This is a genomic window from Bradyrhizobium sp. Mp27 (assembly GCF_029953005.1).
In the GTDB taxonomy this organism is placed as follows: domain Bacteria; phylum Pseudomonadota; class Alphaproteobacteria; order Rhizobiales; family Xanthobacteraceae; genus Bradyrhizobium; species Bradyrhizobium barranii.
The window spans coordinates 1-57,096 of the sequence record NZ_JASAUS010000027.1; the positions used below are offsets into that span (position 1 = coordinate 1).

A 57,096-nucleotide genomic window follows, 5' to 3' on the forward strand; every position below is an offset into this window, starting at 1 on the left:
ACGAGAAGGGCGGAATCGTATCGTCGGTCATGGCGGGCGTGGCGTTCGCGGTTGGAGGTGATGGGGTTGGCTTCGCAACCGAATCCTACGCCGCATCAGCGCTTTACCCCTGAGGCGCACTCTTACGAATAAGACGGGCTAGACCCGCCCGAGACCGCAGGATGTGACCGTCATCACAGAGATGCGGTTCCCGAACGCCGGCCGGCTCAGGACGCGACCCCAACCGCCTTGCTGTCGACCGCGGCCTGGATTTCCGCATCGCTCAGGCCCGCCTCGCGCAACACCTCGCGCGAGTGCTCGCCGAGGCGCGGCGCCATGCGATGGATGCCGGCCGGGCTTTCCGAGAATTTCGTCGCGGGCCGCGCCTGCCGGATCCGGCCTTCGGTCGGATGATCAATATCCGCAAACAGTGCGACGGCGGCGAGATGCGGCTGCTCGCCGATCTCGGTGAGCCGGGCGAAGGCGGTGTGCGGCACGTCCAGCCGCAGCAGCAATTCCTCCCACTCCGCAGTGGTGCGGGTCGGCCCGATCTCGCTCATGCGGTCGTAGACCTTGTCGATGTTCTGGGAACGAAGCACGGGATCGCGCACCCCGAGCTCCTCGATCAGTTCGGGGCGGCCGACAGCCTCGAAGAAGGCGCACCAATTGTCTCCGGAGTAAGGCAGCATCGTCAGCCAGCCGTCCTTGGTCTGCACCGGGCGCCGGTTCTTCATCCGCTTGTAGCCGGTCGGGCCGATCGGCGGATCGAACGCGTGTCCGCCCAGCATCTCGATGCTGTTGAAGCCAGCGATGGTTTCCAGCATCGGCACTTCGACCATCTGGCCCTGCCCGCTGTGCTCGCGCCGGAACAAGGCCGCGGACACGGCGCCGACCATCGCCATCGCGCAGATCTTGTCGCCGATCAGGCTCGGAACGAATTCCGGCTCCTCGTCCGATCCGATCGATGACGCCAGACCCGACGCGGCCTGGATGATCTCGTCGAAGGCGGGGCGCGCCGCCCACGGCCCGTCCTGGCCAAAGCCGGTCGCCGCGGCATAGATCAGGCGCGGATTGAGCTTTGCGCAGGCCTCGTAGCCGAAGCCGAGCCGCGCCATCGCGGCGGGGCGCACATTGGTGACGAGCGCATCGACCGTCGGGATCAGTCGCGCCAGCGCCGCCTTGCCGTCCGGATGCTTCAAATCGAGCGCAAGGCTGCGCTTGTTGCGGTTGACGGCCATGAACTGGCCACTCATGCCGCGGTTCCGGAACACGCCGGTGTAGCGCCACGTATCGCCCGCGGGCGGCTCGACCTTGATGACATCGGCGCCCCAGTCGCCGAGCATCTGCGCGGCGTAGGGGCCGAACAGCACGCTCGTCAGATCGAGAACGCGGATACCGCTGAGGGGGCCGGTCGGTGTCATCGTCGTTTCACTGTCGTTGGAGGAAGCAATTGTGGGACAAGACGGGCAGGTCAGGCTGGTGCCAGCCCGCCCGTCACATTGCGTCGATCCTATTCGCCGATCACGTCGCCGAACAGCTCCCAGGACTTGCCGTTGAAGCGCGCCATCTGCAACTGCCGGATCGGCGTCACCTGCTCGGCCGAGGTGTTGAGCTTGATGCCCGGCAGCAGCATCGGCAATTCGACGTCCCTGAACGACTGCGTCTGCTTCATCAGGTTGGCGCGGGTGAGGTCGTTGCCGGCGCGCTGCAGCACCAGCTCCATGATCTGCGCCATGGTGTAGCCGGTGACGTTGAAGACGTCGGCCGGATCGGCGCCCGAATTGTACGTCTTCATCCACTCGCGCCAGGCTTTCATGCCGGAATCATTCTCCCAGCGCGGATCACCGGGATCCTTCTGGAAAGCACCGGTGACGATGCCGACGGAATTGTCGAGCCCGGCCGGCACCAGCACGGAGCCGACGGAGTTGGAAACGGCGGGAAGGATGATCTGCGGCTTCCAGCCGAGCTCGGCGATTTTCTTGATGGCCTGCGCCGCGAATTTCGGCGTGCACTCGTTGAAAACAACGTCGGCGCCGGCGGCCTTGAACTTGACGATCTGGGAGTCCACGGTCGGATCCGATGTCTCGTAGGTGGCCTCGGACACGATCTGGTTGACGTGCTCCCCTAACCCTTCCTTGAAGCCGGCGAGATAGTCGCGCCCGGGATCTTCGTTCGGCGTGATGACGGCGATTTTAGCATTCGGCTTGTTAGCGAGAATCCACTTGGCATAGATGCGGCCTTCGGTCCGGTAGGTCGGCTGCGAACCGGTGGTCCAGGGAAAATGCTGCGGATCGTTCCAGCGGCTGGCGCCGCTCGACGGGAACAGCTGCGGGATCTTCTTGCCGTTGAGGTATTTCTGCGCGGCGATGTTGGGACCGGTGCCGAGCATCGAGAACATCGCCAGCACCTCGTCGCTCTCGGCGAGGCGGCGAACCTGCTCGACCGTCTTCGACGGCGAATAACCGTCGTCCATGCTGAGCAGCTCGACCTTGCGGCCGTTGATGCCGCCCTTGTCGTTGAGCATCTTGAAATAGGCGATCTCGGCGCGGCCAATCGCGGAATAGGCGGAGGCCGGTCCCGAGTAGGGCATGGTCTGCCCGAGCTTGATCGACGTGTCGGTCGCGCCGGTATCGTAGTTTCCGGCCATCGCGGCCGAAGCGGCGCCCAGCGCCGCAAGCAGAGCAACGACTCCACGGACCAGTTGTCTTCCCGGCATGCTCGGCATCTCCTTACCCAGGCAAGACGCATCGACGCGCGAGCTCACAGCTGCCGCCGGCGCCCTCCACTTTCTTCTTGGTTATCATCGGCCGCATCGATGCGATGCCGGCGAGCGCGACGATACAAGGATTATGAAGCGGGAGATGTAGCGAAGAATTCAGATGCGTATGCGCGGCTTGCAGCCGTTCTATTTTACGCGTGCGTCACACGACAATGTGAGCGTCAGACCTCGAGCCATGCGTCAGACTTCGAGCCATTCCTGGCGCACGGCGGCATTGGCCTTGAGCTCGTCCGGCGTGCCCTCGAACACGACGCGGCCGTGGCCCATGATGTAGACGCGCTTCGAGATCCGCATCGCGATCGACAGCTTCTGCTCGACGAGCAGGATTGCGACGCCGGCCTGCGCGATGCGCGCGATGAGATCGCCGACCTGCTGCACGATCAGCGGCGCCAGACCTTCGGTCGGCTCGTCGATCATGATCAGGTCCGGATCGCCCATCAGCGTCCGGCAGGTCGTGAGCATCTGCTTCTCGCCGCCGGACAGCACGCCCGCGGCTGTATCGGCGCGCGCGGCGAGATTGGGGAACATGTCGAGCATGTCCTGAAGCCGCCACTTGCCGGGGCGGCGCGTGTCCTTGACGCCGAGCAGGAGGTTTTGGCGAACCGTCAGGCTCGGGAAGATGTCGCGATGCTCAGGGACATAGCCGAGGCCGAGGCGCGCGATCTTGTAGCTCGGCAGGCCGGCGATGTCCTTGCCCTTGAAGCGGATCGTGCCCTGCGGCGCGACCTCGCCCATGATCGCCTTGACCGTGGTGGAGCGGCCGACACCGTTGCGCCCGAGCAGGCTCACGACCTCACCCGCGGCGACATCGAGGTCGACGCCCTGGAGGATGTGGCTCTTGCCGTAATAGGCGTGGAGATCCCTGACCTCGAGCATCAGTGCGCTTCCTCGCCGAGATAGGCTTCCTTGACCTTCGGATCGCGCCGGATCTCTTCCGGCGTGCCCGATGCAATGATGTGACCGTAGACCAGCACGGAGATGCGGTCGGCAAGGCCGAACACCACGCTCATGTCGTGCTCGACGATGACCAGGGTCTTGCCCTCGGTCAGCCGCCGGATCAGCGACACCGCGCGATCGGTTTCGGCGTGGCTCATGCCGGCGGTCGGCTCGTCGAGCATGACGACCGTGGCCCCGCTCGCGATGGTGATGCCGATCTCGAGCTCGCGCTGCTCGGCGTAGGTCAGAAGCCCCGCCGGAACATCGCGCCGATGCGTCAGATGGATGTCGTCCAGGATCTGGGCCGTGCGCTCGCGCACTTCCGGCAGACTGTCGACGTTCTTCCAGAAAGCGTAGCGATGCCCCGTCGCCCACAGCACGGCACAGCGGACGTTCTCCCAGACCGACATGCGGGCGAACACGTTGGTGACCTGGAACGAGCGCGACAGGCCGCGCCGGTTGATCTCGAACGGCCGCAGGCCGGAGATCACATCGCCGTTCAGCTTCACCTCGCCCGAGGTCGGCTTGATGTGGCCGCTGATCAGATTGAACGTCGTGGATTTTCCGGCGCCGTTCGGACCGATGACGGCGTGACGCTCGCCTTTCGCGACGCTGAGGTTGAGATCGCGGATGATACCGACATTGCCGAAGCGTTTTTCGACGGCGCGGACTTCGATGGCTGCTGCGCTCATGCCAGATACCCCCGGTCACGGGCGACCGTCGCAGCCCTGTCCCACGCGTCCGCGATCCTCCGCCAGGTCAGCCGCGCGACGAACGCACCGCCGACGACGAGAACTGCTGCGGCAATCCACGTCACCGGGGATTTCGCATTGAAGGGAATGCCAAACAGGTTGATCGGGTCGCCGCCGGAATAGCGCGCGACCGTCTCGATGGTGAGGATGACGCCGCAGGCGAGCGCCACGGTCGGCACGATCGCGACGAGATAGGACGGGATCACCGTCCACAGCGTTCCGGCGCGAACCGGCGGCCGGTGCATCATCAACAGGCCGGCGATACCGCCCGGCGCGAACATCACAATGCCGATGAAGATGATGCCGAAATAGAGCTGCCAGACGCTGGTGAGGCCTGTCAGCCCGAGCTGGAGATAGGTCACCAGGATCGCGCCGAGGATCGGTCCGAAGAAATAGGCGATGCCGCCGATGAAGGTGGAGAACAGCACCAGACCGGACTGAATCGCACCGAGCAGCGCGGAGTTCGCGATCTCGAAATTGATCGCGGTCAGGCCGCCGGCGACGCCCGCGAAGAACCCGGCAAAGCAATAGGCGAGATAGCGGACGACGTGAGGATCGTAGCCGATGAACTGGACACGCTCGGGATTGTCGCGGACGGCATTGCTGATCCGTCCCAGCGGCGTCCGGGTCAGCGCGTACATCGCGATGGCCGACAGCACCAGCCAGAACGCGATGAGGTAATAGACCTGAACCTGCGGGCCGAACGACCAGCCGAACATCTTGGGCAGCGCCGTGCGGTCCGTGGTGATGCCGGCTTCGCCGCCGAACACCGAGCGCAGGATCAGCGAGGACGACGCCACCAATTCGCCGATGCCGAGCGAGATCATCGCGAACACGGTGCCAGCGCGCTTGGTCATGACCCAGCCGATGATGACAGCGAAGACGAGACCACCGATCCCGCCGAACAGCGGAATGAACGGCAGCGGGATCGGCCAGCCATGCGACACCACCGCATTCATCATGTGACAGGCCGCGAAGCCGCCGAGGCCGTAATGCACGGCGTGACCGAACGACAGCAGGCCGGTCTGGCCGAGCAGGATGTTGTAGGAGAGCGCGAAGACGATCGCGATGCCGATCAGGCTGAACGACGTCAGCGAGCCGCCGGAGGAGAAGATCAGCGGCAGGACGATCAGCGCGGCGATGCCGATCAGCCAGACGCCGTAGAAGCGCAGGCCGTCTCCGGCGGGCTTCGATGCCGAAATCGATTTGGCGGTCATGACTCGCGCGTCCCCATCAGGCCCATGGGGCGAACGATCAGAATGAGCACCAGGAGCATATAGGGAACGATCGGCGCGACCTGCGCGATCGTGACGTTCCAGATGTCGGTGAGGACCGACGGTCCCGTCGACGGATCGAGCGGCCCGAACGCACTCGCCAGCGAACCGTTCAGCGCCACCGCAAAGGTCTGCACCAGGCCGATCACGAGCGAGGCGATGAAAGCGCCGGGCAAGGAGCCGAGGCCACCGAACACGATGACGACGAATAGGATGGGCCCGAGCGCTGCGGCCATGTCCGACTGCGTCACCAGGGCCGGTCCGGCAATGACGCCGGCAATGCCGGCGAGCGCGCTGCCGACGCCGAACACCACCATGAACACCCGCCCGACATTGTGGCCGAGATGCCCGACCATGTGCGGATGCGTCAGCGCCGCCTGCACGATCAGGCCGACGCGGGTGCGCTTGAGCACGACCAGCAGCGCCACGAAGATCACGACCGACACGGCCAGCATGAAGATCTTGTAGGCGGGATAGTTGGTCGAGAAGATCGTGAAGGCCGGGAAGTCGAGCAGCGGCGGCACGCGATAGTCGACCGGGCTCTTGCCCCAGATCATCGACACGATTTCTTCGATCGCAAAAGCCAGACCGAAGGTCAGCAGCAGTTCCGCGACATGGCCGTGCTTGTGCGTGTTGCGCAGGCCGTAGCGCTCCACCGCCATGCCGATGGCGCCGACCAGCAGCGGCGCCAGCACCAGCGCGGGCCAGAAGCCGATCCACTTGGTGAGCTGGAAGCCGAAGAAGGCGCCGAGCATGTAGAAGCTGGCATGCGCGAAGTTGAGCACGCCCATCATGCTGAAGATGACGGTTAGCCCGCTCGACAGCAGGAAGAGCAGCATGCCGAACAGCACGCCGTTCAGGGTCGAAATGACAAGGAGTTCAAGCACAGCGCACTCATGGATATCCGGGGCCGAATGGCCCCGGTGAACGTCGTCCAACCGATCAAATGCCTTCCGCGCGCCGTCTCCCCGCGACCGAGAATGGTCACGGGAGGACGACGGACTTTCAGGTTACGGCCGCGTCATCTTGCAGGTCGTGGAGACCATGGCCTGCGGCGTATCGATCTTGGAGACCAGATGCCAGCCCCAACCGGTGCTCTCCTCGTCGAACGGCTCGTTCTCAGTCAGCTTGCCGAAGGAGGAAATGTAGATCGGCTGAAGGAACTGGTGGTCGTCCTTGCGCATGATGCCGGTGCCGCCGTCCAGGACCTCGAACTTCAGGTCCTCGAGCGCCGCCGCCACCTTCACGGGATCGATCGAGTTGGCCTTCTCGGCAGCCGCCTTGAACATGCGCATCTCGTTGACCGCACGCGGGTACCAGAGCGACAGATTGACCTTGGCGCGGAACGCCTTCTCGTAATCCATCGCAACCTTGTTGCCGGAATTCGCAAAGCCTTCGGTGATCTGGAAGACCTGATGATCGAGACCGGTCTGCTTGACGGCAGTCGGGCCGCCGGCGCCGCCGGCATAATAGGTGTACCAGTTGACCTTCAGGCCGGCGTCAGCGGCAGCCTTGAGCAGCAGCGCGAAGTCCTGGCCCCAATTGCCGGTGACGACACTGTCGGCGCCGGACGCCTTGATCTTGGCGATATAGGGCGAGAAATCGGTGACCTTCAGCAGCGGATGCAGCTCGTCGCCGACGATCTGGATGTCGGGCCGCTTGGCGCCGAGCATCTTGCGCGCGTCGGAGCGGACGGACTGGCCGAACGAATAGTCCTGGTTGATCAGGTACACCTTTTTGATCGAGGCGGTGTCCTTCATGTAGTTGGTGAGCGCCTCCATCTTGATGTCGGAGCTCGCATCCCAGCGGAAATGCCAGTAGCTGCACTTCTCGTTGGTCAGGCTGGGATCGACGGCGGCGTAGTTGAAGTACAGCACTTCCTTGCCGGGATTGCGCGTGTTGTTCTTGGTGACGAAATCCGACAGCGCCGCGCCGACGGACGAGCCGTTGCCTTGCGTGATGTAGTGAACCCCGGCGTCGATCGCCTTCTGGGCCTGCACCAGGCTCTCCTGCGGATTGGTCTTGTTGTCGAGCGGCAAGATCTCGATCTTGTGGCCGAGAATGCCGCCCTTGGCGTTGAGCTCGTCGGCCAGATATTGGAATGTCTTCAGACCACCCTCGCCGACGCTGGCGCCACCGCCGGAGAGCGGATCGATGTAGCCGATCTTGAGGGTGTCCTCAGCCGACGCGGCATGACCGAGCATCGGGGCGATCACGGCAATGGCCAAAGTGAGCTTGCGCATTTTTTCGTTTCCTCGCTGGCTATCGACTTTGGTCGATGGGCTCTTTGCGCATGTTGCAGCGCAATTGCAGATCCCTAATGAGCAGAACGAACTTTGATTTTCAAGCTCGGCGAGACATGGCTCCGGCCATCGCTATGAAATGTGAAGGCGGCTACCCGTCTCGCCGGCAGCTTTCCGCGACGAGGAATAGAACGCAAGGGGAAACTGGCCTGCGCGGCGCCCGACGACGCAGGTGTCGCAGCCGTCTACAGGCTGCGATAGTTCGCGATTCCCGACAGGTCGGGCGTGAATCCGAGCCCCGGTTCCTCGCCGAGGACGATCGTACCATCAGTGACATTGGCAACGGCACCGCAGAACCGGTCGCGCAGTGGATTGTCGTTGGCATCGACCTCGAGCCAGCCGTCGCCGCCGATGCCCGCCAGCAGATGCGCCGAGGCGAGCAGTCCGATGCCGCCGCCGAGATAATGCGGGCAGAACGTCTTGCCGGCCTTGAGAATGTCGTGCGCGACGCCAGCGCATGCGCTCAGCCCGCCCCATTTCGCGATGTCGGGCTGAACGACGCCGAGCACGTCTTCGGCCAGGACGTTCTTGAATCCCTCGACGCTCGAAATGTTCTCGCCCGCGGCAATCGGCATTTTCGCGGCTGCCCGCAGCCTGCGCCATTCCTCGCGCGGCCGGTCGGCGCGGATCGGCTCCTCCAGCCAGCGCAGATAGAACGCGGCCAACCGCGGCAGCATCTCCAGCGCCTGATCGACCGACCAGCCCTGATTGGCATCGGCGGCGAGCATGCCCGCGCCGACGATCGCGCGCAGCGCGGCCAGATTGGCGAGATCGGTCTCGGCACCGAAGCCGACCTTTAGCTTCAACGCGCGATGGCCGCGCGCGAGCGCGGCTTCGGCCGTCTGCGCGGCGCCGCCCGGATTGATGCCGCTGGCATAGACCTTGATCCTGCGCGACTGCCCACCGAGAAGCCGCCACAGCGGCAAGCGCTGCCGACGCGCGGAGAGGTCCCACAGCGCGAGATCGATGCCCGAAATCGCCTGCGCGAACGGACCGGGCTCGCCGCATTGAAGCGCGAGCACCTCGGTACCCTTCGACAGGACCTCGAATGCCTGGGCGGGACTGTCGAACCTGCGCCCGACAAGGCCCGGAGCGAGCACTTCGTTGACAAGCCGGGCACGGTGCTCGGCGCCCGGTGCAGGAAAGTTCGACCAGGCTTCGCCCCACCCCTCGACACCGTCCTCGTCGACGGCGCGAACGAAGACGGCCGGACGGTTGAGCATCTTGCCGAACGACGTCACCACCGGCGTCGCCAAGGGATAGCGATAGCAGAAGGCCTCGATCGAGCGGATGGTGAAGCTGTCAGTCGTCATCTTGCAGGTCCTGCGACCGAGTTGAGACCACGCGGGACCGTTACCATCTCAGTATGCGCGCGCGAAGTCACCTTCCTGCTTGATATCAGCGAACACCGGAAAGCGCGCCTTCCACGGCGGGTTCTATACGCCCAGCGCCTTGCGGTTGAACGTCCGCAGGAAGCGCAGCGACAACGTCCGCACGTTCGCGACGTTGAGCAGCCAGGCCGCAGCAGCGTAAGCAACCCCGCCCGCGGAGCTGACGACCATCAACGCCACGATACCGGTACCGCCCACTTGCGTCCGCGCAACGAGGATAGCGCCCGCCATCGCCGCAGCCGAAGCCGCAACGCCGGCGAGGCGGTTGGCGTCGAACGGCACGGGGTGGGCGCGGCGCATCAGGGCGACGGCGACGACGAAGCCGACCGCTTCGGTGGCGAGCGTGGCCAGCGCCGCGCCGTAAAGCCCGTAGCCGGCGACCAGCGCGAACATCAGTGCCACGCTCAGAACGAGCGTGAGGAACGACTGCGCCGCCAGCATGAACGGCCGCTCGGCGAGCTGGAAGCTGATCTGCACATAGAATTGATTGGCGATGCCGAAGAAGCGCGCGAGCACCAGCGTCGGCAGCAGCGCCGATACGCCGGCGCGGAAATCGACACCGACAAGCGTGCCCGCGACCTGGTCGGCCGCGAGCGCGAGCCAGACCGCGACGGGTGCGACGACGACGAGCAGCAACTCGAGGCTCTCGCACAGGCGCTCCCGCGTCGTCTCGTTGTTTTTCTCCGACAGCGAGCGGAACACCAGCGGCACGGTTGCCGCGGCGACGCTGGAGGCGATCATGACCATGAACTGGCGCGGCAGATCGGCGGCGACGCCGAAAATGCCGGCGGCGTCCTTGCCGAGCAGATAAGCGACGATGAGCCGGTCGCAGGCCGAATAGACCGCAACGGACAATCCGGCCAGCGTCAGCGGCAGGCCGTAGCGCGCCAGCTGCATGAACTGGCTTCGCTCGAAGCGGGCGTTCTTCGTGCGGTCGCCGATGAGATTGAGAATGATGCCGGTGAGCGAGCCCAGGCCGAACGCGGCGAGCAGTCCCAAGCCACCCCAGCCGAGCCAGATGCCGAGCAGGCCAAAGCCGACGCTCGACACGCTGCGCACGATCGAGATCGCCGCAAACCGGTACGGGCGCAATTTGGCGCGTTCGAATTCCTGGCCGACATCGACGGCATTGGCCATGATCGCCACGAACATGCTGGCGAGCAGCAGCTCGACGCTGAGGTCGCTGCGGAACAGAATGACCAGCGGTGTGGTGGCGCAGAGGACCGCGGCCGTCAGCCCGAAGGCAACCATCGCCGTGCCGCGAAAATCCACCTCCGCCGACATCGCCTGATATCGGGACACCGACAGCTTGATCCAGGCGAAGAAGATCGCGCCCAATATGCCGGCAAGGCTGATGCCGACGACATAAACGCCGTACTCGGCCGGCGTCAGCAGCCGCGTGTAGGCCGTGACCGCAAAGAAACCCACCGCTGCGGGCAGGATGTAGGCGACGAGATAAATCGAGAAATGGCGGTTCAGCATGCGAGCACAGGACCGGCAGCGGTGTTGCGATGGTGACGGCCGTTAATCAATGACCTTGGCGGGGCGAACGAACTGCGCCGCAGCATCTCTCAAGAGTGTCACATAAGTCTGCAGATCGGGCGGCGAATGAGGCTGAGAGGCCGCTTTCGCGCGTTAGCGTTAAATTTGCCCTTTCCCCGGGGCGGTTCGAGCGATCACGACACGAGACCCTGATCCAGACTGGAACAGCGATGCAGCGCCACGCGCGTTGACGCGCCGGACATCCGCAAAGGTTAACCCAACGACCGGAAACCCCGGCGTCGCAGGGCGCCGCTTGGTACGGTGGCGCGTTGGTTCCAAAAGGAATGTCCCACCGTGGCCAGGCTCGACAGACGCGAATTTCTCCTCGGCGGCGCCGCAGCACTCGCGGCGGGAGCAACGGCGTCGGCCGCGCCGGCATCAAAACTCGCGCAGCGCCGTCCGGGCTTTGGCGCTGCTGCGACGCTCTGGGACCTGCAAGCCGATCCCAGGCTCGGCGAAGCCATCAGCACCTATTGCACCCAGGTGGTGCCGGTGCTCGAGCTGAAATGGCCGATGCTGCGGCCGAACGCGCACACGCTCAACTTCGAGCGCGCCGACGCGATCCTGGATTTCGCGCGGGAGAACGATCTGACGATGCGCGGCCACGCGCTCGCCTGGTATCACGACATTCCGGACTGGACCAAGCAAATCAAGGATTCCAAGGGCGTCGAGCGCGCCTATGTCGACCACATCGGCACCGTCGTGTCCTATTACAAGGACAAGCTGACGTCGTGGGACGTCGTCAACGAGCCGATCCCGGACAATCCGAAGAAGATCACCGACCGGCGCGATACGTTCTGGACGCAGCATCTGGGCAACCGCTGGATTCCGCTGGCCTTCCGCACGGCGGCCGCGGCCGATCCCTTCGTCAAGCTCGCGATCAACGAATATGACATCGAGTCGGCGAAGGACTCGTTCATCGCCAAGCGCGCGGCGTACCGCAACCTGATCATGGACCTGCTCGACCAGGGCGTGCCGCTGCACGCCGTGGGCCTGCAATCGCATCTGCATGCCGAGCTCGAGATCGACACGCATGGGCTCGCCGAATTCGTCACCGAGCTGCGCTCCTGGGGCCTCGACGTGCTCGTCACCGAGCTCGACGTCGACGACCAGAAGCTGACGGGAAATCCTGCGGAGCGCGACGCCATCGTCGCCAAGCGCGTCGACGACCTCCTGACCGCGATCTCGACCAGCGGGCCGGTGCGCTCGATCCTGACCTGGGGCCTCTCGGATCGCTATAGCTGGATCAACGGCACCTTCGCCCGCGCGGACAAGCAGCCGAACCGCCCCTTGCCGCTCGACGGCGAGTTCAAGCCGAAGCCGTTCATGGACGTCATCAGCAAGTTCACGAGGGACGCCTGAGACGCGGCCTTAGCGCGTCTTCGCCGGCACTTCGAATTCGACCGCGTCACCCATATCTTCGGGAGACAGGCTCGGGCTGCGTCGATCACGCGAGCTGAGGCGGAACACGTCGCGGATGTCGTCGACCGAGGTCGACGAATAGGACTGGATGCAGAGCGCGACCTGGTCGGGCGAGGCCGCGCGCATCATCGCTTCGATGGCCGGGCGGTCGAGGGGCGTATCGTCCCAATGCGAGACCGCAATGCTGTCTTCGGTGACCCGATGGGTGGCCAGATGCGCGGGCGAGTTCGCAACGAAATGGCCGTACATCAGATATTCCGAGAACTTCTTCTTCCGGCACAGCGCCAGAACCCAGTTCAACCCCGTCGCCGACTTGATGGCAGCGGTCATCGCGCGCGCGGTGTCCCTATCCCAGACCAGCGCGTTGCCGACATAGTCATCGGCGGGGAACGAGCGCTCCTTGATACCGAGAAGCTGATCGACGGTGCGCAGCCACAGCCCGTGCAACGGGTGGTCGGCGCCGATGTCCTTCGGGGTGACGAACAGCGGCGTCTTCTCGGCGCCGGCATATTGACCGACGTCGAATTCGCGGAAGAACAGATTATCCGAATCCAGGATGCAGACGCGCTGCTCCGGCGCGTTGAGGACGCCGGCGATTTTCAGGATCTGCTGGATGTGCCAACCATGCACCGGCGACGACAGCAGCGACAGCCAGACCCGGCGTTTGCTGAGGAACTGAAGCGCCGGCGGCAGCGCCCACAGCCATTTCGGCAGATAATTCGAGGCCGGAACGATGACGCGCTTGTCGGACGCGAACCGCGCGAACAGCGGCACGTCCTCATCGTTAACGAGAACATAATGCCGCGTGTATCCCGACAGCCAAGTATCGATGCTCTCGCTGAGCAATGAAAAGCGTTCGATATCCTTGGCGTAGCTGGCGGTCAGCAGGGCAACGGAATGCATGGAGCGCGCTCGAATGGCCATCAAGCCGCACTCATAGCCGCACCGCGAGATGCTGGAAACTCACAAACGGAATCAAGGTAAAACGAAACCAAGCATTAGCCATCAGACGGCAGCCCCCGCTCGATGCCGCGAAAACGCAGGGGCGCCAGCGCGGCGGCGCGCTGCCACCAGTCGGCGACGCGGTCGTCGAGTGCGGTCACGCCGCGACCCTGGCCCGGGAAGATCCGGATCTGCTGCACCGCCTCGGCCTCGAACCCCCTGCCCTTGCGCGTGATCTTGAGGGCGGCGCCCTCGCGGTCGCGCTGCGTCAGCGGCGCCAGGAGACGGCCGCGCGGACGGAGCGACTGCAGCCAGAGCGGATGCGGGTGCGGGAAGCCGGCATGCACGATGATCACGTCGGCCGGCTCGCCGATCTCCTCACATCCATCGCCATGCACGACCTCGACATTGCGATAGGGGCGAAGGTAATTCGCGGCACGCGCCGCAAGCCGCCCGTCGCATTCGATTGCATGCACCCTGCCCTTGGGCCCCACGATCTTCGACAACACCGCCGAAAAATAGCCGAGACCGCAGCCGATCTGGACCACGCGGTCCTTCTCCCCGACGTCGAGCAGATCGATGAAGTGCGCCCACAGGCTCGGCAGCCCGGTGTCGAGCTTGCGGCGCGCATCGATCGCGACCAGCACATTGTCGTAGAGATGAACGGGATCGGCATCCGGCGTCAGCCGGTAGCTGCGCGACGCCTCGCGCTTGATGCGCCAGGGTCCCTTCGCCAGAAAATCCTCGCGCGGGATGGCGGCGAGCGCTTCGAGAAGGCGTGGCGAGGAGATCCGCTCTCGCTTCGCGATCAACTCGACGTAGCGCGCACGCGCGGCGGCAAGACCGCTCATTTCGTCGCATCGGCCTGTTCAAGGACGGGCACGTCTCCGCGGAGCTCGCTGAGGAGCTGCATCGCCTGCTTCAGGTCCGGGGTGTAAAAGCCCTCGCTGAACTTGCCGACGATCGGCAAAAGCAGAAGGCTGGCGTGCTCGCGCTTGCCGGCGTCGTGCGACAGCCGCGCAAGGCTGACGGCGGTCCGAAGCTCCCATGACAGCGCGCCCTGCTTGCGTGCGGTCTCCAGCGACAGGGTGAACAGGTCCTCCGCCTCCTGCACCGATGCCGGATCACCGTCCGACATCGTGATCTCGCCCTGCAGGCGATAGACCTCGGCGAGATAGGAGTGATCGCCGGTCCGTCTCGCGGTCGCGAGCGCGCCGTCCAGCGCGCGCAAGGCGGCATCGCGCATCCCGACCTTGGCATAGGCTTCCGCAAGCAGGCAGCGGAACCAGCAGCCGGCGAGCCAGGAATCCATCGCCTCGTATTCGTCGAGGCCGAGGCGCATCTGGCTGAGACCTTCGTCGGCCTCGCCGAGCTGGGCGAGCGCCCAGCCGCGCAGGATCGCCGCCTGCTGCTTCCAGTGCAGGAAATTGTGCTCGGTGGCGATGATCATGGCGCGGTTGGCGTGGTCGCGCGTACCCTCGACGTCGCGCAAATGCTGGCACAGATAGGCGCCGAACACGAGCGCGAAGGCGAGCGTAAAGGGATGGCGGATCTTCTCGGCATTCGCGATCGCCTGCTCGCTGTGCTGGCGCGCCGCATCCGGCCGGCCGAGGAACCAGAGGAGATAGCCGAGATAGGACAGCGAAACGACGCCGGGATCAGTACCGTGCCGCTCCATCAGATCGGAGTGCAGATCGGGACTGTACAGGTTGATGCAGCGGTGCAGATGATGCTGAGAGGCGGCAAAACGGCCGCGATAGAGCATCGTCATCGCGATCGAGCGGTGCGCCTCGATCAGATATCCGGTCTGCTGCGCCGGCTGCGTGCGCTCGTTCAGCCGTTCGCGCTTGGCGAACTTCAACAGCTCGACGCTGAGATCGTGCGCGCGGCTGAGATCGGCACGGATGAAATGGCAGACCCAGAGCCCGCGCGTGGCGGCGAAGGCCTTCTCGTCGTCGTCGAGCTGTTGACCGAGCTCGAGCGCGCGGATGTAGTTCTCCTCGACCTCCTGCACGGCGTAGCCCTTGGCGGCAATCAATGCGTTGCCGAGCGCGATGCGCAGCTCCAGCTCCATCTCGTCGGCGCCCTGCATGCGCGCATTGGCCTGCACGACGCTCAAGCCCCGGCGCAAATGCCCGATCGCCTCCAGATTGGCGCCGCTCTTGGCCGCCTGCTTGCCGGCTTTGAGCCAGAAGCTGGCGGCGCCCTCGCTCTGGCCGGATTCGGTGAGGTGATGGGCCAGCAGCTCCGGTTCGCGCTCGGTCTTCTCCGGATACATCTCGGCGAGCACCTGCGCGATCCGCGAATGCAGCTTGCGCCGCTCGCTGTGCAGCAGGCTGTCGTGCGCGGCGTTCTGGATCATCACGTGCTTGAAGGAGTAGAGCGCGCCGGGCGGATGGCCGCGGCGCATGATCAACCCGGCCTCCTCCAGATGATTGAGCGCGGCCTCGATCTGCTCCGCCGGCGTGTTGGCGACCGCGTGCAGCGTCGCGTAGGAGAACTCGCGACCGATGGTGGCGCCGATCTGCGCGATGCGCTTGAACGGCCCCATCCGGTCCAGCCGCGCCATCAGCGAGTCGGTGAGGGTTGCCGGGATCGCGAGCTGCCGCCATGGGCCCGACAGCACGTAGCGCCCGTGCCGCTCGGTCAGGAGGTTGGATTCGAGAACGGTCTTGGTCAGCTCTTCCAGGAACAGCGGCACGCCGTCGGTCTTGACGATGATCTCCTCGACCACCTCCTTGGGAAGCTCGCGGCCCGCGACGCGCTCGACCAGCGTCGTGCGCAGCTGCCGGCTCAGGCGGTTCAGCACCAGCGTGGTGATGTGCGAATGCGCGTTCCAGCTCGGCTGGAATTCGGAGCGCGCGGTGATGATGACAAGGACCGGCTGGTTCTGCACCCGGGCGACGAGGAGGTCGATCACCTCGCGGGAGGTCGGGTCGATCCAGTGCAGATCCTCAAGCGCGATCACCAGCGGCATGTCGCGCGCAAGGCCGAGGAAATGATTGACCAGCGCCGCGACGGTCGCGTCCTTCTGCTGCTGCGGCGACAGGTCGAGCGGCGGATAGCGGTCTCCGGTCGGGATCGACAGCAGCGCGGCAAACAGCGGCGTGACCTGCTCGATGTCGCCATGGGCGGCGGCGATCGCGGTCTCCAGACCCGCCAGCGAGGTCGCGGACGGATCCTCGCGGTCGAGGCCGAGCGAAAATTTGAGCTGCTCGGAGAATGGATAGAACGCCGTGGAAGTGTAATAGGGCGAGCACTGGAACGAGACGTGTCCATGGCGGTCGCCCGCGATCCGGTCGAATATCTCCTGGATGATGCGCGACTTGCCGATGCCGGGCTCGCCGAACTTGACCACGACCTGGCCGTCGCCGTCCTTGACCTGCTGCCAGCGCCCCATCAGCAGCGCGATCTCCTCCTCGCGGTTGACGAGCGGCGTCAACCGCCCGCCCATGGCAGCGGCGAAGCGGGTCTCCGCCCGCGAGGCGCGCACCACGTGCCAGGCCTGCGTCTTCTCCGATATGCCCTTCAGCGCATGAACACCGAGATTGCGGTAGTCGAACTTGCCCTTCAGCAGCGACTGCGTCGAGGACGAGATCACGACGCCGTTGGGCGGCGCCAGACCTTGTAGGCGCGCGGCGAGATTGACGGTTTCTCCGACCGCGGAATCGCGCTCCTCGGTGCCTTGGCCAACGAGGTCGCCGACCACGACGAGACCGGTTGCGATTCCGATGCGGACGGCGGGGGCGTGGCTCAGCGCACCGCGCGGCTCGATCGCGCGCGCAGTCGACAGCACCCGCACGATCTCGAGCCCGGCGCGCACCGATCGCTCGGCATCGTCCTCATGCGCGGTCGGATAGCCGAAATAGACAAGGATACCGTCGCCGACGAAGCGCGCGGCAAACCCTTCGTAATGCTTCACGACGCGGACACAGGTCTCGCGAAAGCTCGCGATCATGTCGCGCACGTCTTCCGGATCGAACTGCACCGACAGCGAGGTGGAATCCACCATGTCGCAGAACATGGTGGTGAGCTGACGCCGTTCGGCACCAACTTCCGTCCGGACCTGCGGGCGCGCCGCCGCATCGGGCTTCTCTGCGGTCTCAGCCTGGAATATCGCCGACATCGCGCGCTGAAGCCGCTTGCGATCGCCGAGCGGCAATCCGAGCTCGACCAGATCGGATTCCGTCAGGTCCCACATCACATCGAGATCGAGGCGGTGCTGCGCGAAGAGATCGGTGTAATGTCCAAGACCGACGCCTTCGAGCCAGCGCTTCAACCCGCCTTCAGTCCCCGTAACAGGCTCATTCTCCAGCATGGTGATTCTGCCCGACCTTCACTCCGTCGAAGGGCTTTAGGCCCCTCAACCACAGATTTTGGGGCCCGAACTTCACCTCAGACTGGACGCGTTCCTTAAGTCTTGGGAAGAATAGCTCAATCAGATCAAAAGGGAATGGCATTGTCCCACATTGCATCCGTAGCGGGAGAGGATTCGGACAGCGCAGGCGCCGAAACCAGGACGTTTGCCGATATCGGCGGCCTTCTCGACTTTTATGCGCGCAAGACGCCGGCGGCGCCGGCTCTCCTCGCGCCGGGCCGGCCGGCCCTCACCTACGGCAAGCTGGGTGAGTTGATCCAGCAACTGGTCCGCACCCTGCGGGGGCTCGGCATTGCCCCTGCCGACCGGATCGCCGTTGCGCTGCCGCGCGGCGCCGACAGCGCGCTGGCGCTGATCGCGGTCGCCTCAGCCGGCGCCTGTGTCCCCGTCAATCCCGATCTGACGGCCGACGAGCTGCAACGCTATTTCAGCGAAATGAAGCTGACCGCGCTCGTCACCCGGGCCGACATGAACTCACCGAGTCGTGATGTCGCGAAGGCGCTCGATATCGCGGTGATCGATTTCGTGCCGGGGCCGGACGACAATCTCGGCGGCTGCGCGTTTATCGGCCCGGCGGTCGGGCCAGCGAACACCAGCGGCGCCTCGCGCGGCGACGATGACGCCTTCATCCTGTTGACGTCGGGCACGGCGGCGCGGCCGAAAATGGTGCCGCTGACGCAGCGCAATGTGTGCCTGTCCGCATACAACGCCGGCCGCGTGCTGTCGCTCGCAGCCCACGACCGCCTGCTCAATGCCCTGCCGCTGTTTCACGCCCATGGTCTGATCTCCGGCCTGCTGACGGCGCTGGCCGCGGGCTCCAGCGTGATCTGCACCAACGGTTTCGACGCATTGTCCTTCTTCGGCTGGATGCGGGAGCTGCGACCGACCTGGTACACGGCGGTGCCGACCATCCATCGCGCGCTGCTGACGGCGGCCGAGGCCGACCCGGACCGCGCCCGCTCGTCGTCGCTGCGCGTGATCCGCTCGGCCTCATCCTCGCTCGCGCCCGCGATCCTGAACGGGCTGGAGGCGATGTTCGGCGTTCCCGTGCTCGAGACCTACGGCATGACGGAAGCGGCCTCGCAGATCTCCGCCAATCCGTTCGAGCTGCGCAAGGTCGGATCGGTCGGCCGTGCTGCGGGCCCGGAGATCGCGATCATGGACGGGGCGGGCCGCACGCTTGCGAGCGGCGAGCATGGCGAGATCATGCTGCGCGGGCCGAACATGAGCCGCGGCTATTATAATGACGAGGCGGCGACACGGGCCGCCCTCCGCAACGGCTGGTTTCGGACCGGCGACCTCGGCTATCTCGACGCCGACGGCTATCTCTTCATCGTCGGCCGCATCAAGGACGTCATCAACCGCGGCGGGCAGAAGATCTCGCCCCTGGAGGTCGAAGAGGTCCTGCTGAGCCATCCGGCGGTGCTGGAGGCCGGCGTGTTCGCCGTCCCGCACCAGAAACTCGGCGAAAACGTCGCCGCCGTCGTGGTGCTGCGCCCGAATTCCGAAGCAACCCCGGACCAGCTTCGGCAGTTCGCGCGCAAACGTCTTGCGGCCTACAAGGTGCCGAGCCTGATCCGCGGCGTGGCCGCACTGCCGAAGGGCGCAAGCGGCAAGGTCAAGCGCAACGCGCTGGCCGATCTGATCGCAACCGCGGAGCATGGCGTCGAAGCGCAATTGCCGCGCAACGCGCTGGAGACCCAGCTCGCGGGGATCTGGGCCGGTCTGTTGGAGCTGCCGCAGGTCGGCATCGACCAGGATGTCTTTGCGCTCGGCGCGGACTCGCTCGCGGCGACGCAGATGCGCTCGCGCTTGCGCGAACGCTTCAACGTCGACCTCTCCTTCGAGGACATCTTCGATTGCGCCACGGTCTCGGCGCTTGCGGCCCGGATCGAGACCGCTACAACCCATCGCGAGACGATGGTGCCCGCATGGCGCCAGGCGGCGCCAGCAGACGCGCCGCTGTCGTTCCAGCAGCAGCGGATGTATGTGCTCTCGCGGCTCGATCCGACCCGTTACAATTACAACGTCGTCGAGGTCGCCGTTCTCAAGGGCCTGGTCGACGTCGCCGCGCTTTCTGCGAGCCTCGCCTCGATCTGCGCGCGCCACGAGGCGCTGCGCTCGGTCTTCATCGAACGCGAGGGCGAGCCGGCGCAGCGGGTGCTGCAATCACCTCCGCGATTCGAGCGGATCAAGCTCAAGCCCTGCGCCGCGGACAAGCAGGGCGCAATCATCCGGCGCGAGGCGCTCGAGCTCGCGCAATATCCGTTCGACCTCGCGCGCGAGCCGCCGCTGAAGGTCACCCTGCTGTCGTTCGACAAATCCAGCCACGCGCTGGTGGTCAACGTCCATCACCTCGTCACCGACGGCTGGTCGCAGCGGCTGTTCTGGGAGGAGCTTGCCGCCCATTATTCCGCTGCACGCAAGATGAGCGCGGTGACATTGCCCTCGCCCGCCTTCCAGTATCGTGACTTTGCGCTATGGCAGCAGAGCTGGGCTCAGACGCCGGCGGCGAAGGAGCAGCTCGATTACTGGCGGATCCAGCTCGACGGTGTCACCACGCTGCCGCTGCGGACCGACCGGCCACGGCTGGAGGTCTGGAGCGGTCACGGCGCCCGTCACTATCTCGAATTCTCCAAGGCAATGTCGGCGGATTTGAGAGCCCTGAGCCAGGACCAGGGCGTCACGCCTTTCATGACGCTGCTCGCGGCTTTCCAGTGCCTGTTGTTCCGCCACACCGGACACGAGGATGTCGCGACGGGATCGCTGATCGCCAACCGCAACCAGATCGAGAGCGAGCGACTGATCGGGCTGTTCGCCAACACCCTGATCCTACGCAACGATTTCGGCGGCGATCCGGGTTTTGGCGAAATGTTGCGGCGGGTGCGGCAGGTCACACTGGATGCCTACCGCAACCAGGACCTCCCGATCGAGGAAGTGCTGCGCGCGCTGCAGATCGCGCGCCGGAGCGACGGCAATCCGCTGTTCCGGATCATGTTCATCCTCCAGAACGCCTCGATCGAGGCGGCACGTTTTCCCGGCCTGTCGACGCGGCGGCTGGAGGTCGACCCGAAGGTCGCGCGTTTCGACATCACGCTCGAACTGGTCGAGGCCGACGGCCGCTTCACCGGCTTCTTCGAATACGCCACGGACCTGTTCGACGCGGCGACCATCGAAGGCATGGCCGCTCAGTTCAAGACCCTGCTCAAGGCCGTGATCGCCAATCCGGAGCAGCGCATCTCGCGCCTGCCGCTCCTGACGGAGGCCGAACGCCGGCAGTTGCTGGCGAAAGGCCAGGGAGTGGTGGCCAATTTCACCACGCGCGGCAATCTTTGCGAACGCCTCGAGCGCCAGGCGAAGAAGACACCGAACGCGATCGCGGTCTCCGATGGCCGCACCTCCCTGACTTATCGCGAGCTGGCGCGCCGTAGCCAGGCCGGCGCGCGCTGGCTCGCGCGCGAAGGTGTTGGCGCCGAGAGCGTTGTCGCCTTGCTTGCGGATCGCGGGCCCGACCTGCTCGCCGCGATGATCGCCGCGCAGCGCGTGGGTGCAGCCTTCCTCAATCTCGATCCCGACCAGCCGCCGGCGCGGCTTGCGACCATCCTCGGATCGAGCTGCGCCCGCATGCTGCTGACCGGGCGCGCCCAGTCGGCCATGGTCGAGGCGCTGCTCGAACCGCTGGTCGAGCGCATCCATGTCGCCGAGCTCGAGGACGCGATCGCACCCGGATCGACCAAGCCGGCGCGCGCCGCGCGGCGCGCGGCTGCGAGCCTCGCCTATCTCATCTACACATCCGGCTCCTCCGGCGCGCCGAAGGGCGTCATGATCGAGCAGCGCGGGCTGTCGAACCATCTGGCGTCGCTCATTTCCGAGCTTGGCCTTACGGCCAGGGACGTGATCGCCCAGACTGCGCCGCAGAGCTTTGTCATCTCGGTCTGGCAGTTCCTTGCCGGTCCCATGGTCGGCGCGCGCGTCCATGTCTGCGCCAATGCAATCGTGCAGGACCCGATCCTGCTCGCGCGGGAGATCGAGCGTGAAGGCATCAGCGTGCTCGAGATCGTCCCGTCGCTAATGCGGGTGATCCTCGACCGCATGGACGACGCGCAGGTCCAGCGCGCCTTTGCGGGATTGCGCCTCCTGATCTCGACCGGCGAGCCGCTGCCCGTCGATCTCTGCCGCGCCTGGTTCGCGCGCTGCCCGAAGGTGCCGCTGATCAACGCCTATGGCGCGTCGGAATGTTCCGACGACGTCTCGCTGCATCGCCTGACCAAAGCGCCGGCGGCGGCGACGAGCAACGTCCCGGTCGGCGCGCCGCTGCCCAACACCCAGCTCCATGTGCTCGATCAAAACCTCCAGCCGCTGCCGGTCGGCGTGACCGGCGAGCTCTGCTTCGGCGGCGCCGGTGTCGGCCGTGGCTACATCAACGATCCCGCGCAGAGCCGGCAGCGTTTCCTGCCCGATCCGTTCTCGCGCCAGGAAGGCGCGCGGCTTTACCGGACCGGCGACCTCGCACGCCGCCGCGCCGACGGCACCATCGAATGCCTCGGCCGCGCCGACCATCAGGTCAAGGTCCGGGGCTACCGTATCGAGCTCAAGGAGATCGAGAACGCGCTTGCCGACCATCCCGCGGTGCGCGCCGGCATCGTCGAGCCGCGCCGCGAGGCGAGCGGCGATGTCAGGCTGATCGCCCATATCGTCGCAAGGGCCGGCAGCCAGAGCAGCGCCAGCGAACTGCGCGACTTCCTGAAGAGCCGGCTGCCCGGCCATGCCATCCCGTCCGCATTCCTGTTCCTGGACCAGATGCCGCTCAATGCCCATGGCAAGATCGACCGGTCGGCGCTGCGGGCGCCCGCGCAGCAGGAGGTCTCCGGACCGGACGCCGCTGTGCCGGCGCGGCACTTCACCGAAAAAGTGCTCGCGGACATCTGGGTCGACCTGCTGAAGGTCGAGAGCCTCGGCGTGACCGATAATTTCTTCGATCTCGGCGGCCATTCGCTGCTGGCGGGCCAGGCGATGGCGCGCGTCGCCCGTGCGCTCGGGGTGTCGCTGCCGATCAAGACCATCTTCGAGGCTCCGACGATCGAAGAGCTCGCCCGGCGGGTTGACGAGGCCGTGGCAGCAAAGCCGCGCAAGCCGGCGACAGGCATGCTGCGGCCTGCTGAAAGCGGGCTCCCAACGCTCTCGATCGCACAGGACCAGATGATGCGGATCGAGCAGAACCTGCCGGGCTTGCCGCTGTTCAACCTGCCCTTTGCCTTCCGCCTCCAGGGCCCACTCGATCCGACCACCCTCGCGCAGGCGTTCGGCGACATCGTGCGGCGCCACGAATCGCTGCGGACCGGATTCGGCCGGAGCGGCGAAGAGCCCGTCAGTCGCATCGCTACACCCGGCGAGCTCGGACCGGCCCTCACGATCGAGGTCATCGGCGACGGACACCCCCACGACAACAAGCGCCGCAAAGCCCTCGAACTCAGGAAGATCGATCTCCTGATCGAGCAGGAGACCTACGCCCCGTTCGACACCGCGCGGCCGCCGCTGTTGCGGGCGCGGCTGTTGCGGCTCCATGCCGACGATCATGTGCTGCTGCTGACGCTGCATCATGCCATTGCCGACGGCTGGTCGATCGGCGTGCTGTTCGAGGAGCTGTCCAACCGCTATGCGGCGCTGGCCGGGCGTCCGTCCGTGCCGCTGCCGAAACTGCCGCTCGCCTTTTCGGACGTCGCCCGCTGGCAGCGCTGGTGGTGCGGCACCGACGCCGCCCGCCGCCAGGCCGCCGACTGGACGGAGAATCTGCGCGGCGCGGCCCCCGTCTTCGACGGTGAAGCAAGCCCCGGCGCGTCCACCGGGCATTACCCCGTCAGCCTCGAGCGCGAGCTGATCGGCCGGCTCACGGCGTTCGCCGGCCGGCATAACAGCACGCTGTTCATGTGCCTTCTCACCGGCCTGAAAGCCCTGCTGCTGGCGCAGACCGGCCGCAACGACATTTCGGTCGCCACCGCCATGGCCAATCGCGCCCAGCCGGATACCGACCGGGTCGTCGGTCCGTTCGAGAACACGGTGATCGTCCGTACCCGAATCACGCCGGAGCTGTCGTTCGCGCAAGCCCTGGCCCGGGTGCGCAAGAGCGTGCTCGACGCCCATGCGCGCCAGGAGCTGCCGTTCAACATCCTGGCCGACCATCTGGAGCAGGAGGGGATCGATCCGGCCTCACTGCTCCAGGTCTATTTCACCCTGCAAAATCCACTGCGCCAGCCGCTCGATCTGGCTGACGTCGCGATCGAATCGATCGGCAACGTCGCGCGCGAAGGCCAGCCGGTGCTGCCGATCGACCAGACCTGGCTGTCGCTGATGCTCAAGGAACGCCCTACCGGAATCACCGGCTCATGCAATTACAAGGGCGAGCTGCTCGATGGCCGCAGGGTCGGTGAGTGGATGGCGAATCTCGTCGCGCTGCTGGATGCGGCCGTCGCCCACCCAAACACGCCGCTCGGCCGATTACTTGCTCGCAGGGCGGCATGACCGGCTGTACGGGACGGGAGAATACGGGTTCACTCGCCAAAGCTGTGCATGACCAAGTTGCATCTTGATTATTTGGCGCCAGCGCGCAAGATTATTCTCTCGATTTGATTTGGACGATTATTTTCAACCGGGGGAGTATGTTATGGGTTTCATCAAATTTACCAAGGGTACCTCGTTGAGCGACAAGGACCGCAAGGCCCTGCAAAAGCTGCTGGGCGCCGAGAAGAAGAAGCTCCAGTCCGCGCTCAAGGATGTCGACGCCAGCCTTTCGATGCTGGGCGGAGCGAAGAAAGCCAAGAAGAAGAAGAAGAAGAAGTAAGGACCGTCGGCCGGGACGCCGCACGAATCCTCAGGCTTCATTTTCCGGATATGGGCCGCTCGCTCGTCGAGTTGGGGTCTCGCACAAGCTTGCGCCTGTAAACCGGCCTGCAAATCGACAAGAAATTGCCCGGGTGGACCGTTAGAAGCGGTCCGCTCAGTTGATTCTTCCGTCAGGGCCGGAGACTTGGCCTCCGCCTGACGCCATGGGCCTTATTGATGGCAGACGACAGAATTGAACTGTTTGTCGGACTGATCGAGACCATTGACGCCCCGGGCGCAGTCGATGCGTGCCGACGCCTGCTCTCGGTCGACGAACGGATCCGCGCCGATCGCTTCATGTTCGAGCGGCATCGGCGGCAGTATATCTTCGCGCACGCGATGCTGCGCCTGGCGCTGTCGCAGGCCGCGCCGAACGTCGCACCCACCGATTGGTCCTTCGGGGCCGGTCGCTACGGGCGGCCGTTTGTCGCGGCGCCCGCAACCTCGACCGCGCTGCATTTCAGCCTTTCCCATGCCGATGGCTGCGTTGCCTGCGTTGTGTCCCGGCATGAGACCGTCGGCGTCGACGTCGAAACCGTGTCACGGCGTGTCGCGCCACTGTCCACCGCGCTTCGCTTCTTTGCGCCGGAGGAGGTCGAAACGTTGCGCGGACTGCCGGAGCCCGCCGCGATCGAGCGCTTTTTCGACTATTGGACGCTCAAGGAGGCCTATCTGAAGGCAAGGGGTTTTGGGCTCAATCTGCCGCTCGACGCTTTCGCGATGCAGGTGTCCCGCGAGGCCATCGAGATCAGCTTCAAGCCCGATATCGTCGACGATCCGCATGCATGGCGCTTCTCGCTGTGCTCGCCGTCGCCCTCGCATCGCCTCGCGATCGCCGACGGCTCCCGCGCGAACGGCGGCCTTCCCATCACCCGCAATTCCTGGCCGTTCCAGGAAGCGGCTGAATGACGCCCCCGCGGCTGCGCGTCTTTCCCGCGATCTCGCGCAACCGCGATCCCAAGAAATATGTCGGCGAGCTGATGCGGGTGGCACAGTTCGCCGACCGCAACGGCTTCGAAGGCATCCTGCTGTTCGAAGGCAACGACGTGTTCGTCGAGCCCTGGGCGATGGCCCAGCACATCATGGGTGAGACCACGCGAAGCTCGCCGCTGATCGCGGTCAATCCGGTCTACATGCACCCGTTCACCGCGGCAAAATTCGTCTCGTCCTTTGCGCAGCTCCACGCCCGCAAGGTCTATCTCAACATGATCACGGGGACCGCGGTCAGCGACCTGCAGGGGCTGGGCGACGAGCAGTCGCATGCCGACCGCTACATCAGGCTCGGCGAATTCGTCGCGCTGATGCGCCAATTGCTGGAAAGCCCCCGCCCGGTGAATGTCGAGGGCCGGTTCTACCGCGCGAGCAATCTGCAGCTTCGCCCGCGCCTGCCGGCGGAGCTGATGCCGGAATTCCTGGTCGCGGGCCAGTCGGAGGCTGCACAGCGCGTGGCGAAGGAGACCGGTTGCATCAAGATGCAGATGCTGCCGCCCGATCTCGATCGCGGCCTCGATGCGCCCGGAATGAACTTTGGCATCTTCGCCCGCGAGGGACGCGACGAGGCACGGCAAGCCGCGAAGGCACGCTTCCGCGACAATCCCGATGATCGCGAGCTGCTCGCGCTCACCGTGGAGAACAGCGATTCAGTGTGGAAGCGGCGGCTCTATGACGGCCAGAGCGGCGAGCTCGCGGACAATGGCTACTGGCTGCTGCCGTACCTCACCTTCCAGGCCGACTGCCCCTATCTCGTCGGCAGCTACGCCGAGATCGGCGCAAAGCTGAGGGATTTTGCGGCGAAGGGCCTGACCACGATCATGCTCGACATGGTCGCCGACGAGGCCGAGATGCAGCACGTCTGCAAGGCGCTCGCGGCGAGCGGGATGTTCTAGGACGGCACGCCGAGCGGACTGAGCCGCGCCAATGGCTCGCTGCCCTCCGGCCGCCGCAAGAGCTGCATGACATGGCGCTTCAGGCGCACGAACTCGGGTTCGGTCACGAGATCGTGGCTGCGTGGCCGCGCGAAAGGCAGCACGACATCCTCGATCACCCGGCCGGGTCTTGCGCTCATCACGACGATGCGATCCGCGAGGAACAATGCCTCGTCGATGTCGTGGGTGACGAAGACCGTGGTGGTCGGGATCTTGCTCCAGATGTCGAGCAGGACCTCCTGCATCATGCCGCGCGTCTGCGCGTCGAGCGCGCTGAAGGGCTCGTCCATCAGCAGCACCCGCGGCTGGTTGATCAGGACCCGCGCGATTTCCACGCGCTGCTGCATACCGCCCGACAATTGCGCCGGATAGAACGCCTCGAAGCCGGAAAGACCGACCAGCTTCAGGATCGCGTCGGCGGCGCGGTCGCGCTCCCTCCTCGCGAGGCCCCGCATCTTCGGGCCGAAGGCGACATTGTCACGCACCCGCTTCCAGGGAAACAGCGTGTGCTGCTGAAACACCATACCCCGGTCCGGGCTCGGGCTCTGGACCTGCTGGCCGTCGACCGTGAGACGGCCGGCCGTGATCGGCAAATGCCCGGCCAGCGCGCCGAGCAGCGTGGATTTGCCGCAGCCAGAGGGACCGAGGATGCAGATGAGCTCGCCCGGCGCAATCGCGACATCGAGACCGCTCGCCGCTTCAAATGCGTCGCCGCCCGATCCGAGCGAAATCGAGACATCGGCGAAATCGATCCGACCGACGCTCTTCGTGCCGATATCCGCGACCCGAATGTTCATCGCACCACCTTCGGGCTACGCCAGGGCATCAGAAGCCGCCCGGCCGTCGTCAGCAGCCAGCTCGATCCCATGCCCAGCAAGCCGATGATCAGCATGCCGACGATGATGTCGGCGTAGTTCTGGAGCGTGTAGGCTTCCCAAGTGTAATAGCCGATGCCGAACTGGCCCGAGATCATCTCCGCGGTGACGAGGCAGAACCACGAGGTGCCCATGCCGATTGCAAGCCCCGTGACGATGCTGGGCGCGGCGTCCGGCAGCACGACCTCCCTCAGGATCGCCAACTCCCCCGCGCCGAGGCTGCGGGCGGAGGCAACCAGCCGGCGGTCGACATTCGCGACACCGTGGACGGTGTTCAGCACGATCGGAAACAAGGCACCGATGAAGGTGATGTAGATCATCGAGAGTTCGGACGACGGAAAGATCAGGATCGACAGCGGTATCCACGCCACCGCCGGAATCGGCCGCAGCAATTCCAGCGGCGGCAGCAGAAGATCGTTCGCGGCGCGTGACCGGCCGATGGCAAAACCAAGGATCACGCCGATCACCACCGCCGCCCCGTAGCCCGCGAACACGCGCCAGAGGCTACTGGTGATATGTGCCGTCAATTTCGGCGAACGAAACAGGGCGAGCGCGGATTGAACGACCTCGACCGGCGGCGGCACGTTGCGGAAGGTCACGATCCCCAGATTGAGATGCGTTGTCGAAGCGACCTGCCACAGGGCAATGCAGGCCATGATCGAAAGGCCGCGGACCATCCAGCGGATGCTCGCAGGCCGCGCCTTGATAATGGTGGCCATCGCCTCACCGGCTCGCGACGAGGGACTCGCGCGCGGCCGCGAAGTCGAGCACTGCGCCACCGTTCTTCTTCGACCAGCCCTCGGCCGCCTGCTTGAGCAGGAACGCGCTCAACTCGCCCTTGGAGGATCGCACGAACCAGGCCTGGTTTGCGAACAGCTTGATGCCGCTTTCGCGATCCTGCGCGTAGACGACGCGGATGGTCTTGCCATCCTTCTCGAGGCCCGCGAGCGCCTTCAGCGCGTTCTCGGGCGAGGCATAGTGGCGTACATGAGCTTCATCCTTGACCCAGATCTGCGCGACGCGGCTGAAGTCGCTGATCTGGTCACCCGTCGCCGCATCCTTGGCTTTCAGCGGAAGCTGCGCGTAGTTCTTCAACTCGGCGTCATAGTCCCGCCCCGCCTGCGCGGTCGCAACGCGGATGAACTTGTCGGTGACGAACTGGTTGATATCGAGATCGCTGTCCGCGCGCTTGAGCAGCTTCAGCGTCTTGATCGAGGTTGCGACCGCCTGGCGGTACTCCGGCTTCCAGGTGACGTCGCGGGTCTGAAGTCCGAGCGGGCCGTGGAAGAGATAGTCGACCTCCGCCTCGATGCCGGTCACCTTCGCGATCAGCTCGCTGTACTTCTCCGGCTCTTCCGCGATCAGGCGATCCGCTTCCAGTGCTGCGCGCAGATAAGCGACGACGATCTCGGGATATTTCTCGGCATAATCGGCATCGACCAGCCCGCCGTGGAATGTCGGGGCATTGGCCTGCGCGCCGTCAAAGATCTTGCGCGCGAAGCCGCGCCACGGGAACAGTTCGGCGAACGGAACGAAGTCGGCATGCGCCTCGATCTTGCCGGCCTGCAAGGCCGGCCCCGCAACCTCCGGCGCCTGCGTGATGATGTTGACGTCGGTCTCGGGATTCCAGCCCTTGGCCTCGATCGCGCGGAGCAGCATGCCGTGCGACGTCGAGGCGAAGGGAACCGAGATGGTCTTGCCTTTGAGCTCATCGAGCGATTGCACCGGCGAGTTCGACGGCACCACGATGCCGTTGCCACTGCCCTTGGTGCTGCCGGACAGCACGCTGATGAAGAGGCTGCGGCGGCCAGCCTTCTGGAACGCCACGCCGTTCAGCGAACCCGGAAAGTCAGCCATCGCGCCGAAGTCGAGCTTGCCTGCGACCATCTCGTTGGTGAGCGGCGCGCCGCTGGTAAAATTCTTCCACTGAATGTCGTAGGTGACATCCTTGTACTTGCCGTCATGGGGCAGAAATTTCTCGAGCAGCTTGAGCTCGCGAATGAGCAGTCCGCCGGTCGCGCAATTGATCGTCGTGTCCTGCGTTCCGACCGCCACACGGATCGTCTCCGCCTGCGACGGAGTGAACATGGCGACGGTGATGGCCACGATGGCCGCACTCATTCTCAAAGAGCTGAAATCGATCATCGAACTGTCCTCGGAGGCCGGGCGCATGCCGGCGACGATGCCAGCCGGCACTATCGAAGGCGCGGCGCAATGCTTGAAGCAATTACTTGCATCGCCAAGGAGACAGCTCGCGTCGTGAATCCGTCGCACAACAGCGCAAAGGATTTTCTCAAGACCGACCCATCGGCAGAGGAATCATTCCGTCGCCAATCGCCGTACATATCAAGCTTTGCTAAGTGATTTGGAACGATCGCAAAGAGATGGACATCGCACCATCGCCGCACTTACCTATTCGCAGGCCCCTGGAGAGCTGACGGATTGCGATGACCATACTCAAGGAAGCTGCCGCGACCGAGCCTGCCGCTTTCGCCGACCGGCCTCACGCGGGCGTTCCGTTCGACTGGACCGACCACAAGAAGACGCGGCGAATCCGCAGCACACGTGCAAGGCCCGCAAGCTCGGCTCTGTTCATGAGCGAGACCATCGACGGGCTGAATGCCGGCGCGCATTTCCTCGACCGCTTGTCCGCGCCGGAGCAGGCGCGCGTGCACGCGGCCGGCCGCATCATCACGGTGCCGCAGGGCGAAATGGTATTCAGCCAGGGCGATGGCCACGACGGCATCTTCATCATCCGCCGCGGACAGGTGCGGGTCTATTACACCGCGCCGTCGGGACGCGAGATCACGCTCGCCTACTGGACGCCGGGACATTTCATCGGAGGCCCCGAGATATCCGGCGGTGGCATTCACATGTGGTCGGGCATTGCCATCGAGGCCTGCGAGATCACGACACTCTCCGGCCCCGCGCTCGAGAAGCTGTTGACCGGCATGCCTGCCTTCGCGCTGGCGCTGATCGACGGTCTCATCGCCAAGGGCAAATGCTACTCCTCGATGGCGCAGATCCTCGGCACGCGCTCGGTGATCGAGCGGCTGGCGCAGTTCCTGCTCACGCTGTCGGAGTTGCACGGCACGGCCGATGGCGACACCATCATCATCAACCGCAAGATCACCCATGACCAGATCGCCGCCATGGTCGGCTCGACCCGGCAATGGGTGACGATGATGCTGAAGCGTTTCCAGAACCGCCGCATCATCGCCATCGACGGCAGCACCATCCGGATCAGGCGGATCGATCTGCTGGAGCAGATCCTTTTCAAGGATTGAGATGCATCTGTCCGCGAGAGCGCTGAAACTTCCACGACGTCATGGCCGGGCTTGTCCCGGCCATCCACGCCTTATCACACGGCACGAAGAACGTGGATGCCCGGGACAAGCCCGGGCATGACGACCTCTCGTAAACGTTCACAGACGATCGCCGGCCGCATGTGGGGAGAGGCGAAGAGTTCACCGCGCCTCTTCGAATCCCGCCAGCACCGACGTCAAATTCGCGCCCAGAATATCCGAGAGATAGCCGCCCTCCTGCACGAACACGGTCGGCAGGCCCAGCTTCGCGATCGCCTGGCCGATGCGGCGGAAGCCCGGCGTGGTGACGGCGAGGCCCTTCAGTGGATCATGCTCGGAGGCATCTAAGCCGAGTGCGATGACGAGGGCGCCGGGGGCAAAGGATTCGATCGCCCTGCGCGCGACGTCCATCGCCTGGATGTAGCCGTCGTCGCCAGTGCCGATGGCCAGGGGGATGTTGAGATTGGCGCCGAGGCCGGGTCCTTCGCCGCGCTCGTGTGCGTAGCCCCACACATAAGGATAGTACGCGATGGGGTCGGCGTGGATCGACACCGTGTAGACGTCAGGGCGTGCGTAGAAGATACCTTGCGTGCCGTTGCCGTGATGGACGTCGACGTCCAGGATCACGACGCGCTCGTGCTTCAGTCGTAGATGCGCCGCAGCGATCGCGCTGTTATTGAGGAAACAGAAGCCGCCGGCCATGTCGCGGTAGGCGTGATGACCGGGCGGGCGGCAGAGCGCATAGGTCGCATCCTCGCCGTCCATCACCATCTGCGCTGCCGTGACCGCAACGTCGGTGGCGGCGCAGGCCGCGGCCCACGTGCCGGGACCGATCGGCGCCGCGGTATCGGCGGTGTGCCAGCCGAGCTTGCCGACGATATGGGTCGGATAGGTCGCGGCATGGCGCACGGGATGGATGTTGCCGATCATCTCCGGGCCGGAATCGCCGAGCGCGGTCCAGGCGTCCCAGGCTTCGCTGAGGAACGACAGATATTCCGGGCTGTGAATCCGCGCACGCGGCCCCTGCCCGAATGTCGTCGGTCCGACCAGCTGATGCTTGCCGTCCTTCAACCCCTTGAGCAGGCGATCGGCGCGCTCGGGCTGCTCCGTGGTGCGCTTGACGACACCGCGAACCAGGAAGAATTGCGGATCGTGGCTGCGATGCAGTTCGGTATGGACGGCTTTCACTCAAACACTCCGTGGTCGCGTTGACGGTGCCCACAGATGTCTAAATGCCTGCGGCGGCCAGATGCAAGCAAGAAGAATGCCGCCGCTTTGGTGCTGCTCTGCGCCAAGGGCAGACCGCCCGTGACGCTCAGCAGCGCCCGCGCTGGAGGCAGTGCTCGCGGCCCTGCTGGTCGGTGCGGAAGGACTCGACGAAGCCGCCCTGACGCTGGGTGACGAAGACGGTCTTGCCGTCGCTGCCGCCGAAGGCGAGATTGGTCGGCTCCTTGCCCTTCAGCGCGATCTCGCGCTCGACTGCACCATTGGGCTTCATCAGCGCGATGGTGCCCTTGAGGATGCGCGCGACATAGAGACGGCCGGCGACGTCGGTGCGCAGGCCGTCGACGGTGTCGGGCTGAAAGGCTTTGACGAGTTTTGCGCCGGTGAGCTCGTTGCCGCGGACGGTGTAGGACCAGATTTCGCCGCTGCTGGATTCCCCGACATAGAGCGTCTTGCCGTCAGGGCTGAGGTCGATGCCGTTGGTGGTGCCCATCGCGCGCGGCGCCGACATCACCTGCCCCTGCACCGTGCCGTCCGCGGATTTGGCGATGCGCCAGATGTGGCCTTCCCTGCCCTTCCAGTTCGGATCGCTCGCATAGATCGTGCCGTCGCGCGCGACCGTGATGTCGTTGGGTTGGTTCATCTCGTCGGAATGAAACCAGACGACGGGCTCGCGCGTGCCCTTCGCGATCGCGAAGATGTTGTGCTTCTTGTAGTCGGCAATGAACATGGTGCCGTCACGCGCAAAGCGGATGGCATTGCCGACGCTGCCCGCGGGCAGTGCCGTGAATTGCTCCGAAGCCGCGCCGCCCGCCGGCAGCTTGCCGATGGTGCCGGGCTTGCCAAAGTTGACCACGAAGAGATTGCCGTCGAGATCGGCGGCCGGCCCTTCTATGCCGAAGGTGTATTCGCCCGGCGGCGTCACCTGCACGCTTTCGAACAGCTTTGTTTCAGCATGGGCCGGCGATGCCGCGATGACGAGAAGGACGCTACTGCACAGGCACCAGAAATTCCTGCCGGATGTAATAGCCATCGTCGTCGCTGCACTCGCCGTTCAGATAGGGATCGGCAGGCCGGAAGAATCGGCTGAAGCCGAGTTTGTCTACAGCGCTCCTTTGTGTCACGACAACGACCTTTGCGGCCGGTATTTCGCCGCATTCCTTGTTGGTCTTGCCAAAGAACTTGCGCTGCGGCGGGCCGGACTTGATCCGCATCCGCGTGCCCGGAACCATTTTCGCAACCAACAGGTCCGCGGTATCGAGCAGGCGCGTGTAACCAGGTTCGGTCCTGGGCAGGCTTTCGCCGCCCGGCGGCATCAGCTTCTCGGCGCCGATACCGCGCAGCCGCGTGCGCAGCTTGCCGGAGCCTGGATCACCCGGATAGATCCAGCCGTCCTGCGACAGCATGAAGCGTAGCACTGTCGCGTCCTTTTCCGCATTCGATTGCCCTGCCTTCAGGCCGAAATCCGAGTGGCAGCCGACGCAGTGCTTTTCGACGAGGCCCTTGCGCAGCGTGGTGAGCCGGATGCTGTTCTGCGCGTCTTTTGCGACGAAGGCGGCAAGCTGATCGATCAGCGCCTGGCTGCGCATGTCGCAAGGCAACGGCGGCGGATCGCCAGCAGCGCGATCGATGCGGATTACCGTCTGGTTCTTGTCCTCGACCAGCCAGATTGCGCCGTCCTCTGCGACCGTCATGCCGACGGGCGCGCCCTGCGGCCGCGCGCCGTTGACGCGGTGCCAGCCTGCGATCAGTTCGTCGAATGGCGCGGCGGCGACGTCGCCGGCGTCGGTCTGAAAGCTGTGGGTCGGATCGGCCGCGCAACTGACGTGGTAGCGCACCGGCGCCGGGGCGGTCTTCGGGAAGCCATGGTCGTCGACGTCATAGACGAGGACGCGGCTGCCGGTCGGACGATAGCCATGCAGGCCGACCAGCAGCTTGCCTTCCAGCTCCGGGAATTTCGCGCCGTGATAATAGAGCATCGCGAGCGGCGCGCCGTGCGGCGGCATCAGCGAGAACGGTGCCTTGTAGAGCGCACTGGCCGTGCAGAGCGACTTGTAGACCCCGGATTGCAGCACGAGCTTGAATTCGGGGCTCGGCGTCGACAGGTCGTAGCAATAGGGCCAGCCATAATGCCTGCCCTGCTCGATCGCGTTGATCTCCTCGTTCGGCTTGAAGATGTCGGGCAGATCGCGGCCGTTCTCGCCTTGCAGGAAGGCGTAGCCGGCATCGGGAAAATTCGGATGCAGCGCCAGCGCCATCGAATTGCGCAGGCCGCGCGCATAGACGGTGTGCGGCGGGTCCGGATCGGCCGCCCTCAGCGCCGGGAAGGTGCCGCCCGCGGGCGGTGTGAACAGCCAGATCGAGGCCATCGCGGACGCGCCCTCGGCCGCCGCGCATGGTTTTGTGATCGGCGCCGACGTGATGCAGTCGTCGCTGTGCGAGCCGACATTGACGAACAGCCGCCCGTTCCTGTCAAAGACGAACTGCTTGAGCGGATGCGCGCTCTCGTCGAGCCTGGTGCCGTCAGGCAATGTGATCCGGCGACCGGGCATGTGCCGGATGATGGTCTCGATCGTGCTGCGGGGATTGTCGGCGAGCGGATCGAACCGGAAGATCGTCTCGGCGGTCGAGGCGTACAACTTCTTGTCCGGGCCAATCACGAGGCCGAACGGATATTCGATGGCGGTCAGCAACTCCTTGAACCGCTGCCCCTGGGGCGCGCGGGGATCGAGCAGCAGCAGTCGTCCATCGGTGTGGCCCCAGCCCCCCATGTCGGCGACCACGAACAAGTCACGACCCGGCACCTGGATGATCGAGCGCGGAAATTTCAGGCGATCCTCTTCGCTGGCGACGAGACCGGCGCAGAATCCCGCCTTCATGTCGATCTGGATTCTGGGAAAGGCGAGATCACCGCTGCCGCAGGTTTCGGTGCCGATCGCGTAGCCGCTTTTCCTCACCGGCTCGGAGGAGGCTCCCGGGGCAAGACCGAACAGCACTCCGGCGACGATCGCCGCAAGCAGGCTTCGGCGTTCATGCCAGAATGTGAGCTGGTTCACGGCGATCCCCCGTACTTTCGGTCCAAAGTTGTTCCATGCCACGGGAACGCCGTCCAGTTGATCATCACCCCCCTGTGATCAAACCCGCTCGGGCCTTCGCAGCGACCAATCTCCGTAGATTCCCTTACCGGGCTCGCCCCGAATGTTTCGCGAAGGCCTCGGGTGGTATCGATTTGCCATCCCAGTCGCTCCCGACAGGAGACGCATATGGTCCAGGTCTATTTCCACTGCTCCAACACCGAAGGCACGCTGATCGATCGCAGCGGCACCGCGGTGGCCAGCCTGACCGAGGCGCGTGACCGTGCGGCCCAGATCATGCACTCGATGATCTACACCCCGGGTGCCGAAGACTGGCGCGACTGGGTGATCCATGTCAGCGGCTCCGACGGCGAGGAGATCTTCGACCTTCCCTTCACCGCCATGCTCGGCAAGCCGCATTGAGGTGATGCCGTGCTGTTCGCTTCCCTGACCCTGCTCTGCCAGCCCCTCAACTTCGTCGCCACCAAGTGGCAGAAGCTGGTGCGGCTCGCAGGCAACCCCTACCGCCCCGAGCTTCACTACATGCGCGGGCCTGGCCCGAAATGGCACGCCAAATATCAGGCCAGCCGGCTGGATCGCGGGCTTTGAACGCGGCGGCTTCGCCGCTTTCCTGTTGAACACTGTCTATCCGTCGTCATGGCCGGGCTTGTCCCGGCCATCCACGTTCTGATGACGCAAAGACGTGGATGCCCGGGTCAAGCCCGGGCATGATGAGTACGAGGGAAAGCGGTTCCTTCCTCACTTGCCCGTAAACTTCGCCTTGCGCTTCTCGACGAAGGCGGTGCGGCCTTCGATGGCGTCGGCGCTCTTGCGGATCGTGGCCTGAACCTCGATCTCGCGGCGGAACTGCGCCTCGTAAGCCGCATGCTCGCTCTCCTCGACAAGCGCACGCGTTGCGACCAAAGCGCGCGTCGGGCCGTCCGCCAGACGGCGCGCCAGGGCCAGCGCCTCGTCCATCAGCTTCGCATCGTCGACGACCTGACGCACCAGGCCGATCTCCTGCGCGCGTTCGGCCGTCAGGGGCTCGTTCAGCAACATCAGCTCCAGCGCGCGCTGCCGGCCGACCAGCCGCGGCAGCAGCCAGGTCGAACCGAGATCAGGCACCAGGGCGATGCGGCTGAACACCTGGATGAAGCTCGCCGACCGCGCCGCAACAATCATGTCGCCGGCCATCGCGAGACTGAAGCCGCCGCCGGCCGCGACGCCGTTGACGGCGACCACGACAGGCACGCGGCATTCGCGCAACGCCTTGAACGCGGGCCAGTAGAAGCGCATCACGCCGGCGGCGATGTCCTCGCCCAGCGCTTCCGACGCCTTCAAATTCTGTCCTGAGCAAAATCCGCGCCCCGCGCCGGTGAGGATCAGTGCGCGAATGCCCTCATCCCCAGTCATCTCGGCGACGGCGGCAGCGAGCGCGCCGAGCAGGTCCGGCGTCATCGCGTTCAGGCTTGCCGGCTCGTCGAGCGTCAAGATCCCAACCGCGCCATCCCGCGCCTGTTTCACACCAGCCATGTCGCGTCTCCCTTTGGATTTTCTCGTTGGCGGCAATGTGCCATCCTTCGCGCACCCCGCCAATGCTGCAGCTTCCGCGTCAGCGCAACGAAGCCAGAACAGCCGAATCCAGAGATAAGACGACATCATGCCTCATCAGTTCAGCCTCGCCCAAGCCGTCCGCAAGCCCGCCGTCACATCCAAGGGCGGCATCGTCGCCTCGCAATCGCGGCGCGCGGCCGAAGTGGGGGCGCAGGTGCTGGCGGCAGGGGGCGACTGCGTGGACGCGATCGTCGCGACCACCTTCGCGCTGAACGTGCTGGAGCCCTGGAACAGCGGCATCGGCGGCGGCGGCGCCATGGTGCTCTACCGCGCCAAGGAAAATCGCACCGAGGTGATCGACTACGGCATGTGCGCGCCGCAGAGCCTGCGCACCACCGACTACCCGCTCAGCGGCGAAGGCGCGGCCTCCGATCTGTTTCCGTGGCCGCGGGTGAAGGACGATCGCAACATTCACGGCCCCGGCTCGGTCGCCGTGCCCGGCGTCGTCGCCGGCATGGAGGAGGCGCATCGCCGCTACGCCAAGATGCCGTGGAAGGATCTGGTCGCGCCGGCCGCCGCGCTCGCCGGGGAAGGCCTGCTGGTCGATTGGTGGACCACGCTGACGATCGCGGCATCGGCAGCCGATCTCAGGCGCTATCCCGCGAGCGCGGCCGCCTTCCTGAAGGATGGCCTGCCGCCGAGCGCGCCGTGGGGCATCAAGTCCGAAACGCGGCTGCCGCTGGCCACGTTGAAGGCAACGTTGTCGCACCTCGCTGCCGCCGGTCCGCGCGATTTCTACCAGGGCGATCTCGCCAAAAGCATCGCATCCGACATCAAGGCCGACGGCGGCTCGCTGTCGGTGGAGGATCTCGCCGCGTTTCGCGCCCATCTGCGCGAGCCGCTGGCGATCCCCTATCGCGACGGCAAGGTGTATGCAACGCCGGAGCTCACGGCCGGACCGACAATGGCGCATGCGCTGCGGCTGTTGCAGCAAGGCCTGAAGCCGGGAAGCGTACCCGACGCGACCACCTACAGCGAATATGCGCTCGCCTTGCAAGCAGCCTTCCGCGAGCGGCTCAAGGACATGGGCGATGCCGACGGCAAGCGCTCGCTCGGCGCCGAATATCTGGCGCCCGCCTGCACCACGCATTTCTCCGTGGTCGACCGCCACGGCAACATCGCCGCTGTGACGCAGACGCTGCTCTCGTCCTTCGGCTCGAAATACGTGACGCCGCACACCGGCATCGCCATGAACAACGGCATCATGTGGTTCGATCCGACGCCGGGCACCACCAACTCGCTCGCTCCTGGGAAGCGCTGCCTCTGCAACTACACGCCCGTCATCGCCGAAACGAAAGACGGCAAGCGTCTCGCGGTCGGCGCCTCCGGCGGCCGCCGCATCCTGCCGTCGGTGATGCAGCTCGTGTCCTTTGCGATGGATTTCGGCATGGACCTCGATGCCGCCATCCACCAGCCGCGCATCGACGCCAGCGAAGGCGCGGTCGTGATCGGCGATATCAGACTGCCGGCGGACGTGCGCAAGACACTTGCCGCACGCTTCGATTATGAAGAGACGCAAGTGCAGGCCCTGCCGCAGAAGTTCGCCTGCCCCAGCGTGGTGATGCGCGAGGGCGATACGAATTCCGGCGCAGTCGAGATCTTCCAACCCTGGGCCGACGCTGTCGCCGAATCCTGAGCGTCACGACTCCTCCGCATTTGCACGCGACACCGCGATCGATGTTCGTTCGTCGAACGCCAGATGCGTGCCTAACAGGAGAGATTTCGGATGAAGAAACTTGCGCTCGCCGCAACACTGATCATCGCGGCCGGCTTTACCATGCCAAACGCCGCATTCGCCAAGGGCGGCCACGGACATGGTCACGGCCATGGCCATGGCCATGGCCATGGCCATGGTCACGGCCATCATGGCGGATACCATGGACACCGCCATGCCACTCCTCCCGGATGGCACCACGGGCGCAAGGTCGGCTGGCGCGGCAGGGGCTGCCCGCCCGGCCTGTGGAAACAGGGCCGCTGCTGAGCCCTATCTGCAAGTCATGCAAGGCGTCGCTCCCGACGGGGCGGCGCCTCCTTCTTCAAACGCCCAGCCGGTCCCGCACCCGGCCCGCGATCACAGCAGTCGTAACCCCCAAGGGCCAGAATGCGTGCATCGGGATCGGCTTGATGCCTGTGACGGGCATGTCGATCTCGGCCTTGGCACCGCCGATCAGCCGGCGCGCGAGCTGCGCGCCCATCGCGGTCGAGAGCGCGACGCCGCGGCCGTTGCAGCCGAGCGAGATCAGGACGCTCTCCACCGGCTCGTGCACATGGGGATAATGATCCTTGGTGATGGCGAGCCGGCTGTTCCAGCCATGGGTCCAGGCGGCGCCCTTGAGCTGCGGCCATAGCCGCTCGGCATAGCGCATGAGATAGGCGACATCGTTGGGCGATTTGATCCAGCGCATCGGGCCGCGGCCGCCCATCAGCAGGCGGTTGTTTTGATCGATGCGATAATAGACCGTGATATGACCGCTCTCGTAGAGCACCGGCCGTGTCGGCATGATCGAGCGGGCGAACGCGTCGGAGAGCGGCGCGGTGGCCGCGATCGAGGAGAATACCGGCACGATGGTGCGGCGGAGCGCCGGCCAGAGATCGTCGGTGAAGCCGTTGGTGGCGAGCAGGACCTTGTCGGCATGCACCACCGCGCGCGGCGTCTCGATGCGCCAGCGCGCGCCGTCGCGATGGAGCGACAGCGCCGGCGTTTCGCCATGGACCTTGGCGCCCGCGGAGATCGCGGCGCGCGCAAGGCCGCGGGCGTAGCTGAGCGGATGCAGATCGCCGCCGCGCGTGTCCAGCATCGCGCCGATGTAGCGCTCCGTGCCGGTCATCTCGCGCAACTGCTCGCGGTTCAGATATTGCACCGGCATGCCGCGGCGGATGCATTGCTGCGCCGTCTTCTCGATCGCGGCAGCGCTGGCCTCATTGTAGGCCGCGCGGAGCGTGCCATTCTGCCGCGCTTCGCAGGGGATCTGGTAACGGCGGATCAGGTCGTGCGTGAAATTGGTCGTGCCGTAGGAGAAGTCGATCATGCGGCGGCCGAGCTCTGCGCCGAAATCGGCCTCGATCTGATCGGGGTCATGCTTCAGGCCGGGATTGGTGTGGCCGCCATTGTTACCCGACGCGCCCCAGCCCGGCTCCTGCGCCTCGAGCACCAGGGCCTCGACACCTTGCTCCGCCAGATGCAAAGCCGTGGACAGGCCAGTGTAGCCGCCGCCGACGATCGCAACGGAGACGGTCTTGTCGACATCGAGCGGCGGCGTGGCAACCGGCGCGACGGCGGTGTCGGCATAGAGCGATGGCGGCAGAGGCAGGCGCGTCGTCATGGCTGAGACCCGTCAGAGCGGATGCAGCACCCGGCGCAAGAAATCCTGCGTGCGTGGGTGCTGGGGGTGATTGAGGACGGCCTTCGCTGCCCCCTGCTCGACGATGACGCCGCCGTCGATGAACAGCACGCGGTCGGCGACGTCGCGGGCAAAGCCCATCTCGTGGGTGACGACGACCATGGTCATGCCGTCATCGGCGAGCTTGCGCATCACGCCGAGCACGTCACCGACCAGCTCGGGATCGAGCGCCGAGGTCGGCTCGTCGAACAGGATCGCCTTTGGCTGCATCGCGAGTGCGCGGGCGATGGCGACGCGCTGCTGCTGGCCGCCGGAGAGCTGCGGCGGATGGGCATCAGCCTTTTCGGCGAGGCCCACCTGACCGAGCAGTGCGCGGCCGCGCTCGAGCACCTGCGCACGCGGCTCCTTCTTTACAAAGAGCGGGCCTTCGACGACGTTTTCCAGCACGGTGCGATGCGGGAACAGGTTGAAGCGCTGGAACACCATCGAGACCTGGGTGCGGACCTTCACGATGGAGGGCGCATCGCGGTCGACCTTCAGTCCCTCGACGTTGATCTCGCCGCGGTCGTAGCTTTCCAGCCCGTTGATACAGCGCAGGATCGTCGACTTGCCGGAGCCCGAGGGGCCAATGATGCAGACCACCTCACCCTTCTGGACGGAGGCCGTGATGCCCTTGAGCACCTCGTTCTGGCCAAAGCTCTTGTGGACGTCGGTGAGCTCGATCATTTCTTGCCCGCCCGCTTCTCGAAGTGACGGACCAGCAGGATCAGCGGGATGCTCATGGTGAGGTACATCAGCGCCACAAGCGTGAACACGTTGGTGTTCTTGAAGGTCGAGGACGCGATCAGCTTGCCCTGAAGGGCAAGCTCGGCGACCGTGATGGTGGAGGCTTGCGACGAATCCTTCAACATCATGATCATGACGTTGCCGTAGGGCGGCAGCACGATGCGCACTGCCTGCGGCAGCACCACGCGGCGCATGGTCAGCCACCAGCCCATGCCGATCGACTGCGCCGCCTCGATCTGGCCCTTGTCGATCGCCTCGATACCCGCGCGGAAATTCTCGGCCTGGTAGGCTGAATAGGCGATGCCGAGCCCGAGGATCGCCGCCTGCAAGGCCGACAGCGTGACGCCGAGATCAGGCATCACGAAATAGAGGTAGAACAACAGCACGATGATCGGGATGCCGCGGATCACGTTGATCAGGCTGGCACTGAGCATCGACAGCACCTTGATGCCCGAGACCCGCATCATCGCCCAGATCAAACCGAGCACCGTCGAGAGCAGCAGCGAGCCGATGGTGACGACGATCGTCAGCACGACACCGCTCATCAGGATCGGGAAGAACTCGACGGCGTCGTGCCAGAAGCCTTTCATCGGACAGCCTTACCAGCCTCTGTCGATCAACCCTGCGCCTTCTGACCCCACTTCTCGAGGATCTTGTCGATGGTGCCGTTGGCCTTCAGCTTCGCGAGCGAGGCATTGATCTTGCCGAGCAGCGCGGCCTCGCCCTTGCGGACGCCGATGCCGACCGAGCCGACGGTGACGGTGACGGGCTTGTAGCCGTCGACGAGACGTACCTCGGGGAAACCGCCCTGCTTCAGATTGTAGGCGAGGATCGGATAGTCAGCGTAGCCGGCCTTGAGGCGACCGGTGTTCACGTCGCGCAGGATGTCCGGGATGGTGTCGTAGACCTTGACGTCGGCGAACAGGCCGGACTTCTTCAGCGCATCGACGAAGGCGGTGCCGACCTGGGCGCCGACCGTCTCGCCCTTCAGATCATCCTGCGTGGCATAGGCCTTGGTGTCGCTCTTCGGGACCACCAGGCCTTCACCGTAGGTGTAGATCGGATCGGAGAAGTCGACGACCTCCTTGCGCGGCGCGGTGATGAACATCGCCGCTGCAATCATGTCGATCTTGCCCGATGTGAGAGACGGGATCAGCGCCGAGAACGCCATCGGCTCGATCTGCACGCTGAGGCCGGCGTCCTTGCCGATCTCGGTGACGAGATCGACCATGATGCCCTGGATCGTGTTGGTCTTGGTGTCGAGGAAGGTGAAGGGAATGCCTGTCGGCGTCGAGCCGACCTTCAGCACCTGCTGCGCCGAAGCCGGCATCACCGCTGCAATCGCGAGCGCCGCGACCGCGGCCAGACCAAAACGCTTCATCGCATCCCCCTTCGGGCTTGGCCGATGTCGGCGCTCGCGCATGTCGTGATCAGACGTTGCGGGCCAAGCCGTTTCGGCCTATTTTCACCAATATGAAAATTTGGTCACACTTTCGCGGGCGATGCAAGCGGTTTTCATGCACATGAAGGAAGCGGTTTGACGTGAGCGGTGGCAAAAGAATGCGCAAACCGGCCGCCGCAAAGCCGGCGAGGACGGTGAAGGCCAGGAAGGTGCCGGTCAAGGCTGTCACCAAGTCGGCCGAGCCCGCGATGGATGTCGCGGTCGGCCGCCGCATCCGCGATCTCCGGCGCGTCAGGCAATTCTCGCTGGAAACGGTGGCCGCGCGCACGAACCTGTCGATCGGCTTTCTGAGCCAGATCGAGCGCGGCCTGTCGTCGCCGTCTCTGCGCGTGCTGGCAACATTGGCCGACGTGCTGGGCGTCGGCATCGCCGCGCTGTTCGGCGCGAGCCCAAGTGCCGACGGCGTATCGGATCAGGTCGTGACGCGCGGGCTGCAGCGCCCCGAGCTGAAGCTCTGGCGCACCGGCGTATCGAAACAATTGCTGAGCCCGGCGAGCGCCGACAACAAGCTCAACCTGTTCCTGGTGCATCTGGAACCGGGTGGCTCCACCGGTGACGAGCTCTACACCCACGACGGCGAAGAGGCCGGCCTGGTGCTCGAAGGCGAGATGATGCTGACGGTGGACAGCGAGACGTGGTCGCTGAAGACGGGCGACAGCTTTCGGTTCGCCAGCCGAAGGCCGCACCGGTTTTCCAATCCGGCCAATGATGCGCGGGCTGTGGTGCTGTGGGTGAATTGCGTGACGGGGGCGGGTTGACTGCTCTCCCTCTCCCCGTTCTTACGGGGAGAGGGTTGGGGTGAGGGGCTCTCTCCACGCAAACGGTCAGAGCGAGCCTCGCGGAGACTCCCCCTCACCCGGAATTTGCTCTCGCAAATTCCGGCCTCTCCCCGCACGCGGGGAGAGGCGAAGAACTCACCCGAACCGATACTTGTACCGGTCCACCGTCAACGCGCTCACATCGACCTCCGGCTTCTTGCTCGACAGCATGTCCGCGAGCACGCGGCCGGAGCCGCAGGACATGGTCCAGCCGAGCGTGCCATGGCCGGTGTTGAGGTGGAGGTTGCCGTACTGGGTCGGGCCGATCACCGGCGGGCCGTCCGGTGTCATCGGACGCAGGCCGCTCCAGAACGTCGCCTTGGAGAGATCGCCGCCGCGCGGGAACAGATCGGTCAGCGAATGATCGAGCGTGGCGCGGCGGGCGTCGTAGAGCTGGCTCGAATAGCCGGAGATCTCGGCAGTGCCGCCGACGCGGATGCGATTGCCGAGGCGGGTGATCGCGACCTTGTAGCTCTCGTCCATCACGGTCGATTCCGGCGCGCCGGAGGCGTCCTTGATCGGCACCGTGATCGAATAGCCCTTCACCGGATAGACCGGCAATGAGATGCCGAGCGGTGCAACGAGCCGCGACGACCAGCTTCCGAGCGCGAGAACGTAGGCGTCGGCCTGCAAGGTGCCCGCACTGGTCACGACACCACTCACGCACGGGCCATCCGTGACGATGCGATCGATGCCGGTGTTGAACATGAAGCGTACACCGAGCGCTTCGGCATGCTTGGCCAGCGCCTGCGTGAACATGTGGCAGTCGCCGGTCTCGTCCTGCGGCAGCCGAAGCCCGCCGGCGAACTTCTCCTTCACGCCGGCGAGCGCCGGCTCGACCGCGATGCAGCCCTCCCGGCTCAACACCTCGAAAGGAACGCCATACTGCTTGAGCACGGCGATGTCCTCGCCCGTCCCGTCAAGCTGCGCCTGGTGGCGGAACAGCTGGAGCGTACCTTGCGAGCGCTCGTCATACTGGATGCCGATGTCGCGGCGCAGGTCGCGCAGGCAATCGCGGCTGTATTCCGCAATCGGGATCATCCGGCTCTTGTTGACCGCGTAACGCGCGCTGGTGCAGTTGCGCAGCATCTTGGAGAGCCAGACCCACATGACAGGGTCAAGCTTCGGCCGGATCACCAGCGGGCCATGCTTCATCAGCAGCCATTTGATCGCCTTCACCGGCACGCCGGGGCCGGCCCAAGGCGACGAATAGCCGGGCGACACCTCGCCCGCGTTGGCGAAAGAGGTCTCCAGCGCCGGCTCGGGCTGACGGTCGACGACCGTCACCTCATGTCCGGCACGCGCAAGGTAGTAGGCAGAGGTGACACCGATGACACCGCTGCCGAGGATCAGAACTTTCACGCTTCGTCAAACTCCCGTGGCATCACGCTCGCCGCTGCAAGGAAACAACTCGCAACGGCGAGAGCAATTATCAGGCCACCCGCTTGATGGCGTCGCCGAGGATCGACACGATGTCGTCGATGTGGCTCTTCTCGACGATCAGCGGCGGCGACAGCGCGAAGCTATCGCCGCTCATGCGGAAGTACAGCCCGCGATTGAAGCAGTCGACCATCACCTCGTAGCCACGCGCACCGACCGTGCCGTCACGCGGCGACAGCTCGACCGCGCCCATCAGGCCGCAATTGCGGATGTCGACGACGTTCGGCAGGCCCTTCAGCGAATGCAGCGCATCGCGCCAGTATTCGGCGATCGACGCACCGCGCGTCAGCAGGCCCTCGTCCTTGTAGATGTCGAGCGTCGCGATGCCGGCGGCGCAGGCGGTCGGATGCGCCGAATAGGTGTAGCCGTGGAACAGCTCCATCTGGTTCTCCGGGCCGACCATCAGGCCGTCGTGAACCTTGCGGCTCGCGAACACCGCGCCGCAGGGAATGGTGCCGTTGGTGATGCCCTTGGCCGTCGTCATCAGGTCCGGCGTGACGCCGAAGAAGTCGGCGGCGAACGGGGTGCCAAGGCGGCCGAAGCCGGTGATGACCTCGTCGAAGATCAGGAGAATGCCGTGCTTCTCGCTGATCTCGCGCAGGCGCTTGAGATAGCCCTTCGGCGGCGGCAGCACCGCGGTCGAGCCCGGCACCGGCTCGACGATGACGGCCGCGATCGTCTCGGCGCCATGCAAGGCCACCAGACGCTCGAGATCGTCGGCGAGCTCGGCGCCATGCTCAGGCTGATCCTTGGCGAAGGCGTTGCGGGTGAGGTCATGGGTGTGGCGGATGTGGTCGACGCCCGGCAGCAGGGTCGCGAAGGCGCGGCGGTTGGCGACCATGCCGCCGACCGAGGTGCCGCCGAAGCCGACGCCGTGATAGCCGCGCTCGCGGCCGATCAGGCGGGTGCGGCTCGCCTGGCCGTTGGCGCGGTGATAGGCGAGCGCGATCTTCAGCGCGGTGTCGACCGACTCGGAGCCGGAGTTGGTGAAGAAGACGCGGTCGAGGCCCTTCGGCGCGATCTCGGCCAGACGCTCGGCGAAGTCGAATGCCAGCGGATGGCCCATCTGGAACGACGGAGCGAAGTCCAGCGTCATCAGCTGCCGCTCGACCGCGGCGGCGATCTGCTTGCGGCCGTGGCCGGCATTGACGCACCAGAGGCCGGCGGAGCCGTCGATCACCTTGCGGCCGTCGACGGTGGTGTAGTGCATGCCCTCAGCCGAGGAGAACAGGCGCGGCGCCTTCTTGAACTGACGGTTGGCCGTGAACGGCATCCAGAACGAGTCGGTCTTGATAGTGTTCGGAATCTGATGAAGGGTCACGGGCCACGCTCCTTTGCTGACCGGATAGCAGAGGCACGGGAAGCGCAACAAGTCCTTTTCTGGTCACCTGCAAGCCATTGATTTCACTGGGGCTGCCGGTCCATATTTGCGCGATCCGCAACACCTGCAACAGGGACCAGGGGCATGAGCGTCGACATCGGTGGACGGCTGCGATTCATCCGGGCGCACCACAAGCTGTCGCAGCGCGAGCTCGCCAAGCGCGCTGGGGTCACCAATTCGACGATCTCGCTGATCGAATCCAACCAAATGAATCCGTCGGTCGGCGCGCTCAAGCGCATCCTCGACGGCATCCCGATGGGGCTCGCCGAGTTCTTCGCGCTGGAGCCGGAGTCGCGGCGCAAGATCTTCTACCGCGCCGAGGAGCTGACCGAGGTCGGCAAGAAGCCGATCTCGTATCGCCAGATCGGCGACAATCTGTTCGGGCGCAGCCTGCAGATTTTGAAAGAGCGTTACGAGCCCGGCAGCGACACCGGGCGCGTGCACCTCGTCCATGACGGCGAGGAAGGCGGCATCGTGATCTCGGGCAAGCTCGAAGTCACCGTCGAGGACGAGCGCCGCATCCTCAATCCCGGCGATGCCTATTATTTCGAGAGCCGTCGCCCGCATCGCTTCCGCTGCGTCGGCGGCAAGCCGTGCGAAGTGATCTCGGCCTGCACGCCGCCGACGTTTTGAGGCGCATCGACATTATCCGGAATCTTACGGAGTGCCCCGGTATCTTACGGACCTTGAGGCATCTCAATTTCCGCGCGTCGATCCTCTATATGTTGCGAACCCAAGCCGAGGAAACATTCCGGCGCCGCTTCATAACTGGGCTCGAAGATGAAGATCACGCTCGCCAATGCAGAGGCTGCGCTCGATGAAGTGCAGCGCGACACCGACAAGCTCCATTCGCAGGAGCTGCGTAAGGTTATTGCCGACTACATCGAGACGCAACGAGAAGCGCTGAAGGCGCTCCGCAAGAAACTGCACTAGCAGGACGCGGCGGAACGAGAAGATCTCGTCCCGCCTTTTTGCCTCAACGCTGCGTCAACAACTCCTCGATCTTGATCGGAAAGCGGCGGACGCGCACGCCGGTCGCATGCCACACCGCATTGGCGACCGCGCCGGCGCTGCCGGTGATGCCGATCTCCCCGACGCCCTTGATGCCGAGCGCATTCACATGCGGATCGTGCTCCTCGACCGTGATCACGTCGAGCGGCGGCACGTCGGCATTCACCGGGATGTGGTACTCGCCGAGATTGGCATTCATGATCCGGCCGCTGCGGCGGTCGGTGATGGCTTCCTCATGCAGCGCGAAGGACATGCCCCAGATCATGCCGCCGAACAGCTGGCTCTTCACCAGATGCGGATTGACGATGCGCCCGGCCGCGAACGCGCCGACCATGCGGGTGACACGGATCTGGCCAAGCTCCGGATCGACCTTCACCTCCGCGAATACCGCACCGTGGGCATGCATCGCATATTCCTCCATCGCGGCCGGGTTCGGCGCGCCCGTGCCGCGGGCCTCGACCTCGGCGACGCCCGCACGCGCGAGGATCTCGACGTAGCTCTCGCCGCGGGTCTCGTCATCGCGCCGGATCAGCCTGCCATCGCGCGCGATCACGCCGGCATTGCCGGCGCCAAACAGCGGCGAGCGCTCGTCGTTGGTGGCGAGATCGGCGAGTTTTGCGACGACGGCCGCACCGGCACTGTGGATCGCAGCACCCGCGGTCGCGGTGTGCGCCGAACCACCGGCAATGCCCGCGTCGGGCAGGTCGGATGAACCGGCCTTGAACTCGACACGGTCGATGTCGAGACCGAGTTCATCGGCCGCGATCTGCGCGAGCGCCGTCCAGGCACCCTGCCCCATATCATGGGCGCCGATTTCCATCGCGCCGGAGCCGTCGCGGCGGAGCACTGCGCGCGCTTCGGCCTGAAACATCAGCGCCGGGAAAGTCGCCGTGCCCATGCCCCAGCCGACGAGGAGACCTGCATCGTCGCGCATCTGCCGCGGCTGGAGCGAACGCTTCGACCAGCCGAACCGCGCCGCGCCCTGCTCGTAGCAGGCCCGCAGCGCCTTCGAGGAGAACGGTTTGCCCGTGATCGGCTCGACCTCGGCATAGTTCTTCAGGCGGAAGGCGAGCGGATCGACGCCGCAGGCCCAAGCCATTTCGTCGATCGCGCTTTCGAGCGCGATCGAGCCGGTAGCCTCGCCGGGCGCACGCATGAACAGCGGTGTACCGGTGTTGACGCGCACGGCATCATGCGAGGTGCGGATCGACGGGCTGGCATAGAGTGTATGCGAGGCGTCCGCCGCGGGCTCGTAGAAATCGTCAAACGTGCTCGACACGGTCCGGGCGTGATGATCGAGCGCAGTCAGGCGCCCTTCGCCGTCCGTGCCGATGCGCAGCCGCTGACGCGTCGGTGCGCGGTGACCGACCGGGCCGTACATCTGCTCACGGCGCAGTACCAGCTTGACCGGCTTGCCGACCAGCTTTGCCGCCATGATGCCGAGGACCGGCGGACCAGCCATCAGCCCCTTCGAACCAAAGCCACCGCCGAGGAACGGGCTGCGGATGTGGATCTTGTCATGCGCAATGCCGAACAACTCTGCCACGCGCGCAAGCGACAGCATCAGACCCTGCGTGGGCATGTCGATCTGCAAATTGTCGCGATCCCATGACGCGACGATCGCATGCGGCTCCATGGCGTTGTGATATTGCGGCGGCGTCTCATAAATCGCGTCGATCTGCTTCTCGGCCACGGCAAGACCCGCCTCGACATCGCCGAGGTGATTTTCGGTGGGGTTGCCGACGCCCACGACCGGCGGCACGTAACTCTCGCCGGCATCGAGACCAACCAGCGCGGGCAGCGTTTCGTAGCGCGGCGCCAGCAGCACCGTGCCTTCCGTCGCGGCCTCCAGCGTCTCGGCGATCACGACGGCGATGGGCTGGTTGGCGTAGCGGACCTCGTCGCTTTGCAGGACTTCCATCCGGAACACGAACGGATTGGTCTTGATCTCCGGATCGATCGCGAGCTGCGGCTTGTGGTCCGGTGTCATGACGTCGACGACGCCGGGATGGCGTTTTGCGGCGGCGACATCGAGCGAGGTGACGCGGCCGCGCGCGATGCTGGCGACGGCCATCACCGCAAACAACATGCCGGGCGGATGGTTGTCGGCGGCATAGGTCGCCTGCCCCTTGACCTTGAGGACGCCGTCGCGCCGGGTCAGCGGTTGGCCGATGTTCGAGCCGTGGCGCAGATGGGCGGGAGAGCTGGATAGATTAAGCTCAGGCATGGATGGCTCCGGACGTCGAGGCAAAGGGAGAGGCCGGCAGCGCGGGAATACGCGCGGGCGTACCGGCGGCGGCAAGGGTCAGCGCGCGCACGACGATGCGGCGTGCGAGCTCGATCTTGAAGGCGTTGTCGCCGGACGGTTTTGCGTCGGTGAGCGCGCGCCAGGCCGCTTCCTGGAAGGCATCTGCCGTGGGCGTAACGCCCTTGAGCACGTCTTCCGCGGCACGAGCGCGCCAGGGCTTTGCGGCGACGCCGCCGAGCGCCAGCCGCGCCTCCGCGACCTTGCCGTTCTCGATCCGCAACGTAGCCGCGGCCGAGACCACGGCGAACGCGTAGGACGTGCGCTCACGAACCTTGAGGTAGCGCGCATGCGCGGCGAAGCCGCGCGCCGCCGGCGGCAGCCGCACCGCGACGATGAGGTCGCCGGGTTCGAGCGCCGATTCACGCTCGGGCGTATGGCCCGGCAGGCGATGCAGCGCGTCGAGCGCGATCTCTCGGCGGCCGTTCCTGCCCTCGATCTCGACGACGGCGTCAAGCGCGACCAGCGGTACGCAGAAGTCCGACGGATGCGTGGCGATACAGCTCTCGCTCCAACCGAGCACGGCATGGGTGCGGTTCTCGCCCTCACGGGCGTCGCAGCCAGAGCCAGCCTCGCGCTTGTTGCAGTGGCTGGCGGTGTCGTAGAAATAGGCGCAACGCGTCCGTTGCAGCAGATTGCCGCCGACGGTCGCGGCATTGCGCAGTTGCGCGGACGCACCGGACAGCAGCGCCTCGGCAACGGCCGGGTAGGACTTCGCGAAGTTTGCGTCATGCGCGAGATCGGCGTTGCCCACCAGCGCGCCGATGCGCAACGATCCGTCAGCGAGAGTCTCGATCTGATCGAGTCCATCGAGATGCGTGACATCGACCAGCCGATCCGGTCGGCTGACGCCGCCCTTCATCAGATCGAGCAGATTAGTGCCGGCGGCGAGATAAACAGCGCCCGGCTGGGCGGCCGCCGCAACGGCCTCGGCCACTGTGGCCGGCCTGATATAATCGAACGGTTTCATGCGGAGCGCCTCTGATTGGATTCGTCCGTGCCGGCCTGGGCTTCCAGCACGGCATCGACGATGCCAGCATAGGCGCCGCAGCGGCAGAGATTGCCGCTCATGCATTCGCGGATGCGCTCGGGATCGTTGCCGGCCTGGGCTTCTTGCATCATGCCGATCGCGCTCATGATCTGGCCGGGCGTGCAGAAGCCGCACTGAAAGCCGTCATGGGCTATGAAGGCCGCCTGCACGGGATGAAGCTGGTCGCCGCGCGCCACGCCTTCGATGGTGAGGATGTCGGCGCCATCATGGCTGATGGCGAGAGCGAGGCAGGAGTTGATGCGCCTGCCGTCGACGAGAATGGTGCAGGCGCCGCACTGGCCGCGATCGCATCCCTTCTTGGTTCCGGTCAGATGGAGGCGCTCACGCAGGAGATCGAGCAGCGTGACGCGCGGATCGTCGAGGACGAAGTCGCGCCGCGCACCGTTCACGGTGAGGCTGATGGAGTGGTTCATACAAGGCTCCGATCAGATATGGACATGAGTCATCACTCAGCGCGCCACCTCCGTGGCCGCTGCCGATATGCGTTGGCCAGGCGGAACCCGGCCAACATCTCAAGGAAGATACGGAGGCACCCTCCGCTTAACAAGGGCCGCCGAAAAATATTTGGAATTCGTCAAAAGCCCATGCGCAGACAACGCGATGCAGCCTTGCAAGGGTTCATTGCGAGGGTTCAATCTAACCAATTCGTGATCTACATTACCGCCATGGACGACCAGACTGACCAGATTCGGAAGCCCCGCGCCGACGCCGTGCGCAATCGCGAGCGCGTGCTCGAGGCTGCGAAGGTCGTCTTCAATGCAGGCGGTCCTGAGGCGAGCCTGGAAGCGGTGGCAAAACGCGCCGGCGTCGGCATCGGCACGCTCTATCGGCATTTCCCGACTCGCGAGGATTTGTTCGAGGCGGTGTACCGGCGTGAGGTCGAGCAGCTCAGCGAGCTCGCCGAGCAGCTGAAAACCGCGAAGGACCCGGTCGATGCGCTACGGCGCTGGCTGCGGTCCAATGTCGAATTCGTGGCCACAAAAAAGGGCATGTCGGCCGCGCTGGCACTGACGTTCCAGAGTTCCTCAGAGCTGGCGGCGTTCTCGATGGACCGGCTGACCAAGGCGATCGGCTCGCTGCTCGATCGCGCGGTCGCGGCCGGCCAGATGCGCGGCGATGTCAGCCCGGAGGACCTGCTGCGCACGCTCGTCGGGATGTGCTACATGCACGACCAGCCCGGCTGGCAATCCTCGGTGCTGCGCATGCTCGACGTGTTCGTGGACGGGCTGCGCGTGCAGCCGGCCGGCAAGTCAGGCACCAAGACCAAGGCGCGTGCCGCCAAGCCTACGAAGCCGGCGGTGAAACGGAAGCGATAGCACGCCGTATTTCCCATGGGGCGTGCTAGGATTGGCATCGCCGGGATTTCAACGCGGAGCCTTTCATGCGCATCGCCGCCTTGCTCGTCGCCCTTGTGATTATCCTTGGTGCCGCTCCAGCACGCGCCGCCGACGTCACGGCGGCACAGGGCGTCATCCGTGCCCAGGAGCAGGCCTTTGCGCGCGACGATGCGGCCGCGGCCTATTCCCACGCCGCGCCGGCGATCAGGGAAATCTTCCCCGCCCCTGATATCTTCATGTCCATGGTGCAAAACGGCTACGCGCCGGTCTACCGGCACAGGAGCTTTGAGTTTGGCGAGAGCAAGAGCGAAGGCAACTGGGTCTCCCAGCACGTCCACATCGTCGACGCCAATGGCGAAGCCTGGGAGGCGCTCTACACGCTCGAGCAGCAGCCCGACGGCAGCTACAAGATCACCGGCTGCTCGCTGTTGAAGGTGGGACGCGAGGCTTAGGTTGCAAAACCCGGTTCGGTCTTGACCGCGTTCATCCGCGAGCGGATCAGCAGCGTCAGCACGATGCCGACGTTGAGGGCATTCCACGCCACACCGTTCGCGAACGCCGCAGCGTAGGAGCCCGTCGCGTCGAAGATGACGCCCGACACCCAGCCGCCGAAGGACATGCCGAACACCGAGGCGAAGATCACGATGCCGACGCGGGTTGCGGCCTCGCTCGCCGGCATTGCCTCGCGCACGATGATGGCGTAGCTCGGCACGATGCCGCCCTGAAACAGGCCGAACATCGCGGAGATCAGATAGAGCGAAGTCAGGCTGTCGAAGAACAGATAGAACACCAGCGCAAAGCCCTGCGCCAGCGATCCGACCAGCAGCGTGCGGATGCCGCCGATCTTGTCGGCGAGGTAACCCGAGCCGATGCGGCTGACGATGCCGCAGGCCATCATCAGCGACAGCATCTCGGCGCCGCGCGCCACGCCGTAACCGAGATCGCCGCAATAGGCGACGATGTGCACCTGCGGCATCGCCATGGCGACGCAGCAGGAGATGCTGGCGATCGAGAGCAGCACGGTCAGCGTATTGGTCGAAAGCTTGAGATCGACCTGCGGCGGCCGCGCATTGGCGTGATTGCGGACCTTGTCGTCGCCCATCTGCGCGCGCAGGACCGGCACCAGGATCGTCATCAAGACCACGCAAACGAGGGCGATGCCGACGATATGCGTGGTGCGCCAGCCGATCGTCTGTATGCCTTCGCTGATGAGCGGCGGCCACATCGTGCCCGCGACGTAATTGCCGCTCGCGACGATGGTCACGGCAAGTCCGCGATAGCGCTCGAACCAGTGCGAGGCCTCCGCCATCAGCGGCGCGAAGGTCGCCGAGGTGCCGAGCCCGATCAGGAAATAGGCCGCGACGAACTGCCAGAGCTGGGTCGAGAGCCCCGCCAGCACGTTGGCAACGCCGATGAAAGCGATGCTGATCGCCATCGCCGGCACGATGCCGAACTTGTCGGTGATCTTGCCGGCGATCACGCCGCCGAGGCCGAAGCCGAACATCATCAGTGTGAAGGCCAGCGACACCGCTGCGCGCGTGGCGGCGAACTCGGCCTGCACGACGGGAATCACCACGACGACGGCCCACATGCCGACACCACCGATCGAACCGATCAGCAGCGCAAGCAACAGCCGCACCCAAGCCTGACGCGAATCAGGGGTGAATGAGGCCGGTCTCTGTCCTGGAAGATTTGGCGCGTGCACGGGCCGGACCATGTTCGCTGATCGCCGCGCGGTCAAGCATCGTGCCGCGATATTGGGCATGCGCGGTGCACTGCGGTAAGAAGATGCTTGGCGAGGCCGCGCTTTGCCATTAGTTTGCAATCTGCGTGTGCAACATTGCCGCGCGAGGAGCCTATCGGCGGAATGCTGTTGCGATTGACGCGATCGATGCGGATCAGGGTGGGGCGGATCATCGCCCTCGCCTATCTGTTCTGCGTGCTCGCGCCGGCAGCAGCCCTCGCCTGGGGCAGCGGCCCGGCGCCGTGCCTCGACGACGCACTCCTCGCCGATCTCGTGCCGGTGCATCACCAGATGCAGGCCGGCCACGTGCATGACGGTGTGTCGCATGACCACGCAGGCATGCGCGGGCATGACCAGGCTGCCGCACAGGATGCGCCCGCCCAACATCACCATGACGGCAAGGCCGGCCCGTGCTGCGCGATGATGTGCGTGAGCGCCCTGCCGGCCGACCTGCCCGGCGTCGCCAAGCCGCTGCAGCCGATCTCCGCCTGCGCGCCCGAGATCGTGGCCAGCCTGCACAGCGCGGCGCCGCCTCAGCACTACCGCCCTCCCATCGCCTGATCTGACGCGACGACGTCAGGGCTGCACGCGCGTCCGCGCGCGCGAACCTGTGGTCTTACGACAGATCAGGAATGACTCATGCTTACGCTTTCCGGGGCGAAGTTCGCCGCCGCATCCGCGGCGCGTGGACGACACTTTTCATTGAAATGGCCGCTGCTGGCCGCAACCGCATTGATGTTGTCCGGCTGCATGCCCGCAACTGTGCCCGTGGCCGGTGCCGATCCGGCCGATCCAGCGGCGAAGGTCGCGCGCGTCGGCTATCGCTCGACGATTGCGCCCTACACCAGCCTGCGACCTGCGGCGCCGGCACCATGGCGCGACCGCAACGACGCTGTCGCACCGCAGCCGAAGCAAGACCGGTAGGGGCGCGCCATGACGCATCATTTTGCGCGGGGCCTGCTCGTGCTCACTGCGCTGGGACTCTCCGGCTGCATGGCATTCTCGCCGGACGGAGGCATGACGACGGTCTCGGACCTCACCAGCCAGACCATCAACAAGGACGTCGCCTTCGTGCGAACGGCCGAAGGCGCGGAGGCCGTCAACGCGACCGTCCGCCGCTTGCTGGCACGCACGTTGACCGCCGAGACGGCCGTGCAGATCGCGCTGCTCAACAACAATGGACTGCAAGCCGCTTACAACGAGCTGGCGCTGGCCGAGACCGAACTCGTCGAGCAGACCCTGCCGCCCAATCCCGTGTTCTCGATCTCGCGAATCTCAGGTAATGGCGCGAGCGAGATAGAGCGTCAGGTAGTCGGCGACATCCTCGCGCTGGCCACGCTGCCGTTCCGCTCCGACATCGCCCGCGACCGATTTCGTCAGGCCCAATTGCGTGCGGCGTTGGCGACGCTGCGGCTGGCCGCCGATGTCCGGCGCGCCTATGTCCGCGCAGTCGCCGGCAACGACATCGTGGCGCTGCTCACCGACGCGAAGGCGACGGCGGAATCGACGGCGCAGCTCGCGGTCAAACTCGGCGAGACCGGCTCGATCAACAAGCTCGATCAGGCCCGCGAGCAGGTGTTTTACGCCGAGACCACGGCCGACCTCGCTTCCGCGCGGCAGGCGGCAACGAGCGCGCGCGAAAGGCTCGCGCGCCTGATGGGGTTGTGGGACGGCGGCCTCGACTTCCGTCTGCCCGATCAACTGCCGCCGCTGCCGCGCCGGCCGCAGGCACTGCCCTCGATCGAGATCAATGCGGTGGCCCATCGCATCGATCTTCAGATCGCGCGGCTGGAGCTGACGGCGCTGGCAAAGTCACTCAACCTCACCGAGGCGACGCGCTTTGTCACGTTACTCGACCTCGCCGGCATCTCCCGCCGCACCCAGGATCCCGAGGGCCCGCCGTTCCGCGAACGCGGTTTGGACGTGCAGTTCCAGATCCCGATCTTCGACGGCGGCGAGGTGCGGGTGCGGCAGGCGGCGGAGACCTACAATCTCGCCTTCAACCGCCTGACCGAGCGCGCCGTCAACGTCCGCTCCGAGGCTCGCGATGCTTATCGCGTCTATCGCTCCAGCTACGACATCGCGAGCCACTACCAGCGCGAGATCCTGCCCTTGCGAAAAATCATCACCGAGGAGATGCAGCTGCGCTTCTCCAGCATGCAGGTCGATATTTTCGCGCTGCTCACCGAAGCGCGGCAGCGCCTGGCATCGCTGCGCGGCGCGATCGATGCGAAGCAAAAATTCTTCCTCGCCCAATCCGACCTCCAGACCGCCGTCAATGGCGGCGGCGCACCTGCGTCTGGCGGCGACACTTCAACCACCATCGCCGCGGCAGCGCCTGCCGATGGCGGTCACTGAGATGGAGGCCAACATGTATTCCCGCCGAGGATTTCTGGGCACCGCCGCGCTCGCCAGCGCGTCGGCCATCAGCGGCCGTGTGCAGGCCGCGTCCATTCCGGAAGCGCCTCACATGGACAAGGTGGTGATGCAGCCTCCGCTGCATCCGATCAGCGGCCCCGACTATCGCCCCGTGGTCACGCTGAACGGCTGGTCACTGCCGTTCCGCATGAACGGCGACTGGAAGGAATTCCACCTCGTCGCCGAACCCGTGGTGCGCGAGTTCGCCGAAGGCATGAAAGTGAATCTGTGGGGCTACAACGGCCAGTCGCCGGGCCCGACCATCGAGGCTGTTGAAGGCGACAAGATCCGCGTCTTCGTCACCAACCGACTGCCCGAATACACCACCGTGCACTGGCACGGCATGATCCTCCCCAGCGGCATGGACGGTGTCGGCGGGCTGACGCAGCCGCACATCCAGCCGGGAAAAACCTTCGTCTACGAGTTCGAGATGAAGAAGAGCGGGACCTTCATGTACCACCCGCATTCCGACGAGATGGTGCAGATGGCGATGGGCATGATGGGCATGGTCGTCGTGCATCCGCGCGACCCGAACTTTCGTCCCGTCGACCGCGACTTCGTCTTCGTGATGAGCACCTATCGCGTCGATCCCGGCACATACCTGCCGCAGGTCAACGAGATGACCGACTTCAACATGTGGACCTGGAATTCGCGGGTGTTTCCCGGCATCGATCCCTTGCCGGTCAGGCTCGGCGACAAGGTGCGCGTGCGCATCGGCAATCTCAGCATGACCAACCATCCGATTCATCTGCACGGCCACAGCTTTGCTGTGACCTGCACCGATGGCGGCTGGATTCCAGAGAGCGCGCAATATCCGGAGACGACCACCGACGTACCGGTCGGCGCGGTGCGCGTGTTCGACGTGCTCGCCGACAATCCCGGCGACTGGGCGTTCCACTGCCACAAGTCGCACCACACCATGAACGCGATGGGGCACGAGGTGCGCAACCTGATCGGCGTGTCTCGCAAGGATCTCGCCAAGGCGGTCGGCAAGCTCGCGCCTGACAGCATGGCGATGGGCTCGACCGGCATGGCGATGGGCAACATGGAGATGCCCGCGCCCGACAACACGCTGCCGATGATGACCGGCACCGGTCAGTTCGGGCCGATCGAGATGGGCGGCATGTTCACGGTGATGAAGATCCGCGAGGACCTCGCGCGCGACGATTATCGGGATCCCGGCCCCTACCAATTCCCGCGAGGCACCGTCGCCTATGAGGTCACGCCGCCGGCCACAGAGCCGGCGCGGCAGCAAGGCGCGCCGATCAAGAACATGAAGATGTGAGCGTTTCGATGAACCACCAACCGGAGAACAAGATGAAGAAGACGATCAAACTCGGACTTGCGCTGGCTGCGCTTTCGACCGCGCCGGCGTTTGCCCACGACCAGCACGGGCACGGGACCTTTT

Annotated in this window: 51 protein-coding genes (1 of these 51 only partly in view); 20 read left to right on the forward strand and 31 right to left on the reverse strand. The window is 65.3% G+C overall.

The genetic code is table 11. From position 1 onward, the window contains the following. Window positions 1-206: 206 nt before the first annotated feature. The 9 genes from QJT78_RS16465 to QJT78_RS16505 form a co-directional block, all read right to left on the reverse strand. Window positions 207-1,400: a CoA transferase gene (locus QJT78_RS16465; protein WP_028149574.1), complete on the reverse strand. Its 1,194-nt coding sequence runs from the start codon at window positions 1,398-1,400 to the stop codon at window positions 207-209. Window positions 1,401-1,489: 89 nt separating this feature from the next. Continuing rightward, window positions 1,490-2,695: an ABC transporter substrate-binding protein gene (locus tag QJT78_RS16470; RefSeq protein ID WP_028149573.1), complete on the reverse strand. Its 1,206-nt coding sequence runs from the start codon at window positions 2,693-2,695 to the stop codon at window positions 1,490-1,492. A 243-nt stretch (window positions 2,696-2,938) separates the two neighbouring features. Then, window positions 2,939-3,634, reverse strand: coding sequence for an ABC transporter ATP-binding protein (locus QJT78_RS16475; RefSeq protein WP_014497636.1), 696 nt, complete (start codon window positions 3,632-3,634; stop codon window positions 2,939-2,941). Next, on the reverse strand, window positions 3,634-4,386 hold the full coding sequence (locus QJT78_RS16480) for an ABC transporter ATP-binding protein (protein ID WP_028149572.1): 753 nt from the start codon (window positions 4,384-4,386) through the stop codon (window positions 3,634-3,636). The genes QJT78_RS16475 and QJT78_RS16480 overlap by 1 nt, the downstream gene beginning before the upstream one ends. Next, a complete protein-coding gene (locus QJT78_RS16485) occupies window positions 4,383-5,663 on the reverse strand; it encodes a branched-chain amino acid ABC transporter permease (protein ID WP_038942713.1) in 1,281 nt (426 codons plus the stop codon). Before QJT78_RS16485 ends, QJT78_RS16480 begins: the two co-directional genes overlap by 4 nt. Next, the gene (locus tag QJT78_RS16490) at window positions 5,660-6,607 is read right to left on the reverse strand and encodes a branched-chain amino acid ABC transporter permease (protein ID WP_028149570.1); all 948 of its coding nucleotides are present in this window, start codon (window positions 6,605-6,607) and stop codon (window positions 5,660-5,662) included. Before QJT78_RS16490 ends, QJT78_RS16485 begins: the two co-directional genes overlap by 4 nt. A gap of 123 nt (window positions 6,608-6,730) precedes the next feature. Beyond that, window positions 6,731-7,963, reverse strand: a complete 1,233-nt coding sequence (locus QJT78_RS16495) for a branched-chain amino acid ABC transporter substrate-binding protein (RefSeq protein ID WP_028149569.1) — start codon at window positions 7,961-7,963, stop codon at window positions 6,731-6,733. A gap of 245 nt (window positions 7,964-8,208) precedes the next feature. After that, on the reverse strand, window positions 8,209-9,336 hold the full coding sequence (locus tag QJT78_RS16500) for a mandelate racemase/muconate lactonizing enzyme family protein (protein WP_028149568.1): 1,128 nt from the start codon (window positions 9,334-9,336) through the stop codon (window positions 8,209-8,211). 123 nt (window positions 9,337-9,459) lie between these two features. Further along, window positions 9,460-10,896: an oligosaccharide flippase family protein gene (locus tag QJT78_RS16505; RefSeq protein WP_038942714.1), complete on the reverse strand. Its 1,437-nt coding sequence runs from the start codon at window positions 10,894-10,896 to the stop codon at window positions 9,460-9,462. Between the two features lie 354 nt (window positions 10,897-11,250). Here QJT78_RS16505 and QJT78_RS16510 point away from each other — a divergent pair, with 354 nt between their 5' ends. After that, window positions 11,251-12,318: an endo-1,4-beta-xylanase gene (locus tag QJT78_RS16510; protein ID WP_028149566.1), complete on the forward strand. Its 1,068-nt coding sequence runs from the start codon at window positions 11,251-11,253 to the stop codon at window positions 12,316-12,318. A gap of 9 nt (window positions 12,319-12,327) precedes the next feature. Here QJT78_RS16510 and QJT78_RS16515 read toward each other — a convergent pair whose 3' ends face one another. From QJT78_RS16515 to QJT78_RS16525, 3 genes are all read right to left on the reverse strand, one after another. Beyond that, window positions 12,328-13,281, reverse strand: coding sequence for a DUF6492 family protein (locus QJT78_RS16515; RefSeq protein ID WP_028149565.1), 954 nt, complete (start codon window positions 13,279-13,281; stop codon window positions 12,328-12,330). A gap of 95 nt (window positions 13,282-13,376) precedes the next feature. Next, window positions 13,377-14,171, reverse strand: coding sequence for an rRNA adenine N-6-methyltransferase family protein (locus QJT78_RS16520; protein ID WP_028149564.1), 795 nt, complete (start codon window positions 14,169-14,171; stop codon window positions 13,377-13,379). Beyond that, window positions 14,168-17,638 (reverse strand): AAA family ATPase, encoded by a 3,471-nt coding sequence (locus QJT78_RS16525; protein WP_028149563.1) that lies wholly within the window; start codon window positions 17,636-17,638, stop codon window positions 14,168-14,170. The genes QJT78_RS16520 and QJT78_RS16525 overlap by 4 nt, the downstream gene beginning before the upstream one ends. Window positions 17,639-17,773: 135 nt before the next feature. On the opposite strand from QJT78_RS16525, the gene QJT78_RS16530 reads away from it, so the two are divergent. The 4 genes from QJT78_RS16530 (at window position 17,774) to QJT78_RS16545 (ending at window position 26,463) form a co-directional block, all read left to right on the forward strand. Continuing rightward, a complete protein-coding gene (locus tag QJT78_RS16530; protein ID WP_038942717.1) occupies window positions 17,774-24,217 on the forward strand; it encodes a non-ribosomal peptide synthetase in 6,444 nt (2,147 codons plus the stop codon). A gap of 142 nt (window positions 24,218-24,359) precedes the next feature. Then, window positions 24,360-24,536, forward strand: a complete 177-nt coding sequence (locus QJT78_RS16535) for a hypothetical protein (RefSeq protein ID WP_166082146.1) — start codon at window positions 24,360-24,362, stop codon at window positions 24,534-24,536. Between the two features lie 218 nt (window positions 24,537-24,754). After that, window positions 24,755-25,486 carry a 4'-phosphopantetheinyl transferase superfamily protein gene (locus QJT78_RS16540; RefSeq protein WP_028149560.1) on the forward strand — a complete coding sequence of 244 codons (732 nt, stop codon included), beginning with the start codon at window positions 24,755-24,757 and terminating at the stop codon, window positions 25,484-25,486. Next, a complete protein-coding gene (locus QJT78_RS16545) occupies window positions 25,483-26,463 on the forward strand; it encodes an LLM class flavin-dependent oxidoreductase (protein WP_038942719.1) in 981 nt (326 codons plus the stop codon). The genes QJT78_RS16540 and QJT78_RS16545 overlap by 4 nt, the downstream gene beginning before the upstream one ends. On the opposite strand, the gene QJT78_RS16550 is transcribed toward QJT78_RS16545, so the two are convergent. The 3 genes from QJT78_RS16550 to QJT78_RS16560 are packed head-to-tail and all read right to left on the reverse strand — an operon-like array spanning window position 26,460 to window position 29,498. Next, on the reverse strand, window positions 26,460-27,299 hold the full coding sequence (locus tag QJT78_RS16550) for an ABC transporter ATP-binding protein (protein WP_049807526.1): 840 nt from the start codon (window positions 27,297-27,299) through the stop codon (window positions 26,460-26,462). The two genes, QJT78_RS16545 and QJT78_RS16550, sit on opposite strands and share 4 nt — an antisense overlap. Beyond that, on the reverse strand, window positions 27,296-28,096 hold the full coding sequence (locus QJT78_RS16555) for an ABC transporter permease (protein ID WP_038942722.1): 801 nt from the start codon (window positions 28,094-28,096) through the stop codon (window positions 27,296-27,298). The genes QJT78_RS16550 and QJT78_RS16555 overlap by 4 nt, the downstream gene beginning before the upstream one ends. A 4-nt stretch (window positions 28,097-28,100) precedes the next feature. Then, a complete protein-coding gene (locus QJT78_RS16560) occupies window positions 28,101-29,498 on the reverse strand; it encodes an ABC transporter substrate-binding protein (RefSeq protein WP_085965563.1) in 1,398 nt (465 codons plus the stop codon). Between QJT78_RS16560 and QJT78_RS16565 the strand changes: the two genes are divergently transcribed. After that, entirely contained in the window at window positions 29,464-29,640 is a 177-nt protein-coding gene (locus QJT78_RS16565) for a hypothetical protein (RefSeq protein ID WP_162136495.1), read from the forward strand. The genes QJT78_RS16560 and QJT78_RS16565 overlap by 35 nt on opposite strands. A gap of 331 nt (window positions 29,641-29,971) precedes the next feature. Beyond that, window positions 29,972-30,664, forward strand: coding sequence for a Crp/Fnr family transcriptional regulator (locus tag QJT78_RS16570; RefSeq protein ID WP_049807527.1), 693 nt, complete (start codon window positions 29,972-29,974; stop codon window positions 30,662-30,664). Window positions 30,665-30,844: 180 nt separating this feature from the next. Here the strand turns inward: QJT78_RS16570 and QJT78_RS16575 are convergent, their stop codons facing one another. From QJT78_RS16575 to QJT78_RS16585, 3 genes are all read right to left on the reverse strand, one after another. Continuing rightward, window positions 30,845-31,870 (reverse strand): histone deacetylase family protein, encoded by a 1,026-nt coding sequence (locus QJT78_RS16575; protein WP_028149554.1) that lies wholly within the window; start codon window positions 31,868-31,870, stop codon window positions 30,845-30,847. A gap of 127 nt (window positions 31,871-31,997) precedes the next feature. Continuing rightward, window positions 31,998-32,939, reverse strand: a complete 942-nt coding sequence (locus tag QJT78_RS16580; protein WP_028149553.1) for an SMP-30/gluconolactonase/LRE family protein — start codon at window positions 32,937-32,939, stop codon at window positions 31,998-32,000. Then, a complete protein-coding gene (locus QJT78_RS16585) occupies window positions 32,896-34,962 on the reverse strand; it encodes a PQQ-dependent sugar dehydrogenase (protein ID WP_038942723.1) in 2,067 nt (688 codons plus the stop codon). Before QJT78_RS16585 ends, QJT78_RS16580 begins: the two co-directional genes overlap by 44 nt. A 207-nt stretch (window positions 34,963-35,169) precedes the next feature. Between QJT78_RS16585 and QJT78_RS16590 the strand changes: the two genes are divergently transcribed. Beyond that, window positions 35,170-35,403 (forward strand): hypothetical protein, encoded by a 234-nt coding sequence (locus QJT78_RS16590; RefSeq protein ID WP_014497658.1) that lies wholly within the window; start codon window positions 35,170-35,172, stop codon window positions 35,401-35,403. 9 nt (window positions 35,404-35,412) lie between these two features. Next, complete coding sequence (locus tag QJT78_RS16595) at window positions 35,413-35,589, forward strand: hypothetical protein (RefSeq protein ID WP_193375921.1); 177 nt, start codon at window positions 35,413-35,415, stop codon at window positions 35,587-35,589. A 150-nt stretch (window positions 35,590-35,739) separates the two neighbouring features. On the opposite strand, the gene QJT78_RS16600 is transcribed toward QJT78_RS16595, so the two are convergent. After that, complete coding sequence (locus QJT78_RS16600) at window positions 35,740-36,513, reverse strand: enoyl-CoA hydratase-related protein (protein WP_028149550.1); 774 nt, start codon at window positions 36,511-36,513, stop codon at window positions 35,740-35,742. Between the two features lie 127 nt (window positions 36,514-36,640). On the opposite strand from QJT78_RS16600, the gene QJT78_RS16605 reads away from it, so the two are divergent. Continuing rightward, window positions 36,641-38,230: a gamma-glutamyltransferase gene (locus tag QJT78_RS16605; protein ID WP_028149549.1), complete on the forward strand. Its 1,590-nt coding sequence runs from the start codon at window positions 36,641-36,643 to the stop codon at window positions 38,228-38,230. 3 nt (window positions 38,231-38,233) lie between these two features. On the opposite strand, the gene QJT78_RS16610 is transcribed toward QJT78_RS16605, so the two are convergent. The 6 genes from QJT78_RS16610 to QJT78_RS16635 all read right to left on the reverse strand — a co-directional run bounded on the left by QJT78_RS16610 (window position 38,234) and on the right by QJT78_RS16635 (window position 42,343). Then, on the reverse strand, window positions 38,234-38,485 hold the full coding sequence (locus tag QJT78_RS16610) for a hypothetical protein (RefSeq protein ID WP_281460265.1): 252 nt from the start codon (window positions 38,483-38,485) through the stop codon (window positions 38,234-38,236). Window positions 38,486-38,630: 145 nt separating this feature from the next. Next, the gene (locus QJT78_RS16615; RefSeq protein WP_028149548.1) at window positions 38,631-39,917 is read right to left on the reverse strand and encodes an FAD-binding oxidoreductase; all 1,287 of its coding nucleotides are present in this window, start codon (window positions 39,915-39,917) and stop codon (window positions 38,631-38,633) included. Between the two features lie 12 nt (window positions 39,918-39,929). Further along, the gene (locus QJT78_RS16620; protein ID WP_038942730.1) at window positions 39,930-40,661 is read right to left on the reverse strand and encodes an amino acid ABC transporter ATP-binding protein; all 732 of its coding nucleotides are present in this window, start codon (window positions 40,659-40,661) and stop codon (window positions 39,930-39,932) included. Further along, a complete protein-coding gene (locus QJT78_RS16625) occupies window positions 40,658-41,311 on the reverse strand; it encodes an amino acid ABC transporter permease (RefSeq protein ID WP_028149546.1) in 654 nt (217 codons plus the stop codon). Before QJT78_RS16625 ends, QJT78_RS16620 begins: the two co-directional genes overlap by 4 nt. 26 nt (window positions 41,312-41,337) lie before the next feature. Next, entirely contained in the window at window positions 41,338-42,102 is a 765-nt protein-coding gene (locus tag QJT78_RS16630; protein ID WP_038942731.1) for an ABC transporter substrate-binding protein, read from the reverse strand. A gap of 49 nt (window positions 42,103-42,151) precedes the next feature. Continuing rightward, window positions 42,152-42,343 (reverse strand): hypothetical protein, encoded by a 192-nt coding sequence (locus QJT78_RS16635; RefSeq protein ID WP_162136494.1) that lies wholly within the window; start codon window positions 42,341-42,343, stop codon window positions 42,152-42,154. On the opposite strand from QJT78_RS16635, the gene QJT78_RS16640 reads away from it, so the two are divergent. Continuing rightward, window positions 42,282-42,941 carry an XRE family transcriptional regulator gene (locus QJT78_RS16640; RefSeq protein WP_038942732.1) on the forward strand — a complete coding sequence of 220 codons (660 nt, stop codon included), beginning with the start codon at window positions 42,282-42,284 and terminating at the stop codon, window positions 42,939-42,941. The two genes, QJT78_RS16635 and QJT78_RS16640, sit on opposite strands and share 62 nt — an antisense overlap. 156 nt (window positions 42,942-43,097) lie before the next feature. On the opposite strand, the gene QJT78_RS16645 is transcribed toward QJT78_RS16640, so the two are convergent. Both QJT78_RS16645 and QJT78_RS16650 read right to left on the reverse strand, forming a co-directional pair. Beyond that, window positions 43,098-44,363 carry a D-amino acid dehydrogenase gene (locus QJT78_RS16645; RefSeq protein ID WP_028149543.1) on the reverse strand — a complete coding sequence of 422 codons (1,266 nt, stop codon included), beginning with the start codon at window positions 44,361-44,363 and terminating at the stop codon, window positions 43,098-43,100. 70 nt (window positions 44,364-44,433) lie between these two features. Continuing rightward, window positions 44,434-45,762, reverse strand: coding sequence for an aspartate aminotransferase family protein (locus QJT78_RS16650; protein ID WP_049807529.1), 1,329 nt, complete (start codon window positions 45,760-45,762; stop codon window positions 44,434-44,436). A gap of 144 nt (window positions 45,763-45,906) precedes the next feature. Here QJT78_RS16650 and QJT78_RS16655 point away from each other — a divergent pair, with 144 nt between their 5' ends. Together QJT78_RS16655 and QJT78_RS16660 are read left to right on the forward strand one after the other, a co-directional pair. Beyond that, on the forward strand, window positions 45,907-46,455 hold the full coding sequence (locus QJT78_RS16655; protein ID WP_014497670.1) for a cupin domain-containing protein: 549 nt from the start codon (window positions 45,907-45,909) through the stop codon (window positions 46,453-46,455). 147 nt (window positions 46,456-46,602) lie between these two features. Further along, a complete protein-coding gene (locus QJT78_RS16660; protein WP_193375922.1) occupies window positions 46,603-46,755 on the forward strand; it encodes a hypothetical protein in 153 nt (50 codons plus the stop codon). A 43-nt stretch (window positions 46,756-46,798) separates the two neighbouring features. Here the strand turns inward: QJT78_RS16660 and QJT78_RS16665 are convergent, their stop codons facing one another. The 3 genes from QJT78_RS16665 to QJT78_RS16675 are packed head-to-tail and all read right to left on the reverse strand — an operon-like array spanning window position 46,799 to window position 50,602. Beyond that, on the reverse strand, window positions 46,799-49,060 hold the full coding sequence (locus QJT78_RS16665) for a xanthine dehydrogenase family protein molybdopterin-binding subunit (protein WP_028149541.1): 2,262 nt from the start codon (window positions 49,058-49,060) through the stop codon (window positions 46,799-46,801). Further along, window positions 49,053-50,108 (reverse strand): xanthine dehydrogenase family protein subunit M, encoded by a 1,056-nt coding sequence (locus QJT78_RS16670; protein WP_028149540.1) that lies wholly within the window; start codon window positions 50,106-50,108, stop codon window positions 49,053-49,055. The genes QJT78_RS16665 and QJT78_RS16670 overlap by 8 nt, the downstream gene beginning before the upstream one ends. Next, window positions 50,105-50,602 carry a 2Fe-2S iron-sulfur cluster-binding protein gene (locus QJT78_RS16675; RefSeq protein ID WP_028149539.1) on the reverse strand — a complete coding sequence of 166 codons (498 nt, stop codon included), beginning with the start codon at window positions 50,600-50,602 and terminating at the stop codon, window positions 50,105-50,107. The genes QJT78_RS16670 and QJT78_RS16675 overlap by 4 nt, the downstream gene beginning before the upstream one ends. Before the next feature lie 252 nt (window positions 50,603-50,854). Between QJT78_RS16675 and QJT78_RS16680 the strand changes: the two genes are divergently transcribed. Both QJT78_RS16680 and QJT78_RS16685 read left to right on the forward strand, forming a co-directional pair. After that, window positions 50,855-51,505 (forward strand): TetR/AcrR family transcriptional regulator, encoded by a 651-nt coding sequence (locus tag QJT78_RS16680; RefSeq protein WP_028149538.1) that lies wholly within the window; start codon window positions 50,855-50,857, stop codon window positions 51,503-51,505. Window positions 51,506-51,570: 65 nt separating this feature from the next. After that, a complete protein-coding gene (locus QJT78_RS16685; protein WP_028149537.1) occupies window positions 51,571-51,978 on the forward strand; it encodes a DUF4864 domain-containing protein in 408 nt (135 codons plus the stop codon). Here the strand turns inward: QJT78_RS16685 and QJT78_RS16690 are convergent. Beyond that, window positions 51,975-53,243: an MFS transporter gene (locus tag QJT78_RS16690; RefSeq protein ID WP_212490764.1), complete on the reverse strand. Its 1,269-nt coding sequence runs from the start codon at window positions 53,241-53,243 to the stop codon at window positions 51,975-51,977. The genes QJT78_RS16685 and QJT78_RS16690 overlap by 4 nt on opposite strands. Before the next feature lie 150 nt (window positions 53,244-53,393). On the opposite strand from QJT78_RS16690, the gene QJT78_RS16695 reads away from it, so the two are divergent. The 5 genes from QJT78_RS16695 to QJT78_RS16715 form a co-directional block, all read left to right on the forward strand. Next, entirely contained in the window at window positions 53,394-53,831 is a 438-nt protein-coding gene (locus tag QJT78_RS16695) for a hypothetical protein (protein ID WP_038942737.1), read from the forward strand. 78 nt (window positions 53,832-53,909) lie between these two features. Then, window positions 53,910-54,194, forward strand: coding sequence for a hypothetical protein (locus QJT78_RS16700; protein WP_028149534.1), 285 nt, complete (start codon window positions 53,910-53,912; stop codon window positions 54,192-54,194). A 9-nt stretch (window positions 54,195-54,203) separates the two neighbouring features. Then, window positions 54,204-55,628, forward strand: a complete 1,425-nt coding sequence (locus QJT78_RS16705) for a TolC family protein (protein WP_281460266.1) — start codon at window positions 54,204-54,206, stop codon at window positions 55,626-55,628. A gap of 13 nt (window positions 55,629-55,641) precedes the next feature. After that, window positions 55,642-56,973 carry a copper oxidase gene (locus tag QJT78_RS16710; protein WP_028149532.1) on the forward strand — a complete coding sequence of 444 codons (1,332 nt, stop codon included), beginning with the start codon at window positions 55,642-55,644 and terminating at the stop codon, window positions 56,971-56,973. A 32-nt stretch (window positions 56,974-57,005) separates the two neighbouring features. Further along, a protein-coding gene (locus QJT78_RS16715) for a cupredoxin family protein (protein WP_028149531.1) crosses the window boundary here: on the forward strand, window positions 57,006-57,096 show its 5' end (the start). Its footprint extends 365 nt past the window's final position; the window shows 91 of its 456 coding nt (coding positions 1-91); it begins with the start codon at window positions 57,006-57,008; its stop codon lies off the right edge, out of view.

Bases quoted from the DNA above. Each gene is read 5' to 3' on its own strand.
- QJT78_RS16465 (WP_028149574.1), bottom strand. From the start codon at position 1,400: ATGACACCGACCGGCCCCCTCAGCGGTATCCGCGTTCTCGATCTGACG.
- QJT78_RS16470 (WP_028149573.1), bottom strand. From the start codon at position 2,695: ATGCCGGGAAGACAACTGGTCCGTGGAGTCGTTGCTCTGCTTGCGGCG.
- QJT78_RS16475 (WP_014497636.1), bottom strand. From the start codon at position 3,634: ATGCTCGAGGTCAGGGATCTCCACGCCTATTACGGCAAGAGCCACATC.
- QJT78_RS16480 (WP_028149572.1), bottom strand. From the start codon at position 4,386: ATGAGCGCAGCAGCCATCGAAGTCCGCGCCGTCGAAAAACGCTTCGGC.
- QJT78_RS16485 (WP_038942713.1), bottom strand. From the start codon at position 5,663: ATGACCGCCAAATCGATTTCGGCATCGAAGCCCGCCGGAGACGGCCTG.
- QJT78_RS16495 (WP_028149569.1), bottom strand. From the start codon at position 7,963: ATGCGCAAGCTCACTTTGGCCATTGCCGTGATCGCCCCGATGCTCGGT.
- QJT78_RS16500 (WP_028149568.1), bottom strand. From the start codon at position 9,336: ATGACGACTGACAGCTTCACCATCCGCTCGATCGAGGCCTTCTGCTAT.
- QJT78_RS16505 (WP_038942714.1), bottom strand. From the start codon at position 10,896: ATGCTGAACCGCCATTTCTCGATTTATCTCGTCGCCTACATCCTGCCC.
- QJT78_RS16515 (WP_028149565.1), bottom strand. From the start codon at position 13,281: ATGCATTCCGTTGCCCTGCTGACCGCCAGCTACGCCAAGGATATCGAA.
- QJT78_RS16520 (WP_028149564.1), bottom strand. From the start codon at position 14,171: ATGAGCGGTCTTGCCGCCGCGCGTGCGCGCTACGTCGAGTTGATCGCG.
- QJT78_RS16525 (WP_028149563.1), bottom strand. From the start codon at position 17,638: ATGCTGGAGAATGAGCCTGTTACGGGGACTGAAGGCGGGTTGAAGCGC.
- QJT78_RS16530 (WP_038942717.1), top strand. From the start codon at position 17,774: ATGGCATTGTCCCACATTGCATCCGTAGCGGGAGAGGATTCGGACAGC.
- QJT78_RS16535 (WP_166082146.1), top strand. From the start codon at position 24,360: ATGGGTTTCATCAAATTTACCAAGGGTACCTCGTTGAGCGACAAGGAC.
- QJT78_RS16540 (WP_028149560.1), top strand. From the start codon at position 24,755: ATGGCAGACGACAGAATTGAACTGTTTGTCGGACTGATCGAGACCATT.
- QJT78_RS16545 (WP_038942719.1), top strand. From the start codon at position 25,483: ATGACGCCCCCGCGGCTGCGCGTCTTTCCCGCGATCTCGCGCAACCGC.
- QJT78_RS16550 (WP_049807526.1), bottom strand. From the start codon at position 27,299: ATGAACATTCGGGTCGCGGATATCGGCACGAAGAGCGTCGGTCGGATC.
- QJT78_RS16555 (WP_038942722.1), bottom strand. From the start codon at position 28,096: ATGGCCACCATTATCAAGGCGCGGCCTGCGAGCATCCGCTGGATGGTC.
- QJT78_RS16565 (WP_162136495.1), top strand. From the start codon at position 29,464: ATGGCGACGGTGATGGCCACGATGGCCGCACTCATTCTCAAAGAGCTG.
- QJT78_RS16560 (WP_085965563.1), bottom strand. From the start codon at position 29,498: ATGAGTGCGGCCATCGTGGCCATCACCGTCGCCATGTTCACTCCGTCG.
- QJT78_RS16570 (WP_049807527.1), top strand. From the start codon at position 29,972: ATGAGCGAGACCATCGACGGGCTGAATGCCGGCGCGCATTTCCTCGAC.
- QJT78_RS16580 (WP_028149553.1), bottom strand. From the start codon at position 32,939: ATGGCTATTACATCCGGCAGGAATTTCTGGTGCCTGTGCAGTAGCGTC.
- QJT78_RS16590 (WP_014497658.1), top strand. From the start codon at position 35,170: ATGGTCCAGGTCTATTTCCACTGCTCCAACACCGAAGGCACGCTGATC.
- QJT78_RS16600 (WP_028149550.1), bottom strand. From the start codon at position 36,513: ATGGCTGGTGTGAAACAGGCGCGGGATGGCGCGGTTGGGATCTTGACG.
- QJT78_RS16605 (WP_028149549.1), top strand. From the start codon at position 36,641: ATGCCTCATCAGTTCAGCCTCGCCCAAGCCGTCCGCAAGCCCGCCGTC.
- QJT78_RS16610 (WP_281460265.1), bottom strand. From the start codon at position 38,485: ATGGCGGTGTCCATGGTATCCGCCATGATGGCCGTGACCATGGCCATG.
- QJT78_RS16615 (WP_028149548.1), bottom strand. From the start codon at position 39,917: ATGACGACGCGCCTGCCTCTGCCGCCATCGCTCTATGCCGACACCGCC.
- QJT78_RS16620 (WP_038942730.1), bottom strand. From the start codon at position 40,661: ATGATCGAGCTCACCGACGTCCACAAGAGCTTTGGCCAGAACGAGGTG.
- QJT78_RS16625 (WP_028149546.1), bottom strand. From the start codon at position 41,311: ATGAAAGGCTTCTGGCACGACGCCGTCGAGTTCTTCCCGATCCTGATG.
- QJT78_RS16630 (WP_038942731.1), bottom strand. From the start codon at position 42,102: ATGAAGCGTTTTGGTCTGGCCGCGGTCGCGGCGCTCGCGATTGCAGCG.
- QJT78_RS16640 (WP_038942732.1), top strand. From the start codon at position 42,282: ATGCGCAAACCGGCCGCCGCAAAGCCGGCGAGGACGGTGAAGGCCAGG.
- QJT78_RS16655 (WP_014497670.1), top strand. From the start codon at position 45,907: ATGAGCGTCGACATCGGTGGACGGCTGCGATTCATCCGGGCGCACCAC.
- QJT78_RS16660 (WP_193375922.1), top strand. From the start codon at position 46,603: ATGAAGATCACGCTCGCCAATGCAGAGGCTGCGCTCGATGAAGTGCAG.
- QJT78_RS16665 (WP_028149541.1), bottom strand. From the start codon at position 49,060: ATGCCTGAGCTTAATCTATCCAGCTCTCCCGCCCATCTGCGCCACGGC.
- QJT78_RS16670 (WP_028149540.1), bottom strand. From the start codon at position 50,108: ATGAAACCGTTCGATTATATCAGGCCGGCCACAGTGGCCGAGGCCGTT.
- QJT78_RS16675 (WP_028149539.1), bottom strand. From the start codon at position 50,602: ATGAACCACTCCATCAGCCTCACCGTGAACGGTGCGCGGCGCGACTTC.
- QJT78_RS16680 (WP_028149538.1), top strand. From the start codon at position 50,855: ATGGACGACCAGACTGACCAGATTCGGAAGCCCCGCGCCGACGCCGTG.
- QJT78_RS16685 (WP_028149537.1), top strand. From the start codon at position 51,571: ATGCGCATCGCCGCCTTGCTCGTCGCCCTTGTGATTATCCTTGGTGCC.
- QJT78_RS16690 (WP_212490764.1), bottom strand. From the start codon at position 53,243: ATGGTCCGGCCCGTGCACGCGCCAAATCTTCCAGGACAGAGACCGGCC.
- QJT78_RS16695 (WP_038942737.1), top strand. From the start codon at position 53,394: ATGCTGTTGCGATTGACGCGATCGATGCGGATCAGGGTGGGGCGGATC.
- QJT78_RS16700 (WP_028149534.1), top strand. From the start codon at position 53,910: ATGCTTACGCTTTCCGGGGCGAAGTTCGCCGCCGCATCCGCGGCGCGT.
- QJT78_RS16705 (WP_281460266.1), top strand. From the start codon at position 54,204: ATGACGCATCATTTTGCGCGGGGCCTGCTCGTGCTCACTGCGCTGGGA.
- QJT78_RS16710 (WP_028149532.1), top strand. From the start codon at position 55,642: ATGTATTCCCGCCGAGGATTTCTGGGCACCGCCGCGCTCGCCAGCGCG.